52 protein-coding genes, 3 tRNA genes and 1 pseudogene (2 of these 56 only partly in view) are annotated in these 57,671 nt (G+C 38.3%); 37 read left to right on the top strand and 19 right to left on the bottom strand.

Going from position 1 to position 57,671, the window contains the following annotated elements:
* Positions 1-895, top strand: the 3' portion of a protein-coding gene (locus tag AKG98_RS14310; protein ID WP_067047041.1) for a GyrI-like domain-containing protein. 38 nt of this gene lie to the left of the window's left edge; the window shows 895 of its 933 coding nt (coding positions 39-933); the start codon falls outside the window, past its left edge; the stop codon is at positions 893-895.
* Positions 896-1,203: 308 nt separating this feature from the next.
* On the opposite strand, the gene AKG98_RS22290 is transcribed toward AKG98_RS14310, so the two are convergent.
* Positions 1,204-1,279: transfer RNA gene (locus AKG98_RS22290), tRNA-Gly, on the bottom strand.
* A 197-nt stretch (positions 1,280-1,476) separates the two neighbouring features.
* Here AKG98_RS22290 and AKG98_RS14305 point away from each other — a divergent pair.
* Entirely contained in the window at positions 1,477-2,022 is a 546-nt protein-coding gene (locus AKG98_RS14305; RefSeq protein ID WP_067047038.1) for an N-acetyltransferase, read from the top strand.
* A gap of 106 nt (positions 2,023-2,128) precedes the next feature.
* Positions 2,129-2,617 (top strand): nuclear transport factor 2 family protein, encoded by a 489-nt coding sequence (locus tag AKG98_RS14300; protein ID WP_067047035.1) that lies wholly within the window; start codon positions 2,129-2,131, stop codon positions 2,615-2,617.
* Between the two features lie 72 nt (positions 2,618-2,689).
* Here the strand turns inward: AKG98_RS14300 and hflX are convergent, their stop codons facing one another.
* A complete protein-coding gene (gene hflX / locus AKG98_RS14295) occupies positions 2,690-4,033 on the bottom strand; it encodes a GTPase HflX (protein ID WP_067047032.1) in 1,344 nt (447 codons plus the stop codon).
* 374 nt (positions 4,034-4,407) lie between these two features.
* Here hflX and AKG98_RS14290 point away from each other — a divergent pair.
* The 4 genes from AKG98_RS14290 (at position 4,408) to AKG98_RS14275 (ending at position 6,251) form a co-directional block, all read left to right on the top strand.
* A tRNA-Gly gene (locus tag AKG98_RS14290) sits at positions 4,408-4,483 on the top strand.
* Between the two features lie 180 nt (positions 4,484-4,663).
* A tRNA-Gly gene (locus AKG98_RS14285) sits at positions 4,664-4,739 on the top strand.
* A 223-nt stretch (positions 4,740-4,962) separates the two neighbouring features.
* Positions 4,963-5,580 (top strand): MarC family protein, encoded by a 618-nt coding sequence (locus AKG98_RS14280; RefSeq protein ID WP_067047029.1) that lies wholly within the window; start codon positions 4,963-4,965, stop codon positions 5,578-5,580.
* Positions 5,581-5,636: 56 nt separating this feature from the next.
* Entirely contained in the window at positions 5,637-6,251 is a 615-nt protein-coding gene (locus tag AKG98_RS14275) for a LysE family translocator (protein ID WP_067047026.1), read from the top strand.
* Between the two features lie 9 nt (positions 6,252-6,260).
* Here the strand turns inward: AKG98_RS14275 and AKG98_RS14270 are convergent, their stop codons facing one another.
* A complete protein-coding gene (locus AKG98_RS14270; protein ID WP_067047022.1) occupies positions 6,261-6,806 on the bottom strand; it encodes a hypothetical protein in 546 nt (181 codons plus the stop codon).
* A gap of 471 nt (positions 6,807-7,277) precedes the next feature.
* Between AKG98_RS14270 and AKG98_RS14265 the strand changes: the two genes are divergently transcribed.
* The gene (locus AKG98_RS14265) at positions 7,278-7,577 is read left to right on the top strand and encodes a YciI family protein (RefSeq protein ID WP_067047019.1); all 300 of its coding nucleotides are present in this window, start codon (positions 7,278-7,280) and stop codon (positions 7,575-7,577) included.
* Between the two features lie 108 nt (positions 7,578-7,685).
* On the top strand, positions 7,686-8,102 hold the full coding sequence (locus AKG98_RS14260) for a GFA family protein (protein ID WP_067047016.1): 417 nt from the start codon (positions 7,686-7,688) through the stop codon (positions 8,100-8,102).
* Positions 8,103-8,210: 108 nt separating this feature from the next.
* On the opposite strand, the gene AKG98_RS14255 is transcribed toward AKG98_RS14260, so the two are convergent.
* Together AKG98_RS14255 and AKG98_RS14250 are read right to left on the bottom strand one after the other, a co-directional pair.
* Positions 8,211-8,801 (bottom strand): hypothetical protein, encoded by a 591-nt coding sequence (locus tag AKG98_RS14255; protein ID WP_157534137.1) that lies wholly within the window; start codon positions 8,799-8,801, stop codon positions 8,211-8,213.
* A 196-nt stretch (positions 8,802-8,997) separates the two neighbouring features.
* Complete coding sequence (locus AKG98_RS14250; RefSeq protein WP_067047010.1) at positions 8,998-9,561, bottom strand: cysteine hydrolase family protein; 564 nt, start codon at positions 9,559-9,561, stop codon at positions 8,998-9,000.
* A 99-nt stretch (positions 9,562-9,660) separates the two neighbouring features.
* On the opposite strand from AKG98_RS14250, the gene AKG98_RS14245 reads away from it, so the two are divergent.
* Complete coding sequence (locus AKG98_RS14245; RefSeq protein WP_067047007.1) at positions 9,661-10,584, top strand: GlxA family transcriptional regulator; 924 nt, start codon at positions 9,661-9,663, stop codon at positions 10,582-10,584.
* A gap of 138 nt (positions 10,585-10,722) precedes the next feature.
* Here AKG98_RS14245 and AKG98_RS14240 read toward each other — a convergent pair whose 3' ends face one another.
* Positions 10,723-11,526, bottom strand: coding sequence for a hypothetical protein (locus AKG98_RS14240; protein WP_067047004.1), 804 nt, complete (start codon positions 11,524-11,526; stop codon positions 10,723-10,725).
* 144 nt (positions 11,527-11,670) lie between these two features.
* Entirely contained in the window at positions 11,671-12,810 is a 1,140-nt protein-coding gene (locus tag AKG98_RS14235; protein WP_067047001.1) for an HBL/NHE enterotoxin family protein, read from the bottom strand.
* Positions 12,811-13,522: 712 nt separating this feature from the next.
* On the opposite strand from AKG98_RS14235, the gene elbB reads away from it, so the two are divergent.
* A complete protein-coding gene (gene elbB / locus AKG98_RS14230) occupies positions 13,523-14,176 on the top strand; it encodes an isoprenoid biosynthesis glyoxalase ElbB (protein WP_067046998.1) in 654 nt (217 codons plus the stop codon).
* 163 nt (positions 14,177-14,339) lie between these two features.
* On the opposite strand, the gene AKG98_RS14225 is transcribed toward elbB, so the two are convergent.
* From AKG98_RS14225 to AKG98_RS14215, 3 genes are all read right to left on the bottom strand, one after another.
* A complete protein-coding gene (locus AKG98_RS14225) occupies positions 14,340-15,080 on the bottom strand; it encodes a YdiY family protein (RefSeq protein ID WP_067046995.1) in 741 nt (246 codons plus the stop codon).
* A gap of 83 nt (positions 15,081-15,163) precedes the next feature.
* Positions 15,164-16,519, bottom strand: a complete 1,356-nt coding sequence (gene brnQ, locus AKG98_RS14220) for a branched-chain amino acid transport system II carrier protein (protein ID WP_067047099.1) — start codon at positions 16,517-16,519, stop codon at positions 15,164-15,166.
* Positions 16,520-16,985: 466 nt separating this feature from the next.
* Positions 16,986-18,197, bottom strand: a complete 1,212-nt coding sequence (locus AKG98_RS14215) for a DUF3103 family protein (protein ID WP_067046992.1) — start codon at positions 18,195-18,197, stop codon at positions 16,986-16,988.
* A 529-nt stretch (positions 18,198-18,726) separates the two neighbouring features.
* Here AKG98_RS14215 and AKG98_RS14210 point away from each other — a divergent pair.
* Positions 18,727-20,712 (top strand): hypothetical protein, encoded by a 1,986-nt coding sequence (locus tag AKG98_RS14210; RefSeq protein ID WP_067046989.1) that lies wholly within the window; start codon positions 18,727-18,729, stop codon positions 20,710-20,712.
* Between the two features lie 80 nt (positions 20,713-20,792).
* Here the strand turns inward: AKG98_RS14210 and AKG98_RS14205 are convergent, their stop codons facing one another.
* The 4 genes and pseudogenes from AKG98_RS14205 to AKG98_RS14195 form a co-directional block, all read right to left on the bottom strand.
* Positions 20,793-24,290, bottom strand: coding sequence for an EAL domain-containing protein (locus AKG98_RS14205; protein ID WP_067046986.1), 3,498 nt, complete (start codon positions 24,288-24,290; stop codon positions 20,793-20,795).
* Between the two features lie 89 nt (positions 24,291-24,379).
* A pseudogene (locus AKG98_RS22285) lies at positions 24,380-24,487 on the bottom strand (hypothetical protein); the annotation flags it as partial.
* A gap of 199 nt (positions 24,488-24,686) precedes the next feature.
* A complete protein-coding gene (locus AKG98_RS14200; protein ID WP_067046983.1) occupies positions 24,687-24,992 on the bottom strand; it encodes a hypothetical protein in 306 nt (101 codons plus the stop codon).
* Positions 24,993-25,136: 144 nt separating this feature from the next.
* The gene (locus AKG98_RS14195; protein ID WP_067046980.1) at positions 25,137-25,646 is read right to left on the bottom strand and encodes a DUF2165 family protein; all 510 of its coding nucleotides are present in this window, start codon (positions 25,644-25,646) and stop codon (positions 25,137-25,139) included.
* A gap of 384 nt (positions 25,647-26,030) precedes the next feature.
* Here AKG98_RS14195 and AKG98_RS14190 point away from each other — a divergent pair, with 384 nt between their 5' ends.
* Positions 26,031-27,653: a methyl-accepting chemotaxis protein gene (locus AKG98_RS14190; protein ID WP_067046977.1), complete on the top strand. Its 1,623-nt coding sequence runs from the start codon at positions 26,031-26,033 to the stop codon at positions 27,651-27,653.
* A gap of 60 nt (positions 27,654-27,713) precedes the next feature.
* Here the strand turns inward: AKG98_RS14190 and AKG98_RS14185 are convergent, their stop codons facing one another.
* The gene (locus tag AKG98_RS14185) at positions 27,714-28,787 is read right to left on the bottom strand and encodes a hypothetical protein (protein WP_067046974.1); all 1,074 of its coding nucleotides are present in this window, start codon (positions 28,785-28,787) and stop codon (positions 27,714-27,716) included.
* Positions 28,788-29,085: 298 nt separating this feature from the next.
* Positions 29,086-29,910 carry a helix-turn-helix domain-containing protein gene (locus tag AKG98_RS14180; protein WP_067046971.1) on the bottom strand — a complete coding sequence of 275 codons (825 nt, stop codon included), beginning with the start codon at positions 29,908-29,910 and terminating at the stop codon, positions 29,086-29,088.
* Positions 29,911-29,994: 84 nt separating this feature from the next.
* Here AKG98_RS14180 and AKG98_RS14175 point away from each other — a divergent pair, with 84 nt between their 5' ends.
* Entirely contained in the window at positions 29,995-30,714 is a 720-nt protein-coding gene (locus tag AKG98_RS14175; RefSeq protein WP_067046968.1) for a glutamine amidotransferase, read from the top strand.
* Between the two features lie 87 nt (positions 30,715-30,801).
* Here the strand turns inward: AKG98_RS14175 and AKG98_RS14170 are convergent, their stop codons facing one another.
* Positions 30,802-31,434, bottom strand: a complete 633-nt coding sequence (locus AKG98_RS14170) for a LysE family translocator (protein WP_067046965.1) — start codon at positions 31,432-31,434, stop codon at positions 30,802-30,804.
* A 150-nt stretch (positions 31,435-31,584) separates the two neighbouring features.
* On the opposite strand from AKG98_RS14170, the gene AKG98_RS14165 reads away from it, so the two are divergent.
* A complete protein-coding gene (locus AKG98_RS14165; RefSeq protein WP_228140310.1) occupies positions 31,585-32,061 on the top strand; it encodes an Lrp/AsnC family transcriptional regulator in 477 nt (158 codons plus the stop codon).
* Positions 32,062-32,098: 37 nt separating this feature from the next.
* Here the strand turns inward: AKG98_RS14165 and AKG98_RS14160 are convergent, their stop codons facing one another.
* Positions 32,099-32,629, bottom strand: coding sequence for a chorismate mutase (locus AKG98_RS14160; protein ID WP_067046961.1), 531 nt, complete (start codon positions 32,627-32,629; stop codon positions 32,099-32,101).
* Between the two features lie 406 nt (positions 32,630-33,035).
* Between AKG98_RS14160 and AKG98_RS14155 the strand changes: the two genes are divergently transcribed.
* The gene (locus tag AKG98_RS14155) at positions 33,036-33,743 is read left to right on the top strand and encodes a response regulator transcription factor (RefSeq protein ID WP_067046958.1); all 708 of its coding nucleotides are present in this window, start codon (positions 33,036-33,038) and stop codon (positions 33,741-33,743) included.
* On the top strand, positions 33,740-34,930 hold the full coding sequence (locus AKG98_RS14150; protein WP_067046954.1) for a sensor histidine kinase KdpD: 1,191 nt from the start codon (positions 33,740-33,742) through the stop codon (positions 34,928-34,930). The genes AKG98_RS14155 and AKG98_RS14150 overlap by 4 nt, the downstream gene beginning before the upstream one ends.
* A gap of 79 nt (positions 34,931-35,009) precedes the next feature.
* On the opposite strand, the gene AKG98_RS14145 is transcribed toward AKG98_RS14150, so the two are convergent.
* Positions 35,010-35,642 (bottom strand): hypothetical protein, encoded by a 633-nt coding sequence (locus AKG98_RS14145; RefSeq protein WP_228140309.1) that lies wholly within the window; start codon positions 35,640-35,642, stop codon positions 35,010-35,012.
* Positions 35,643-35,867: 225 nt separating this feature from the next.
* Here AKG98_RS14145 and AKG98_RS14140 point away from each other — a divergent pair, with 225 nt between their 5' ends.
* The 20 genes from AKG98_RS14140 to AKG98_RS14045 form a co-directional block, all read left to right on the top strand.
* A complete protein-coding gene (locus AKG98_RS14140; protein WP_067046948.1) occupies positions 35,868-36,077 on the top strand; it encodes a Flp family type IVb pilin in 210 nt (69 codons plus the stop codon).
* A 6-nt stretch (positions 36,078-36,083) separates the two neighbouring features.
* A complete protein-coding gene (locus AKG98_RS21930) occupies positions 36,084-36,509 on the top strand; it encodes a prepilin peptidase (protein WP_157534136.1) in 426 nt (141 codons plus the stop codon).
* 9 nt (positions 36,510-36,518) lie between these two features.
* Positions 36,519-37,337 (top strand): RcpC/CpaB family pilus assembly protein, encoded by an 819-nt coding sequence (locus AKG98_RS14130; RefSeq protein ID WP_067046943.1) that lies wholly within the window; start codon positions 36,519-36,521, stop codon positions 37,335-37,337.
* 21 nt (positions 37,338-37,358) lie between these two features.
* Positions 37,359-38,672, top strand: a complete 1,314-nt coding sequence (locus AKG98_RS14125; protein ID WP_157534135.1) for a type II and III secretion system protein family protein — start codon at positions 37,359-37,361, stop codon at positions 38,670-38,672.
* A 29-nt stretch (positions 38,673-38,701) separates the two neighbouring features.
* The gene (locus AKG98_RS14120) at positions 38,702-39,196 is read left to right on the top strand and encodes a hypothetical protein (RefSeq protein ID WP_228140308.1); all 495 of its coding nucleotides are present in this window, start codon (positions 38,702-38,704) and stop codon (positions 39,194-39,196) included.
* On the top strand, positions 39,193-40,431 hold the full coding sequence (locus AKG98_RS14115; protein ID WP_228140307.1) for a chromosome partitioning protein ParA: 1,239 nt from the start codon (positions 39,193-39,195) through the stop codon (positions 40,429-40,431). Before AKG98_RS14120 ends, AKG98_RS14115 begins: the two co-directional genes overlap by 4 nt.
* Positions 40,431-41,708: a CpaF family protein gene (locus AKG98_RS14110; RefSeq protein ID WP_067046933.1), complete on the top strand. Its 1,278-nt coding sequence runs from the start codon at positions 40,431-40,433 to the stop codon at positions 41,706-41,708. The genes AKG98_RS14115 and AKG98_RS14110 overlap by 1 nt, the downstream gene beginning before the upstream one ends.
* A complete protein-coding gene (locus tag AKG98_RS14105; RefSeq protein WP_067046929.1) occupies positions 41,705-42,625 on the top strand; it encodes a type II secretion system F family protein in 921 nt (306 codons plus the stop codon). Before AKG98_RS14110 ends, AKG98_RS14105 begins: the two co-directional genes overlap by 4 nt.
* Positions 42,625-43,506 carry a type II secretion system F family protein gene (locus tag AKG98_RS14100; RefSeq protein ID WP_067046926.1) on the top strand — a complete coding sequence of 294 codons (882 nt, stop codon included), beginning with the start codon at positions 42,625-42,627 and terminating at the stop codon, positions 43,504-43,506. Before AKG98_RS14105 ends, AKG98_RS14100 begins: the two co-directional genes overlap by 1 nt.
* The gene (locus AKG98_RS14095) at positions 43,499-44,200 is read left to right on the top strand and encodes a lipopolysaccharide assembly protein LapB (RefSeq protein WP_067046922.1); all 702 of its coding nucleotides are present in this window, start codon (positions 43,499-43,501) and stop codon (positions 44,198-44,200) included. Before AKG98_RS14100 ends, AKG98_RS14095 begins: the two co-directional genes overlap by 8 nt.
* 12 nt (positions 44,201-44,212) lie before the next feature.
* Entirely contained in the window at positions 44,213-44,704 is a 492-nt protein-coding gene (locus AKG98_RS14090; protein WP_067046920.1) for a TadE/TadG family type IV pilus assembly protein, read from the top strand.
* A complete protein-coding gene (gene tadF, locus AKG98_RS14085) occupies positions 44,679-45,224 on the top strand; it encodes a tight adherence pilus pseudopilin TadF (RefSeq protein ID WP_228140306.1) in 546 nt (181 codons plus the stop codon). Before AKG98_RS14090 ends, tadF begins: the two co-directional genes overlap by 26 nt.
* A 2-nt stretch (positions 45,225-45,226) precedes the next feature.
* Positions 45,227-46,468, top strand: a complete 1,242-nt coding sequence (locus AKG98_RS14080; RefSeq protein ID WP_067046914.1) for a TadE/TadG family type IV pilus assembly protein — start codon at positions 45,227-45,229, stop codon at positions 46,466-46,468.
* 20 nt (positions 46,469-46,488) lie between these two features.
* Positions 46,489-47,133 (top strand): OmpA family protein, encoded by a 645-nt coding sequence (locus tag AKG98_RS14075; protein WP_067046911.1) that lies wholly within the window; start codon positions 46,489-46,491, stop codon positions 47,131-47,133.
* A 198-nt stretch (positions 47,134-47,331) separates the two neighbouring features.
* Positions 47,332-50,040 carry an EAL domain-containing protein gene (locus tag AKG98_RS14070; RefSeq protein ID WP_228140305.1) on the top strand — a complete coding sequence of 903 codons (2,709 nt, stop codon included), beginning with the start codon at positions 47,332-47,334 and terminating at the stop codon, positions 50,038-50,040.
* 28 nt (positions 50,041-50,068) lie between these two features.
* Complete coding sequence (locus AKG98_RS14065; RefSeq protein ID WP_228140304.1) at positions 50,069-52,078, top strand: EAL domain-containing protein; 2,010 nt, start codon at positions 50,069-50,071, stop codon at positions 52,076-52,078.
* 11 nt (positions 52,079-52,089) lie between these two features.
* The gene (locus tag AKG98_RS14060; RefSeq protein WP_067046905.1) at positions 52,090-54,036 is read left to right on the top strand and encodes a GGDEF domain-containing protein; all 1,947 of its coding nucleotides are present in this window, start codon (positions 52,090-52,092) and stop codon (positions 54,034-54,036) included.
* Between the two features lie 214 nt (positions 54,037-54,250).
* Positions 54,251-55,846 (top strand): aryl-sulfate sulfotransferase, encoded by a 1,596-nt coding sequence (locus tag AKG98_RS14055; RefSeq protein ID WP_067046903.1) that lies wholly within the window; start codon positions 54,251-54,253, stop codon positions 55,844-55,846.
* Between the two features lie 375 nt (positions 55,847-56,221).
* Complete coding sequence (locus AKG98_RS14050) at positions 56,222-57,151, top strand: permease (RefSeq protein ID WP_067046900.1); 930 nt, start codon at positions 56,222-56,224, stop codon at positions 57,149-57,151.
* Between the two features lie 75 nt (positions 57,152-57,226).
* Positions 57,227-57,671 carry the 5' portion of a prepilin-type N-terminal cleavage/methylation domain-containing protein gene (locus AKG98_RS14045; RefSeq protein ID WP_067046896.1) on the top strand. Its footprint extends 80 nt past the window's final position, so 445 of the gene's 525 nt are visible here — the first part of the coding sequence; its start codon is at positions 57,227-57,229; the stop codon falls past the right edge of the window.

Genomic DNA, 57,671 nt, shown 5'->3' with positions numbered 1-57,671 from the left:
TCAGTATATTGAAGCGCATTTGTCTAAGAAAATCTCTCTTGCCGAAGTGGCTGAAATAAGTCATTTTTCGGTATTCCACTTTCACCGTATTTTTACTGGTGTTGTTGGTGAAACCGTTAATGACTACATCGCTAGGCGCAGGTTAGAGAAAGCGGTCAATTTGTTGATTTTTAAAACCGAGCTATCCATTACTCAAATTGCTTTAGATAGCGGTTTTTCGTCGAGCGCCAATTTTTCAAAAGCCGTGAGGCTTCATTTTGGTTTCAGTCCGTCAGAAATTAGAAATCCAGACAAAGTCAAAGATAGCAAGATTGGAAAAATATCTAGCAAGTATGGAAAAGATTTTAATCCCTCAGATTTGTATCCTAATCGCATCACAAATGAAGTGATGAATAATACTAATTTAAAGGGAATAAATATGAAAATTGAAGTAAGAGAACTTGAACGCCAGCGTGTATGCACATTAGTCTCTGAAGGAGGGTATGAATCTGAAGCAATATATACAGCATGGGATAAACTGATTGATTGGGCGGTAGGTAACGGTATTAAACCAGAAGATCAAAAACGATTTTCCTTTGCTTTTAATAATCCAACGGTGACACCTATAGATAAATGTCGTTATGTTTCGTCTATCGTCATTGGTGATGATATTCAGGTTAACTCACCATTTATTCTATCTGAAATACCAAAGGGTAAGTATGCTGTACTCTATTATAAAGGGCATCCAGAGGAGACAATTAAGGCTATATTAAGTATTTATTCAGATTGGCTGCCTGATAGTGGATTTGAACCAGATGAGTTCCCGGTGCTTGAACGTTATTTGAATGACGCAAGAGTTGATGGTTATCTTGAAATGGAAATTCACGTTAAACTGAAAGATTTATCTAATGTGTAACAGCGTTAAACATTAAGTGATAAGAGCGAGTTCTGCGAAAGCGGGACTCGAAGCCGAATAAGCTACTTACTCTACCTATTTAACGACATAGTAATTGAGCTTCTATAGCCACGAAATTAATACTTATGTTCCAACTACTTCTTTTGGACTATACTGCGGCATTGATTCAACATACTACAAAATCTATTGAAAGCAAGAGGTTGTCGAGTTACGGAGGCGTCTTTGAAATACAGGTTTGAAGGTATGTTGATTACTGATGAGTATTTTTTAGATACAAAAAAAGCCACTCTATGAGTAGCTTTAATGTTTGGAGCAGGCAGCCTGGATTCGAACCGAGCGTCTTTAACTGGGTAAGCTAACGTATTGCCATTATACGATGCCCGCATCAGAGTTGATAATATGGTATTGCCGCATTGATGTAAAGTAACATATTGAAATACTTCTATATGTACGTTAATTGTTCTTTATTTACTGTGTTGACAGCGTTGTTCCGCTTTATCACGAGGAGAGTCTCTATGGCAGAACATGATCCATTCATAATGCAGGGTTTTCTGTGCCACTGATGGCAACAAGGTGAGAGTATGAGAATAGTAGAAGCAGAAATATCAGATTTAGCGTGTTTCTTTGATTATTTGGGAGACCAATTAACTGAAAATGGTGCTGAAGGTGAAGCTCTATTTCAGCCGATATCAAGAACTCAAAATAATGTATCAAAGCAAACGCGTGAAAAATTTGAAAATGGTTTTGATGCAGATCTAGGATCGCCTAACTGGAGGAAGCTCTGGTTAGCTAAAGATTCCTCTGGGCATATTTGTGGCCATATAGATCTACGGCATCATAGCGAAGAGTATTGTTTTCACCGAGTGTTACTGGGTATGGGGGTGAGCAGAAAATGCCGTAAACAAGGTGTCGGTGAAAAAATGATGGAAAAAGTAGTCAGCTTTTGTTGTGAAAATCGTAGTATTGATTGGCTTGATCTTAATGTGCTCTCGGTAAATATGCCTGCTAAAAGTCTCTATTTAAAATGTGCTTTTAAAGTTATTGGTGAAATATCTGACTATTATCGAATCGAAGGTGAATCGGTGTCAGAAATAACGATGACAAAGTGTGTCAAAGCTTACGTATAACAAATTACCGTATTTGGCGCAAAAACTGAACCTCTTGACGTTATCTCGAAAGCACAGTGACTGCTTAACTTATATATTGAGTAGACATTTTAAAAGAGGAATAAAAATGAACAAATTCTTAAAGACAAAACTACTCGCCGTGTCATTACTTAGCTTTAGCGCTTTTAGTCAGGCTGCATCAACAGAGATAACGTTTAGTGATTTAAGCCATCCACAAGCTAACCAATTTTTAGAGCAAACTTTTGATAACTTTTTAAATAACCCGAGTAAGTTAGATGAGACTCTTTCTGATGATTTTGTGCAAGTATTTGGCGCCGGAACAAATGGGAGAGCTGATTTTTTAGCGCACGCAAAAGTGCTATCTGAATCTATATCAGGCGCAAAAATACATTTTGAGGACGTAAATGTTGATAGTAGTGGTGTTATCTCAGAAACCCACACAATTACATTAACAAAAAAAGAAGGAGGAGACGCAGAATTAAGATTTTTGGCCTTCTACTATTTTAAAGAGGGGAAGTTAGCTAAGATTGACGAGTTGTATACTCTTGTTAAAGGTAGTAGTGAAGATCGTGACTTAGGGTCTAGAACTAAATAGCGGAAATATTACCCGGCTCGGACACAGAGGTCCGAACCGGAGTGCGACATTAGTTTTATTTGTAGCAGCGTATTAAAAAGTAGTGAGTTGCAGCATTTTATGTAGTCGCTCTAAGGCAATCGGGCTTGCTTTTAATGTGATACGAATACCTTTTTCATGATATTCCTCTTCAAGAACCTGCATTTTACTGTGAATTTCACCCATCACACCACTGGCTGTGTAGGGAATATCAAAGCAAGCTGGACACATTTTCTTTTCCAGTATTTTTTGAATTTCTTGATGTACAAACGCGACATCCGCTTTGTCGTGGGCACTGATTTGTAGCGCATCAGGGTAGCGTTCCAGCAGGTCTAACTGTTTCTCTTCGCTTAAACAATCGACTTTATTCAGCAATAATACTTTGTTATTCAAATCGATATCTAATTGCCCTAATACATGATCAACAATGGCTAATTGCGAAATGAAATTTTCGTCCGATGCATCAACCACGTAAAGCAATAAGTCGGCGTTTTTTGCTTCTTCGAGGGTAGAATGAAACGATGCCACCAAATCATGAGGTAACTTTTGGATAAAACCAACGGTGTCGGAGATTAAAATACGCGGTTGTGTCGGCGGCTGTAGTGTACGTACCGTGGTATCTAAAGTAGCAAACAGTTTATCTTCAACTAATACTTCAGAGCCTGTTAGAGCACGCATTAAAGATGATTTACCGGCATTGGTATAACCCACTAACGCCACGGTTAACTGCTCGATACGACCACTGCTTCGACCTTGCATCTCGCGTTGTACCTTGGTCAGTTCGCGTCGTAGCTCGGCTATTTTAGTGCGAACACGGCGACGATTAATCTCAAACACAGTTTCACTGATTGAACGGCCTTTTTGGCGTTCGCGATCGCCACTGCTTTCATCACGTAATCGCGGTGTTAAGTAATTAAGTCGCGCGATCTCTACTTGCAGCTTCGCAGTACGAGTACGTGCGTGTTTACTAAAAATTTCGATAATAACGCGGGTACGATCGTAAACTTCTACGCCGAGTGCCGCTTCAACATTACTTAATTGATTCGGGCTTAGTTCGCAATCGAATACCACAATGTTGGCTTGGCATTTAACATCTGTTGTTGCTAATAATTGGCTTAACTCGTCTTGGTCTAATTCAATCTGCACGTCATCTTCATAAAATGTGCTTTCACCTGTTAACGAGGCTAATTCTTCTAATTTACCTGAGCCTAATACAGTCAGCTGTTTGGTCGATTTTTGGCGTTGGGTTTTAGTTCCAACCACAGAAAAGCCAAGGGTATTAACTAAACGGCTTAATTCAGATAATGATTCGTCCACGTCCTGTTGCGAAATACAAGGGGTGCGAATTGCAATTAATAAGGCGCGGGTAACAGATTGTTCTGTTGTTGTGATCGACATGTTGGTGCTCATAGCTCATTGCTTAAAGTAATATGAGGTGCATCCTACGCATTTCGAATTTCTATTGCTAGCGGTGTGAACGTGAAAGCGAAAAATAATAAAGGCGAGACAGTACTGAATAACGCTATAGCAGGTATAAAAGAGTCATATTGGCTTCAGTTAGCATTCTTAAAGCCCTGATAGCGAACGAAATAAAATCAGATTCTAATGCCCAATTTATGGAACTCCTCACTTATGACAATTATAACATTGTGACCTATACTGAAACATATTAATGTACTGTTCTCTGTCCACAATACGACAACTGCCACTGACATACGCTTACATTCATTTTGTTTGCATTACGATAAAACTGGAGTAATATCTCAACCCATGCGGACATCGTATAATGGTAATACGTCAGCTTTCCAAGTTGAAGACGCCGGGTTCGAATCCTAGCTGACCGCTCCAAACATTAAAGCTACTCATTGAGTGGCTTTTTTTGTATGGCATGGGACACCGCTTTAAAGTCAACTAGATCAAACTTATTCTCTCTTTCGTTTTCCATTCGTTATCGCAAAATTCCACTGACATACGCTTACATTTCTTCTGTTTGCATTATGATAAAACTGAAGTAATATCTCAACCCATGCGGACATCGTATAATGGTAATACGTCAGCTTTCCAAGTTGAAGACGCCGGGTTCGAATCCTAGCTGACCGCTCCAAACATTAAAGCTACTCATTGAGTGGCTTTTTTTGTATGGCATGGCACCACCGCTTTAAAGTCAACTTACTCTATCTCTCTCGCTTTCTATTCGTTATCGCAATACCCCAATATCCCCTTACTGTTAACAACTGTATATTTTATAACTTAGTCGTCTGCTTCTGGTATAGTTGATATATGCATTAGTACGATTAAGTCGCTTTTTTATTAAGGAATAAAATAATATGAGCCCATTATTTGAACACGCGTTGACCGTTTTCATGGCCTTTTTTGCCATTATGAACCCGATTGCAAATACGACCGTTTTTGCTGGATTAACAGGAACGATGGGGAGGTCGAAGCAACTTAAAATCGCGATTAAATCACTTACTATCACCTTTGTTATTATTGTTTTATTTTCGATTTTAGGTAAATCAATCTTCCACCTATTTGGGATCACGCTACCAGCATTACGCATAACCGGAGGCATTTTGGTATTCCTTGTTGGTTATCATATGCTGCAAGGCAAAAGTTCGAAGTTACATACTGCAGAAGAAAGTAACGATTCAGATGTAGCTGTATCACCGCTAGCGGTACCACTGCTTGCTGGACCCGGCACGATAGCAACGGCAATGAATTATTCATCAGCAGGTGGATGGGGTGAAATTATTATTACAATATCGGCGTTTGCTGTTTTATGTCTTATCACCTTTGTTTGTTTTATTTTTTCGTCAAAGATTATATCGGCAATCGGTGAGAGCGGGCTTAGCATTGTTACCCGCCTTATGGGACTTATCTTGGCTGTTATCGGTGTGCAAATGCTGATTGGCGGCGTAACGGCGGTGATCAGTACGATAGGTTAATACAACTGTCACCACTGCTGCTTTATTTAGTTTTTAAACCTTAAGGAGGACAATGGATGTCAACCGTCAGTCTACTCACTTTATTCGGAACAATGTTACTACTTGCTATCGTACCTGGTCCCGGCGTATTCGCTATTATTGCCCGTTCGTTTTCATCAGGCATTTTACGTGGCGCTTATATGGTCATCGGGATGATACTCGCGGACTATGTCTTTATCGTACTGGCTTTATTTGGACTGTCTGCGCTATCTGAAATAATGGGCACCGCATTTTACGTGATCAAATATATTAGTGCTGCTTATTTAATGTGGCTTGGTTATAAGCTGTTGAAGACTAAAGCGACGGCCATTGATATTGAGGAGACAAAAGAATCATCGCTATTGTCTAACTTGGTGACGGGTCTGTTAATCACGTTAGGTAACCCTAAGGCTATTTTGTTTTATGTGGGATTCTTCCCTGCGTTTGTCAATATTGGTGATGTGTCTGTCTATGATACGGTTTTAATCATGCTAACGGCAACAGTCGCATTTGGCAGTGTGAATCTTGGTTATGCTTTTCTGGCTGTCAAAGCGAAAGGGGTATTTAAATCGTCAAGTGCATCGAACGTCATTAATAAGACCGCGGGGACGATAATGGTTTCAACAGGTGTGTTAGTCGCGGTTAGGGCGTAACAAGCTTTTTTAATGTTGATTCGTCACTGGATTATTTACAATGTGGCAGCCGTAATAAGAATGACCTTGACTACCATCCCAATACCGCACTGATGCTAAATTATAGCCTTTGACTTTATACTTTATAACTTCATTTACTGGTACTTCGTGAATTTTTTCAGGATCCTCAGGTGTCACTATAAAGTTATTAAATAGCGAAGGAACTTTATATTCTGACGGTCTTTCATGACTCTTACGATCCTCATGAGAAGGTTTTATTTTTTCAGTTACAGATGGGTAGTAAATAGAAAATTCAGTATCGCCTCTCTCTGTACCCGTAAATAACCTTATTGTTGCTTGGTGAATACCCGCGACGTTAGAGATGTCCGTGTAATATGTATTTGTAGGGGTCGCGAATGCATTGGTTGACGTTAATTTATACCCATACGGAGAACTGCTGATATTGAATGAAACTGGTTGGTTTTCCACTGTATTGTTACACTGAATGTCTACACCTGCCTGTGCAGATGTTGCGATAAAACCCGAAATACACAATAGCGATAATTTTTTAATCATTGTTAATCCTTTGTTGAATGATAAATTTAAGTTCTTCTCCCAGAACATATTCATAATAGCGCACGCTTAAATCTAAATAGTTATCATTATCAACTTATGGGTTTTTATACCGATTAGTACTAGTTATTGACAGAGAGAGATCGAGATTGAATGAGTTTTATCTTATTTTGAGTGTTATTAATTGAGTTAAGATCTTATTTGGGTATTTTAATTGATTAAGAGTGGGTGGATGTTCCTCGTTCACGCGCTATATCAAAGATCCCTAATGCATAAGCTTAATCACGGTTTATCAGAAAAGTCTTTATTCTCCTTGCCAAAAACTAAAATGATAATAGAATCAATTGTATATTTGTCTTTGTCGATAATAAACAGGACTTAAAAGTAAATAATAGGATCGCATATTATTCTCTGAATCGGTTTTGGAAATCGAAATGTCCTACTATACAAATGTTACATGTAAAGGAGTGTTTGGTGTTTATTGTATCTTTGACCTATAAGGTCGAACTGGAAAAAGTTGATCAATATATTGAGCAACATGTGGCTTATCTTGAAAAGTACTATTCACTTGGTAAATTCATTGCATCAGGTAGGAAAGTACCCCGAACAGGTGGCATTATCTTAGCGAATGTTTCGAACCGAGAAACGTTGGATGCAATGTTAAGTGAAGATCCATTTCACATTGCAGGTTTGGCCAACTATGAAGTGACTGAATTTATTCCTACGATGGTTGGTGAAGGTTTTGAAAATATCAAACGTTGCATATTAAAATAAGAGTCTGTGTCGCATAACCGTTGGTGCGTCTCGCTGCGCTATAAATGTTAGCCAACTATAATCAGCCCCTTATTGGGGTATTCGCTTTCCTACATATCAGAGTGGATTATGAGCAATATAAAATACCCTATCAAAGGATCTTGCCAATGCGGGCAAGTAACCTACGAGCTTCTTGAGGCACCTTTGATGGTTGCTGCTTGTCATTGTAAAGAATGCCAAAAACTGTCTACTAGTGCATTCAGTATCACAGCAATCGTTAATACAGATAGTGTGAAATTTAAAGGTGCAATGAAGGATTGGAACCGTGTTGCAGATAGTGGTGAAGTGAATGGTGCAAAATTTTGTCCTTCATGTGGAAATAGAATTTATCACTTTAACCCTAATGAACCTGATAAGTTAAAACTTAAGCCAAGCAATTTATCTGATACAAGAATTATAAAGCCAACTATTCATGTTTGGGTTAGTGAGAAACAAGAGTGGTTTGAAATACCTGAGGGTGTAAAAACCTTTAATAAGCAGCCATAGCAATCGGTCGTCGTTAACAAAAGCCAAGAATGGACGTAAGAGATCGGATTACGTTCATTCTTTGTTAATAATGACAAGATATGATAGAACCTAATGCCTATCATTTGACTAGATGGCGATAAAATTAATCAGACTAAGAGAAGTAATAGCAACACCTGCTGATACCCTTTGTGCGCGTGTCAGATCTGGCCGACTGATGGCATAACGTTGATCTACAATTGAGTGTTGTAAGCTCGCTATATCAAAGATTCCTGATACACAAGATTGAAAGTTTAATTTTCCGCTTGATACCATCTTGGGCAAGTCGTTATAGCTGATATGGTTTGTGATATTATTAACCTTGTAAACCATGGCTTCATCAATTGATAATAAAGGTGCAATATACCCTGTTTTAGTACTATCACTGCCAGATTTCATGATAGGCATGACTAAATATTTTCCACCGACGATAGAATTGTTTACTCCCATATTAAAGCGTAAGAATTCTTTTTTATTCGCTGGAATAGTTGCTGCTGTATGCGCTAATTTGTATTGAGGGATAGTGATAAATTCATCGAATGGTACTCTAGCAATACCATCAACATTAAATTTATTGAGAAAGACACTTTCTTTTTCACAGTAGGTGATACCTTTAGATTGGTATAACACGTTTCCTTTACCACACTGTTTATTTAAATCATTCGGTTCGATTTTTATCACCACTATAAGACTTCCTATCCATAAAAATTGGTCATCTTGATTATCTCTTACTTAAAATAAATATCACGAGATTATTTTCGAAAGAACTCTTTTTTTTAAATACCAGAAGGTAAGATATCTTAATTGCTAAAATATCTTACCTTGGAATCTTGAAAGCCTCCAGCAGTCTTGCTCGCAATTATCTTCCCTCTATATATTAACGAACTAAGTCGAGTAATTTATCTGTACTGTCCACGTTACAGTAACCAAAATTCAACGCCGCCATAAATGCACTATGAACATGAATAGCAGGGACGGTGACACCATTAAATTCAAGATCCAGTGTTGCACAAGCATCATGAGCGACATGACATTCATATCCGAAATCAACAGCCGCACGGGTCACAGCATCGATACACATATGACTCATTGCACCTACAATAATCAGCTTTTCAACGTTAAGTTCTTTCAAGATATTATTTAATTCAGTGTCACGAAAACTGTTTATTTGATGCTTCAAAATTACGGGTTCACCTTTTATTGGCGCGACACTCGTATGAATTTTTGCACCTTCAGATTCTGGTAGAAAAAAGGGTGCATCATTTGAAGGAAACTCATGACGGACATGAATGACAGGCAAGCTTTGTTTACGGAATGCTGCTAATAATGTCGCGGCATTAGATGCTGCAGTTTCAGTACCTGATAGCGCCCATTTTGCATCTGCATATGTTGAGTAATAGTCATTTTGAAAATCAATTAATAATAATGCTGTGTTAGACATAATAAGCTCTCTTGTGTTGTTTCGACGTTTTGTTAAGGCTATTATGCAAAATATAAATCAACGACACCTATGGCGTTATTGCCATAAAGCAGGGCAAAAGTGACAAGTAGTATCCATATTGTAATTATCGACTACCCAAATGCATTGCAGAGTGCAGTTCAGGGTTTTAAAGAACTGTTTTTAATCGCGAATAAGATAATCATAGATAGTCAGTTTGATATGCAATTTACTGTGAGTGTTGTTCAGTCTGATAGCGAGTTAAGTCGTAATAGCCAAAGTGATATTGTGATCCTGCCTCCTAATTTGGATGGTCATTATTACCGTGCGCCTAAACCAGAAGTATTGCAATTTCTGCATGATGCCCACAATAAGGGCGCGATATTATGCAGTGCTTGTGCTGGGGCATTTATACTGGCCAAAACTGGCTTGCTAGATAACAGACCTGCGACGACACACTGGCAGTTAGCCGAAGAATTTAATTCTCTGTACCCTAAAATATCTCTTAACGTCGAGAGCTTGCTTATTAATGATGGAGACATAATAACGGCGGGCGGTCTTATGTCATGGATTGATTTAGGATTAGAGATAGTGGCACAATTTACTCGGCCACACATAATGCGAACACTTGGGAAATATCTTATTGTAGATACAGGGAAGAGAGAACAGCGTTATTATGGTAGCTTTACGCCAAAATTTAATCATGGAAATCAACGAATACTACAAGTTCAGCACTATATTCAAGCAAACTATAACCAATCATTAAATATTTCTTTGCTAGCCGGTTTAGCCTGTATGACTGAGCGAACATTTCTACGTCAATTTACCAATGCCACAAGCTTAAAGCCGATTAAATATATTCAAAAAGTGAGAGTCCAAAAAGCATGTGAACTACTAGAGTCTACAACTCAAAGCTTTGAGCAGATTGCTCTAAATATAGGATACGATGATGTAAATAGTTTCCGTAAAGTGTTTATGACCATGATTGGGTTAAGTCCGTCGGCATTTAAAGCGAGATTTGTTTGAACCTATTCTGTGGGTAAAACTGAATAAAGATAAGCTGGTGGATACATTAAAGCTACTCTATGAGTAGCTTTAATGTTCGGAGTTAGCAGCCTAGATTCGAACCAAGCGTCTAAACTAGGTAAGCTGACGATAAATACCTTACGAGGCATCCACTGCGAGCATCTGTACTTCTGTAATGGCGGCTTTTATCTTGAGTTCAATAATCAGAAAAATGCTATCGTCATTCAAATTTGATTCAATTATTAGAATATCACTGCTTAGAAAGTCAACGGCGTTTTTTACCCCTGATATTTTTCCCATTACTCCACGGAAGTCTGTGCCCAGTAATTGACTGGCTGATTGCATTGTATTTAGTGCGCGAATTTGATTGTTCAATGCATTGATTTGGCTTTCGTAATCGTTAACATCAGATTTCCATTTTAAATATAATCCGAGTGCAGTTGCTAAACCGATTAGACCAAAAGGACCTAAAGCGAGAAGATAATAATACTTCTTCTTTATGGCCTCTTCTTTATCTTTAGCATAATCTCGTTGGCCCTGTAATTTAAACATCTGTGTTGTTAAGTCAGACTCGATGATTGCTAGTCGATTAAAATAGCCAAGTATTTGCAATGACGCTGTTTGTATTTGGTTAGTCGTTTCGTTTACGTCGGACTGTAATGTTATCGTTTCGTTTTTAACATTCTCTATTGCAGTCTGTATGCTTGATAACGATTGATTGTTCGCTAGCATGGCATCTATTTCATTTAGCTCGGGAACGGACTTTTTGACAAAGCTAAGAATGGTATGTTGGGTGGTCTGAACTGTCGATAGTATAGATGAAATAAGGGTTATTGATTCTGCCTGTATTTTCTGGGCAGCGGATGGCAAACCAGAAAGGTGTGAGATCTGTTTTTCAGTAGCCTGCAAGTTTGTTACTGCTTGTGATAAATAACCATTCATTTGTGAACCTCCTGTGTTTTATGGTCACCACAAAACACGTGATCGATAGGAATTTGAATTATTTTATGAAGTATGGGGGAATGTACTTTTATTATTCGGATGAAGTTAGCATGCACCTACATTTGTAGGAACATGCTAAATTATTTATGCCGCGAGAGCTTCTGCAGCCTCAACGATGGCTTCACCGACTGTTTGCCCTGGTTTGGCTACTATAATGGTTACGCCAGCCATCTGTCCTTTTATGGTATCAATATCCTTAAGTACTATTTGTATTATGCCGTTAGTTGCGGTCAGCATCATTTCGCGCACTATACCAGTACTTATAATCCCTAATTGTAAATCACTAATCATACTGCCTAGATCACTCGCTAGGGATTCCCAAGCATTTTTCATTTGAGTTGCGGCAGTAACCGCATTGTTCACTTGGTTTACTAGGCTTTGATAACTACTACTAATTCCCGAGGCTAATTTAACCTCTGCTTCAAGCATTGATTCTTCTCTTAATAATCGGGCTTTTTCATCATTCAGGTTTTTCAATGTGATAGCAGCCGCTACCTCACCACCTATACCTCCTGCTACCATACCGATACCACCAATCACTAGTGGGGTGGTTGTTCCTGCCGTAACAAAGTCAGCAACACCGCCAACGACGATCATAAAAACACCGCCAGCAATAGTAAGACCACTCACGGCGATACCTGCAATTGCGCCATCTATTTTGCCTTGGATATTATCCAATTGTTTTTGATCTGACGCTAAGACACCATTATCTCCGTTAACAGCGGTATTAAGATTACCGACAGTTTTTGAAAAAGATTGGGAATCATGACTCAGATCCTTGGTTAATCCTTCCAGTGATGTTTTCACCCCATTTGCATCTTTCTGGTATTCTGTCGCTTTCACTTTGAGTACAGTGAGGAGCTCTACCCATTGCTCTTCTGTTGACCCTTCAGGCAATATTGTTGGAACTGCATTGTGTAGCGTGTAGTAATTATCAATATTGGCTATGTTCTTAATAATATTTGGTTGTATATTGTTTAAATAATTGGCTGCATGGCTCTGGGCTGTTGCCAGTCCATCATTAATTTGTTTTTCGTAGAGCGCTAAATTTTGATTACCTGAAAAATCGACGCTTGGTTGCTCGTTAACGCTATTCGCATAAGTTTGGATGATGAGGGACTGGGCTGATTGCCCTTTGTTCGCTTTGTCTATATGACTTGCTGCGACACTTGGATTGCTTTTTTTGACACTTGGATTGCTTGTTACGACATTGAGATTAGACATATCAAATTCCTCTAGTAGCCTCGTATAGTGAATGGCTAGAGTTTCCTGAGGCCATTGGAAACTTAACCGTTGATTATCGTTGTGCGATATAAAAACTCTATTTTTCGTGGTGTTAATAACACTACACCCACTAACTATTTGAATGATATATTTATTTTAAATTTACATTAAAATTGGTTTATTAAACTGGATTGAGCTGAGTTCCAAGTATTTGTGATCACTTTTTGTCGCGTTTAATGGTTTATAACTCCTCCAACCTCTTGGTTGGTATCATTAATCTGACTATGCAAACTAAAATAGTTCACTCAGAATTTGGGGGCAGTAGATATTTGGTTATCAGATGAAATATTTGATAAATGGAGAATGATCGGTCTGGCAGGTAAATCCTTATAATAAAAAAGTCCTGCAATGAATGCAGGACTTTATTATTCACTACGAGAATTATAAATTTAATAGTGTGTGTAATAATGTTAAGCGTTAATGAATTAATTCAAGCATGCTTTTCCGTTTGAGGCATTACGGCTTATGAGCTGTGGTTCTAGCATGTGTCGTTATTTTCCCGCCATTTTTAATTAATTTGGGTTAGGGTGCACGGTTCGTTAAGGTAAATTGCTATTTTTCTTGTGGTTTATTTAAAAATCAATAGTATCAACGAAGTATGGTTTATCTGTCGTGAAGGTATCACCTTTTTAAAATACATAGGAAGTAAATAATGACTAAATTAGCAGTGATTTTATCTGGCTCAGGTGTTTATGATGGCTCAGAAATAAATGAAGCCGTTTTAACTTTATTATCTATTGAAGAGTCTGGTTCGACTTACCAGTGCTTTGCACCAGATATGGAACAAATGCATGTCGTTAATCACTTAACTGGCGAAGTGATGGTTAATGAAAGTCGTAATGTATTAGTTGAGTCGGCAAGAATTACAAGGGGTGATGTAAAACCCATTACAGAATTAAATGCGGTTGATTTTGACGGGTTAATCGTTGTAGGTGGTTTTGGTGCAGCTAAAAATTTAAGTGATTTTGCAATTAAAGGCGCAGAATTTTCAGCAATTAATGAGTTCATTAAAGTTGCCACTGACTTTAAAAACGCACAAAAAGTTGTTGGCTATATGTGTATAGCGCCAATGCTACTGACTGCAGTATATGATGATATTACCCTAACGATAGGTAATGATGCTGATACAGCAAAAACACTTGAAGGACTTGGCGCTAAACACGAAGTGAAAGATGTGACGAGTGTTTCTATTGATATTGAGAATCGAGTTGTAACAACGCCAGCTTATATGCTTGCGAATAGTCTTTTAGAAGCAAGAGAAGGGATTAAGAATCTAGTTGATTCTGTTGTGTCGTTAAGTCAGTAATTAAAGTGTCCATTGTGTGATATAGATGGAAATAATTAACGCCGTAATCCTAAACTACGGCGTTAATCTATACCATTACACAATATTCAGTAATAGGGCATCGATCCTACTCTCATCGTAAGTAATCTTTGTTTGGAATATGGAGCTTGAAACCCCTAAGAGGTTAGAAAGCATATAACAGAGTCATATTCGTTTCAGTATCTGTGCTTTCTTTATCGTCGAGAGGGGAATCGTTATAACGCACAATAACGGCAAATTTCATTGCTAACGCGCCAATAATATTTGCTGTAATTGATGTTTCAGAGCGCCCTTCGAAGCCTTCGCCATACTCGACAACAAACATCTGCTTAAACTTAGAGCTTTTAGATATCTTAGTTTCAAAGTTCATTACTCCATGCGTAATCCAGCTGTCTTCTGTATCATAGCCGGCTTCAGCCGCACTCTCACTGTCTAAACGTTTATATTTATAACCAGGACCGACTTCAATATTAAGCTGAGTCTTGCCATTATCAATAAACTTATGACCGTAACCAGAAGAAATCGTTGAGGTAGAGCTAAAACCAGTGAAAGGATCGATCTCATGATTTGCGGTCACAAATATATAGCTTATATCGGATAACTTATAGTTGCCCTGGATCCGGCCGAAATAACGTTTGCCTGTGACTTCACCTGTATCCTCCTTGTATAAAGCTTCAATCAAATACTGATTTTCCCAATTATACAGCTCGTGCTTCATATCTAAACGGCCTTTTATTGAGGTCGTTTCTGTATTACCTGTGGTTAACGTTGCTCCTAGCTCTGCATCTCCACCAAAGGCCTTGTTTTCCCCGACGAGACCTGTATTGGCTTGAGCTGAAAAAGGTGCCGCCATTAAAATAGCAGATGCTATCAAAATCTTTTTCATTGTGGTTCTACTCCGAAAGATGAAATCCCTTAAACCTTAGTTTGGTAAATTTTTAATTATTTGTTTTTAATTATTCGTTTTTATCAACGATCATATTCGTAATTGGCAGAATTGGATTGAGTATTTAGACGATAATCAACACAACCAAATATCTTCTCTGCAGTGGATGTACGACCAATTATCACGGTTGTAATTAGTATTAATAAAGAGGGTAACAACCAACTTGCATGGGCATTATAAAGCGGCAGAGAACGAACAAATAGTGCATTCAATTCGAGTGGCATTTCACCCAAAATATTGACCGCATCAAGGACCCCAAACAGGGTTGCTGTGATTAACATACCGCTGTGGGTAAGGCGTGATACTGTGAGTATCGATGCAGTAAAAGAGGCCAATGTTAGCGCGAGAGCAATCGGACATAATACTAAAATTGCAGGTAGACTCACTTTTAGGATTTCGTCTAAACCAAAGTTCGCAATAACACCAGTAAGCACGACAATGATTGCTGCTGTAAAACTAAAAGGGGCTTTAAAGGTTTCTTGGTAATATTCAGCGCAGGCATTGGTTAAGCCTACCGTCGTTGTTAAACAGGCCATGATAATAATTGCTGCAAGTAAGTACTGACCATATGGACCAAATGCCTCTGCTACATAGCGCGTTAGAATAACGCTACCATTCATGCCGTGTTCTGCAATCGTGGCTGATGTTGCCCCAACATAGCCCATCACGATATAACAAGCACTCATTAAAACAGCATATATACCTGCAATCTTCATTGAGCTAGATGCAATACCTTGCTGGCTAGTGATCCCTTTTGCTTTGATTGCCTGGATTATAACCCAACCAAAACCCACAGCAGCAATTGCATCCATAGTCATATAGCCTTGAATTAGACCGTTAGTTACAGCGCTATGTTGGTAATCGCCATACGGGGCAGTAGGCAGACCTAAAGGATGAATAAATGCGCTGAAACCTAATCCACACAGAAGTAGGATCAAGGCTGGTGTTATTATTTTTCCGATATAGGTAACAATATTACCTGGCTTGAAGGCCAGCAATAGGGTAATAGCAGAAAAAAGGATAGAAAATAGGAGAAGGTGATCGCTTTCTAAGAATGGTTTTATGCCCATTTCATAGGCAACTGTGACCGCTCTTGGCATGCCAAAAGCGGGACCGATTGCAGTGAACAGTAAAATCCAAAATGTTGCCCCTAACCAGTTAGGTAGCGCTTTGGTTAGGTTGCGAATATGGCCAATACGCCCTAAAACAATGATAGTAAATGTGGGTAATCCAACGGCGGTGAGTAAAAACCCCCCCATTGCAGAAGATAATGATGTGCCAGCATTAAGTCCCATTGCTGGTGGAAAGATCAAGTTACCCGCACCGAGAAAGAGTGCGAAGGTCATAAGACCGATGACGAAAATGTCTTGAGTTTTCAAACGTTGTACCTGCAAAACTTGGACGTTATAGATAACCATCGGCAGTGTTTGCACAATGGGCTATACGTCTATGATTGAGTTTGGTTCCGCAGATTTGCTGAAAAGATGATATGTAATTTGATCGTATCCCCCGTCAGCTAGGCTGACGGAAGTTTGCCCGCCAGCCTAGTAAATAATCACTAGGATAATAGCGGTAATAATTCGTTTTAGTTGTTTTATAGCCATAGTCGACGAGTCGGCCCAGTAATGTGTTACTTGGGTCGATGCTAAGTTTTTTTTAATTGTATGTTCAAACAAGTCTGAGTACATAACCTAACAACTTCTAATATGCTATCGAATTAATGTTATAACATATACAGAAAACGTGGAGTTGTATATAAGCTTTCATCATATTTTGTTAAACGCCGTAATCTAAAAGACGACGGCGTTAATTCATACCATTACACAATATTCAGTAATAGGTGATTTATCTTGGATCAATAACTAGAGGTATAAATGTCGCCTTTGCATTACCACCTGCTCCATAGTGATCTGTGTATGTCTTACCTTCTTGTAAAGTGTAAAACGCATCTACAAAATCATCGTCATTACTAAACCAATAATCAGGTAGAGCTTTGATAATCCCGTGAGTGATAGTTGCAAGGAAAGCAAAGCCTTGAACTTCAGGATCTGGGATCGACTTTATAATCTTCTCGGCCGCAGATACGAGTACTAGCGCAAGCTCTTTGTAATTAGTATTGTCATCATGTTCCATCAATATAATATCTGCTGCAGCCCAACGATAGCGCTCCCAGTGAATGATGACTTGATTCGGATAATATTCTTTCTCTGCATAATCAAGATAAGGCATCTCAATAATATCAAGTACTGGCTCATCACGGGTTGGGTTAACGCCATTCACTATCGCGTATACTTCTGCTGCACCTGATATCCAAGGTTCTTGATCATCTTGTAAACTTATCTGTTGAAGTAAGGTCGTTGATATCGATTCATCTCCCGTTTTAGCAATGCTTCGCTGAGGATGTGCTGACTTGAGTTGTTTTCCTGAATTTGTGCGTTGCGCTAAGATTTTGCGCATTACCGCGAGTCCTTCACGTATTGTTTGTTGTTTATCTAATTCAACCACGAAAACCGGTCTGTCTGGTAGCTGGTACACATCTAGCAGATGAATATTACCATTTACATCATAGGCTTCAATATTAGCCCAGTCTTTATCATTTCCCTCTGGCTCGAAGGCAAATAATGGTGATGTACCTTGCTGCCAGTCGCTCAGCATACTTGCGTCAGCGAGACGAAATTGAACCAAGCTAGGATTATCAGTCCCCTTAAAAGCAGATTTATTCAGCGCTTTATTCGATAAACCTTTTGCCGAACGAATTGCTCGCTCACTTTTATGCAATGCCTGAGTTGCAACCCCACTAGATTGCAATACTTGATCGGCATTGACTGTTAAATTATATCGATTGATACCAGATTGTAGAGTCGGCAAGACTTGAGTGTATTGTCGGCTCAGTTCCAATGCTATTTCACGTTTAGCACTCGCAACACTGATACTGTAGTCTGGTCGCTTCTGAACTATTTGCTTTGTATCTGCAAATTTCGCTGCAGATACAAAGGAGGAATTAATTAAAGTGAAAGGCGCTACTATGATCAGCATCGCTAAAGTCATTTTTTTCATACAATGTCCTTATTAATTGTTACTCATTTAAACTACTTTTGAGTTCAACGAGAATCGTATTGATAACAATTATCACTGTCAAAGACTTTGTTTCAACTATGCAGTTCTAGATTGTTTTTTCTGTATTTTGGACTTTTTAGTGTGATTAAAGTCTGTATTCACTTGTGAGTACCTCTGGTTTGTATCCTTATATTTATACGCACTTTATAAATATAATTCCATAGCAAAAAAATAAACGCCGAATAATAAATAGCGTTCATCTTATAGGCGGAAATATGAGTAAAAAAATTATTATTTGTTTAGATTATTCATGGCGCAAACCAGACGCTAAGTTGGTATAGATTTACCAAGGACATAACTTGAACGATTGGGTTTAGACGTATCAAAACGCTGTTTTATTGCAATTCATTGTTCATACAAATTCTTACAAACGAATGATGGAATTGCCATCATTTAATCATTAAAATAGCCTACCTCAAAAGTATGGGTGCATCGCTGCCCGTGTTAGAAAATACCAAAAGAGTTAATTATGTTGAAGAGAATACTCGTTACCTTATGTGCTGTATCCCTTGTTGCTTGTGGCGGCGATGGTGGAGGTACGACGACTAAATCCAAGAAATCGGAAAATCCAGAAGCAATAAATGTGTCATTCCAAAATTTAAACGGGAATGTGATTGAGCTTGGTGATGAATTGAAGGGAGCATACACATTTTTTTCTGCAAGTACGCCTGTTGATAAAGACGCATCGGATATATTTTGGGAGATAGACGGTAACTTAGTTCATCGAGGTGAGCGCTACCGTATTCCAATGGATAACAATTATGTCGGCCTTGAAATACGGTTTTGCGTTAACCCGATCAACCAAGGGGATCGTTTAAAAGGCAATAAGACCTGTTCGACACCATTACTTATCGATAGTAAATATGTACCAATGACGCCTAGAGTCTCAATTCCTAATGCTGCAACCAATAATACAGTTGGAGCGCCGCTTAATGTGTGGGTGTTTGATAGCAGTGATTATTCAACGTCGATTCAGTGGTACCGCAATGACAAACCTATTTTAGGCATAACGCAAAAGGAATACCTATTAACGAAGGATGATGAAGGTCAGGTAATTTCAGTTTGCGTGTTCGATAAAAAAACAAAAATTAAGTTAGCTTGCTCAAGTAAAACGAATGCTATCCAACCTCGGTCTGGTGAGCAACCAGACGTTGATTTGACGCCGCTACCTCGTGATATTGAAGTAGGACAAAACTTATATTTAAATTATGATTTTTCAGACCGTGATGGTGATAAAGAAGATACCAGTAAAGTATCGTTTAGCTGGTATCAAAACGGAACTCGCATTGCCGCTACTCGCTCGTTAGCGCTTAAAGAAAGCATGGTCGGAACTAAGGTCAAGGGTTGTGTGACAGCGTATGCTCAAACTGGGTGGCCTAAAAACAGCGCTCAAACGTGTACACCTGAGGAAACTGTTTGGGCAGTGAAAGACTCAAAGCCACGTGCAATGGATGTGGCTATGGAGGGGGAGCGTTTTGGTGGTCATACCCTATCTGGTCAATACAAATACTTTGATTTAAATAATGATCCTCAAACCAGTAGTCAGTATGAATGGAGCATTATTAAAAATAGCATTGATACCCTTGTTAGCCGAGATGAAAATTACACTCTGGCAATGAGCGATGAAGGTAAAGATAATAAAATTCGCTTCTGTGTTACTCCTGTAAATGCAAAAGAGCAGGGGGACACTGAGTGTGTTACTCAAGATATAGCCTGGTTTGAAGGGCATGGTGAATTTAAAGAAGGGGGTATTATTACGCCTGAATTAGTTGGTTATCCTGATTTTACACTCTCTTATTGGAAATCAGCATCAACAATGACGTCGATGATTATGGAATTAGATTTTACAGATAATAAGGTGAAACCCTTGGCTGTTGATGCTGCTAGTCCTAGTTTTAATAATTTCTATCCAATATCGCTGTGCGTTTCTGTTGATGAGGAAATTGAAAATAAAGATGATATTTGTCGAGAAATGACGGTGAATGATAAGCTAAAGGGTGGGATGATTTTTGATTTGAAAGATGCTCGTCGTGTAGGCATGAATTACAAGCGTGAAGTTTATGCCACGGTAGCCGGTAAAGAATATCGCATTCGCCGTCCGTATACATGGACTGAGTTTAAGGAATTGAATTTAGGCAGCGAACCTAGATTCGATTCTGCTGAACCAAGTATTCTCCGAAAAGGACCCGGTACGGTAGAAGGCGTTAAAATGACGCCGATACAAGCTAACGATTTTTGTTTACTTACTTATGGTGCTCCAGGGCTGATTAGCTCCGAGATTAATTTTAGTGACGGTGTTATACCTGGTAATAAACATCAATGGCCTATTGATCTGACGACTCAAGGGTATGTTACAAAAGAGTCTGATGGAAAATATGTTGTTGATTCGAATAAGTACATCCCCGCGGACATGAATAGAAAATATGCTTTTACATGCTTGGCCGCTGTCGATTAGTCTTTATTAAAATCGTTGCCTACTCTATCTTTTCACTATTGTAGGCAACGTGTTGTGGCTAAGTCAAACGAGCCACAAGTTCACGTATCGTTGGTCGTATGTATTATGCTGTTGCTATCGAGCCATTGCTGGTTTGGGGTATAACTGTGTAACCAATTTGGGAACTCAGTGGCTGGCATAGGCCGAGCAATGCCATAACCCTGCGCCGCATAGCATCCCATGTCGAGCAACATCAAACCGTGTTCTGTTGTTTCAACTCCTTCAGCAATGACTTCGCGATTAAAGGAATCTGCTAGCGCCAGAACGCCATTAATAATGGCATAATCATCAGGATCGTCGAGCATGTTTTTGACAAAATTCTGGTCGATTTTGATCGTATTAGCAGGCAAGTTTTTTAGGTGAGTCAGTGAGGAGTAACCCGTACCGAAATCATCCAGAGCGATATTAACGCCTAATATATCCTGACAGGTATTGAGAATGTTACGGATTGTATTGAGGTCCCCCAATGCGCTGCTTTCCAATATTTCTAATTGTAAATATTTGGCGTTTAAATTGGGGTGGCTTGCTAACGCATTTTCAAGTTGAGTCAAGAATGCGGATGAGAGCAGGTGATAGGACGCGATATTGACACTCACTTCAATAAAAATACGTTGTTTTTGCCATATCACAATTTGTTTCAATGCTTCATTAATAACCCAATCTCCGATCCGGATCTCTAATTCAGATCCCTCAATGATCGGTAAAAATTCAAGCGGTGGGATCAATCCTTTCTCAGGATGCAACCACCGAATTAACGCTTCAGCACCAAATACTACTCCGGTCTTCATATTGATTTTGGGTTGGTAATACAAAACAAGTTCGTTATTTGATAAGGCTTGCTGTATCTCATCAAGTTGCAGGTGTTTTTTAATTGTCAGTTGATCTTGTTCGGGATTAAACAGATGGAAACGATTTTTCCCGGCTAATTTTGCTTGATACATCGAATAGTCAGCGTGACGTAATAAAGTATCCAAATCGGCATCATCACCTGGATATAGCGTGACTCCAATCGAGACACTGATACTAAAAGTATGCCCTGCGATGATATAAGGCTGGGCCAGAAAATAATTAATTCGTTGCAGTATGTCGTTACAGTGATCAAATGATTCTATATCACCAAGCAACAGGACAAATTCATCTCCCCCCTGGCGTGACGCGGTATCTTCATCTCTGATATTGGTTTTGAGACGTTGGGCGACGGCGATGAGTAATTGATCGCCTATGTCATGGCCATAGCTATCATTAACGGGTTTGAAATTGTCCAAATCGAGAAAACAAACACCAAACATAGTGTCAGTTCGTTTACTGTGGGCAATGCTCGATCTAAAACGATCAGCAAGCAGTGAGCGGTTGGGTAACTTGGTGAGCATGTCATAATGCGCCATCAATTCCAGCTTTTGTTGTTGCTGCTTAATTTCGGTTATATCAGAAAATAAACCCACATAGTGCAACGTATCATCATCGTCATTCGTGAGGGAAGAAATTGAGAGTCGCGCCGCAAAGAGTTCGCCGTTTTTCTTTTTATTCCAGACTTCACCATACCAGTGGCCTTGTTCTATGAGGTTATGCCACATTTCAATAAAGAAAGCAGGACTTTGCTCGTCAGAAGACAGGATACTCGGGGTTTTACCTAATACTTCGTGACGACTGTAACCCGTGGTTCGAGTGAAAGCAGGGTTGATATCAATAATTTTACCCGTCGCATCCGTAATCATCAGCCCTTCATTGGTATCGCTAAATACACGGGAAGAAAGCCTGATTTTTTTATCCGACAGATTTCGTTCAATCGCTATCACACTGAGTTGAACTGCGAATTCGAGCAATTTGAAGTCGTGTTCTGTTGGCGTACTTGGCTCACGTTGGTAAATTGCAAAGGTACCAAGCAGTTGGTTGTTTGACCCGATAATCGGCTCAGACCAACAAGCGGCCAGTTGAGCTCTGGCTGCTAACGCTTTAAAATTAGCCCAATAGGGATGAGTTTGAATATCCTCTACAATGACTCTTCTTTTGGTGAACGCTGCGGTGCCACAACTGCCGACGCCATCCCCAATTTCAATGCCATCAACGGCTTCATTGTAATAATCTGGAATACGTGAAGATGAAAATCCAGCATTCAGATGCGTGCCCTGTGCATTTGCCAGTAACACAGAACAAAGTACCCCTGTTTGTTCTTGTTCGATAAAGTTAACGATATGTTCCAAAATTATTTTTAAGGGTTCGCCTTTTAATAATTTCTCTAACACGGCACTGCGTGCATTATCTCGTAGCTCTATGTGTTTTCGCTGCGATATATTCGTATGAACGCCTGTGCACCTGATCAGTTTTTGATGTGCATCCCACTCTGTAAATTCACCGAAGGTGTGGATCCATAACCAGTTTCCATCTTTGTCTTTTCTTCGGTATTCAAGTTCAAATGGAATGCCGGTTACCAAGGATTTTTGATATTGATTGGACGCAGATTGAAGATCATCAGGATGAATGTTTTCTAGCCATTGCGCCAAGGTCGTTTGAATATCGGCTGGCGTGTACTCTGACAGTTGTTCGTATTGGCCGCCAAATAAAATTTCACCGCTCTGTACGTTTAGCTCAAACCACACTTGACCCGCTGACGTTAGCGCCAAGTTTAAGCGTTGTAAATTATCGCCCAATTCTTTAGTACGTGCCGCGACAATATTTTTAAGCGACGCTTGGCTATGCTTTATACGCATGACTAATATGGCGAAAAAGGTGGTTGAAATCGTAAATATCACGCCGAACAGAGACATTACGACAATCGAAGTGAAGTGAGTCCAGCCATTGATGGGGGACACTTTTAACATCCAAGTCACGTTGGCGATTTTGATACTATTTGCGACAGGGTTCGCTAATAGTTGTTCTGGTGAGTGTGATAAAATTTGAATTTTTTCGGTGTCTGGATGCATATGCGATAACTGATATGCGAACCCAGCCTCTACCAGTGCCGGTAGATTTGCAGTTTCGAGTACGTGTGGAAAGCGCATTAACACCGTCACGAAACCCCAAAAATACGTTTCACCGTTTGGGCGGTCCAAATAGATAGGTAATCGTCCAACGGCACCATACCCACCTTGGATTAAATTAAAAGGTCCAGCTAGGGTCAATTTACCGCTATCTCTGGCAGCAAAGGCCTCTTTATTCCGACTCGGGGAGGAGAGTAAGTTATACCCAATCGCTTGTTCATTTCCTGTTAACGGCACGATATATTGGATAATACCATCAGGAGCAAGTTGCAATGCCGCGATGCCAGGATAGAAAGGCAGCATTTCAGTTGCGAACCGAGTAAACTCAGCCTCATCAACATGTTTATTTTGGACCAAGGCTGCAAGTGGGAATGTGGCAGATAATGCCTGATTGATATGACTCTCAATGATACTGGCATAACTGCTCGATAAGTTTTGAGCGGATAAGCGCTGTTGCTGATGTTTATAACTATGAATGGCGTAAATCGTAATAACAGATAGCGCGATTGAGACAGCAAAGATAAGTTGTATGATTAGTGATTTTTTTATTTCTTTCCACATTTTATTATTTAAGGCGCGCTACGCCAGTCCTTGCTCTATGGTTACAGGAAATCATGCTCCTTTTCCTTCCCTTTTTACACGACATATTGTCAGTTTAAGTTGTGTTTCTTGTCAAGTTTGATCGGAGACAGTTTGTTATTAATACCATGATGACGCTGAGGGTTGTAGGGGTATTCAATATAATTAAAGATATTTGAGTTGAATTGTTTGGTTTAAAATTGTCTTATGTCGTTTGTTTAACGGCTTAGGGTTTGAATTCATTCTGTTTTACTATTGATAGAATATCAAATGATTGTAATCGGACCCTGATTGCAAAATTATTGAAGGCGGTGAAGCGTGTATGCAAATCGATACACATCTTAAGGCCTTCGCTAAGACATTAATGAGGACGTTGAGTTATGCTAACTCAGGCCCTAAACGTAGACGCGCTTCGTAGTCGTCATAATAATCGTTCTCTGCTAATAAAACAGCTAACCTGTCTAAAGTGAAATCCTGATTACTTATGCCATTTTCTAAACGTTGTAAGCAATGACTAATGGCAGTTTGCTCGTCTTGCTCTAAATATTCACGGCAAAAATACAGTGGCGGTAGGCCATAAGCAAATGAGGTTAATTGGGCAATGTGCATCGCATCGAGTTGTTGCGTTAATTGTGCGAGTGAAATATTAGTAGTTGACTGATTATCTTGACAGGTATTAGACATTGAAAGCGCTCGTATAAGAAAGACCTAAACAGTCTACAGTAAATCTATTTATTACTGTAGCGTATCTGTCGGTTTAGTCTGTTCGTGGCCTTTCCTGTATAAATCCATGGGGTAATACTCGCTATACGACCTACACTAAGCACATTATTTTTCTTCTGGTGTTGGAATTAACACATAAATCATCGAGACAAGGATAGATGTTGCAAAGGTATACGCTTTCATTTGTCCATTCCATTGATTTGCCCACATCGAAAACCACTCACCTTCGATAACCGCAAAGCCCAAATACCACAGTGCAATCGCCACTGAACCACCAAATAAGAAGCATGCTTGGCCCTGCGAAAAGTCTGTTTTGTTAATGTTTTTTGTCATGACAATGCTACCGATTAAACCAAATATACCCGCCAATAACTCAGCAAAAATAATGCACGTATAGCTGATGAGTTGAATGGTGGGGTTTGTTACTGTGCGATATTCAAGGGTGCTGGCATCAAACCAAGGTTGCACTGAATTCATCGCCAACACATGCTGCACAAATTGATAGTTTGCATTGAAGTTAAGCAGGTTGTCGATACCGACAAGCAGAAAAAAAAGACTGATAGATATACTGAGGATGATTTTAGAGATTCGGTGAACGAGGGCGAGATTCATCATGGTATTAAACTCCTATCGGTCGTGATGGTGAAATGAATTTCTATTTTATTTCATACTATTTTTAATCGGTATTCTAACGATAATAATTAGTAAAATATCTCTATTCACCAAGCTAGATTAACTATTTTAGTTATAGCTGCTTTAAGGTGTATTTAGCGTGAAAGGTTGTTTTTATTGTGTTTTTAGCTGGCGGAATGGTGAATGGGGTATCAATCTTAATATAGCCGACAGAATACCTAATAATGATTAGTTAAATGTATCTAAAATTGATCCCAGTTCGAAATTTTAACCTGCGATGTGGTTTAATTAGGACACATCGTAAAGTTTTAATCAATTTAGCCGATAAGAACTATGTCCACTCATTTGCTGATAGAAGTACGTACTATGAATCTGAAAACACAATCTTATTTACTTGCTGGTATCATACTGTCAGCACTTGTCGCCATTACTGCTGTGGGACTTTGGACGCTAAAAGCATCAAGCTCGGCAGATAATAAATCCCGTGTGACTGAAATTTTTCAAACCACGTATAATTTTATTAATGATATGGAAAAAATGGTAGCGAGTGGCGACATAGAAGAAGCCCAAGCTAAACTGATCGCGATTCAGGTACTGAGAAATAATATTTATAAAGACAATGAATACGTGTACGTCGCAGATGAAAACCTTATCTTCCTAGCTGCGCCACTTGATCCACAATTGCATGGCACTAGCTTTAATGATTTTAGAGACAGTAAAGGCCAGAGTGTCGGCCAGATCTTAATGAATGCGGTGAACCGCCAAACGTCTAAAATAGCGGAATATACTTGGACGCAGCGATTGGCTGATGGTTCGATTGAGGAAAAGCATTCTATTGCGAAAAAAACAGCACGCTGGGGTTGGGTTGTTGGTACGGGTATTGGCGAAAATGAAGTGAATGCGCGTTTTTGGTCGAGTGCTAAATGGCAGTTTACTTTATGCTTTATTGTTGCGAGTTTGATTTTAGCGCTGTTAATTATGGCGATAAAACGCATGATAGCGATTATCGGTGGTGAGCCACAAGATGTGCTGTTTGCGATCCAGTCCGTTGCGGATGGTAAAATTACAACATCATTTAACGACTATGCACCAAAAGACAGTATTTACGGTGCGGTACAAACCATGAGTATGTCGCTGGGCGAACTGGTTCAACATTTGAGTAAAGCACTGAATGCGTTAAGCACAGAATTAAACGATGTTGATTCTCGTTCTAAATTGATTAGTCAATTGACGGACACACAACAGGAGTCTACCGCGATGATTGCGACGGCGATGACTGAAATGGCGTCGTCAGCAAATGCTGTCGCAGATTCCGCACAAGCAACAGCGCAGAATACCCTCGATGCTGATAAGCAAAGTGTCGATACGCATAACTTAATTAATAGCACAGTAAATAATATCCAAGGCCTTGCAGAGCAGCTTAATACAGCCAGTTCTGCGGTTTCGGCATTAGATGATGATGTAAATAACATTACTAAGATCTTAGATGTGATAGGTGATATTGCCGGACAAACTAATTTACTTGCGCTAAATGCTGCAATTGAAGCTGCGCGTGCGGGTGAACAAGGTCGCGGCTTTGCGGTGGTTGCTGATGAAGTGAGAAACCTTGCTGGGCGAACGCAAGACTGTACTAAACAAATTCAACAAATGGTGACGAACCTGCAAACGGGTTCTCGTAATGCGATTTCAACCATGGATATTTGTGCTGAAACCAGTGCTAGTACAGTGACAGAATCACAACATGCATCCGAAGCCTTGGCTCAAATTGTGACTGCGCTAGAAACGATTTCATCAATGAGCCATGAAATCGCGACCGCAGCGGCAGAGCAAAAAGTGGTGGGCGAAGATATTGCGCTGCAAGTGAATACGATTGAAGAAAGCAGTTGTCAGCTATCAAGTACCGTTGCTAGTGGTGAGCAAAGTACGCAAACATTAGTGAAACTAACGGATGATTTAGCCAGTTGGTTAAATAAATTCCAAGTGAGATAATAAACGGTTAAATGAGAGAGGGCATAAAAACGATTATGCCCAATGGTCGTAACTTATTGCTTATCCAACATCTATCATTTGAAATCCATTAGTGATGTTATTCTTACTCATAACATAGCAATAGGCTACCCCTACACTACGCTCAAGCAGCCCACCAGTTTTTATACCATAACACACCTCTTGAAGGTTAAACGTTGGTATATTGAAATCGATATTGAGATCAAACGAGGCGGATATAACTCCGCTTAATGGACTAAGATCAAAACCGTAAACGTAATCTACCGTAGTTCCACCAACATCCTCAGGGGGATTACGGTTAAACCCGAACCACATGCCACCACTGACACCAGCATGCAAACCTATACCAGCGCCAACTTCAATAATCCATCGGCATTCAGTGAAATCCATTGCCAACGCTAATCCATAGCTGACCCCTATAACTTCGCCAACAACCTGTGATACATCGATCTCACCTCCCAACAGGAATGTGGCGTATTGTCTTTTTCTGTACACGTCAATAACACCTTTCAGCGGGTTCAGTAACTCGATAAGCCTAGCAAGGTCACCACCAAGTAGGGGTTCAAGCCCTTCCTCGCCGGCCATCATTCTTGCCTTCGTAGTTAAGACATCAGTAAGTACCGCATCAGCCCCATTTGCCATTAATTCGGGCAACTTTGACATGGCAAGTTCGTCCAATTCAGCATCCGATGGTTCTCTCCGAGCCATTACCTCCTCATGAGTTAATTTGCGCTGATCACGAGAAATGTCTTTTGCCATTGTGAGCGCTTTCTCTAGATGGGGAGCAACGCTAAATTTTAATTCATATTCAGCTGAAAATGTTTCAAATATCGCCATACTCCAAGCATGTTCAGGGTTGATAGTCACAGTACCAAGGTCATCATCAGAAGTGATCATATCTTCATTAATAAGACGAATCTCAGCTTGATCTACAAATATCATTTCGTAATCTAATGTGGTGTGTAATCCAGTATTTAAACTGCCTTCATGAAATTTAGTCCACGGACCGTTATCGAGTCTAGATTCGAGTCTGTAATTGTCGTAACCCACATAATTATCGGTGTGGATACATTTTAACTCTGTAAGGTGAACTTGATTTACTATAGGTAGAGGCATTTATTAATCCAAATTGTAGTTAAAGTCGGGGGTGACTGGTGTTACATTAATGTTAACGAATTGTTATCACTATATTACAATGCAAGGAGTAAATGCAACCGATACTATATAAAATGGGGTAGGCTCGTTTAACTGAAGAAGGCCTTAATTATTTTAATGATGGTGGTAGCCTGACTCTGATTTCGGTGGTAATCGTTAATCAAATGCGAAATATATTTTAATTAACCTTACTGAATATTTCAGCCTTGCCACACCTGTTATCGACTAACAGGTGTGGCTTCTACAACGCCTCATAAATTTACAACGCCTCATAAATTCGATGATCTCTTAAGCGAAACTGCTGTGGTGTTAGGCCAAAGCGGTCTTTAAATGCTTTTATATAAGAGGAATCATTTTGATAGCCCACCTGATGCGCTATGTTTTGTATTGAAAGTCCAGACTCTAGCAGAGGCAGTGACTGGATCAGGCGTAAATGTTGTCGCCACAAAGCAAACGAGGTATTGAACTCTTTAGCAAATATGCGAGAAAGCGTTCGTTCAGATGCCCCAACTATCCCCCCCCATTTTGACAATGTTAAACCGAGATCTGGTTTTTCAGTCAGCCGCTCAAAGATCATCTTTATTCTTCGGTCCTTTGGAATTAATAATTTAAATTTGAAAGATTCACTCGCATGGATTTGGTCATACAACACCTCAATTAAACGTAACGTTTTGCTATGTGATGTCGCTAGATCTGCTTGGCATTGCTGTTTAATCATCAAGATTAGTTCTTTGAGAAAAGGCGTCATCGAAACTTGCTTAAGTCGCTGCCCATCATCTATCTCATGACATCGCCCATATTGGGGATTGATATACAGACCAATAAACGTGGTGTCGGTTATCGCTATTGACTCATGGCTAACGCCAGCTGGAATAAAGATCGCAGTGGTATGAGGAACAAGGAACTGATATTCATCCGCTTCCGTTTGTATTAGCCCTTGGATTGGGAATATCAGCTGATGCCAGCTGTGATGATGCTGCTTGTCTACAAAACCCTTATGCATCTCGATTGTTTTGACCAGCGCGAGAGCATGCTGATTTTGCTCTATTAATGTGTTCGCAGATAGTGATTGGCGGATTGGCATGGTTATGTGTCTCAATGGCCTTATTCAGTCATTATGGGGAGAGTGTAACATAAAGCCAATAGTCAGAATCGTTATAGAGGAAATATGAGAATTCATTTTATTGTGCATGAGTCTTACGAAGGGCCGGGGTATTTCACTGAGTGGGCGCATCTAAATAACTATCAAGTCAGCTTCACTCGCGTTTACTTAAATGACCCCTTAGTTTATGAACATGAAGCATTTGATGTACTTGTTATATTGGGTGGACCGCAGAGCCCTCGCACTCGCCAAGAGGAGTGTCCGCACTTTGATAGTCTTGGCGAGCAAGCATTTATTAAACGGGCAATCACGAATAATAAAGCCGTTATTGGAGTTTGCTTGGGGGCGCAGTTAATTGGTGAAGCCTTAGGTGCTGCGTACCAAACAAGCCCTGAGCAAGAGATTGGTTACTTTCCTATTGCGATGACAGAGCATGGGCACATGGATTCCAAATTAGCAGAGTTTGATTTAGCAGAGGTTGTGGGTCATTGGCATAATGACATGCCAGGATTGACAAGTGACAGTGTGGTATTGGCGGTGAGTAAAGGGTGTCCACGGCAAATCGTGCGATATTCAAGGTTAGTCTATGGTTTTCAGTGCCACCTTGAGTTTATAAGTGAGCAGCTAGTCCCTTTGATTGAACATGACCAGCAAGCGTTTAATACTGAATCAAGAGGTAAGTATATTCAAGATCCGAGTTCGATCCTCAAACATTCGACAGCACGCATGAATCAATTATTGGGAGGTTTTCTGGATGAATTAGTGCAGGCTTATCGTAATTTTTGATTGCCAGGATAGGTAGTGTGCTAAGTAGATATTTTACAGCTACGCTCGAACGATGCAGGCTCGAGCTTTCACAACGTTGCTTAATAATTATAAAAAGTGAAGTTGATAACTGTTATAAATCTCTATTGATGCGTAGGATACAAAAATAACGCCAGCTATTTTTTCAACCGGTTGCACGATTTTATTGACATAGGGCTTCATATTATCAATGGTTAACATAATTGAGATGAAGCAAAGCCAAGAAAAGCAGATAATCGTTATTACTACACCATATCCGACCTGAAGGAAGATCGGGGTATTGGGATCGATCACTTGACTAAAAATACTGATAAAGAAAAGCGTGGCTTTAGGATTTAGTAGGTTATTAATAAAACCTTGTTTCCAAAATGCAGAACGTTTAATTTTATCCGTTTCTATTTTTGGTTTCAAAGACTGTCCTGTCGACGTTAATGATTTCCATCCGAGCCAGAATAGATAGCTTGCCCCGAGTAGTCGAATTACCTCAAATATAAATTCAGATTGCGTTGCCACAAATTGGACCGCGACAATAGAATAAAATATATGTACCCAAATTGCAGTGGCAATACCAAACGCAGTTAAAAAACCCGCCCGTCTCGATACACCAACCGTGTTTTTAACAACCACCACAAAGTCTGGACCTGGGGTTATGACAGTGACTAACGTAATAATCACTAAGGCATAAAATTCATGACTAAACATCAACGTTCCTTATTATTTTAACATGACTTCTAATTTGTGATTATTCACAAAGTAGAAACATATGTTTACATAAGTACGTTGAAATTAAACTGCTATGTACTTTACAATAACGATTCAAAATAGAGATTTTTTTCGTTTAATGGAGTAAATGTGAAAAAAAACACTAATACAATGCTGGATGGTACCGATTTAACTATCCTTGATCATTTGCAACGCGATTGTAGAATTAAGATTAATGAGTTAGGAGCGCGGGTTAATTTAAGCGAAACTCCCTGTTGGAGACGCTGGAAGCGACTTGAGAAAGAAGGGATTGTGACTCATTATACGGCGGTTTTAGACCGTAAAAAGCTTGGTTTTAATGTGATAGGCTTTAGTCTGGTTTCTTTAAATAATCATGCTCCAGAAGAGACTGATAAATTTGAGCAGATTATTCGAGATTTTGATTGGGTGCTCATGTGTTTTTGTATTGCGGGCAGTGCGGATTTTATTCTTCAAATTGTAGCGAGAGATCTCGACGAATACTATGACAAGATTTCTGAAATACGCCGTATCAAAGTGGTTGATTCAATTCAATCTAATATTGCGGTAAAAGAAATTAAGAACTCGACCAAATTACCACTGTTCTGATAATCAGGGCACTAAGTCGTGCCCTGATATGATTTATTTACTTAAGTCGTATTTTAGATAAAGCGTTAAATAACGCTTGTTTGTCTGTATCGGTTAAATAACGAGAATCCAGCGTGACTTTAAATGTTTCCCAGTCTTGTGCTGTAAACTTACCACCTTCATTTAAATATAAAGCCAGTTTTGTATTGATTTCTTTCCCTAGTTTGATCAGTGCTGGTCGAATGACGGTTTTTAAATCGCGAGGTGTTTTGCTGGTGGTTTGGCTTAATAAATCAGCGCGGTATCTATATTGAATAGCCTTTGCCGCCGAGATTTGAGTTTGGAAAAAACCAACCACACTTTGTTTATCTAAGCCTACTTTTGCTGCTGATTTACTTGCTTTATCGATGACCACTTTCTCGCGTTCAATGTCTTCAATAGGTTTATTGTTATTTGCTTTATATAAGGCAACATCTTCCATGTAGCTCAATCGTTGATTTAGGGTTGAGAACAGCTCTGATGGTGTTGGTGTTGCGAATGCGCTGAATGAAAGTAGCGTGACCGCTATTAGTGTAAATCCTTTTAGCATTTAAGCCTCTTAATTGATTGATATTATGGGTATTCTAAATCTGATTAAAATAAATGCAAGCTTATGTCTGTTTTGCAGGGATGGCAATTCAATCCGGTTATCTAGTTGGGGGAAATCATGGCCTCTTATTTTTAATGGTATATACGATTGTCGCAGCTATTCAATTTGTGGTATTAATTGTTTTATAAATATACCGTTATCATTATGTACTAAGTAAATATCATATAAATGCAATTTAAACATTGCGTTGTTTGCTTTATTAGAGAGATAATCTGGGGAAGGTTAATTGTTGATTTAATGTCGTTTAATTGGTTCTATATCGATTATGTTTATCTCATTTTAACCACTTGAGTTATAACTATAAAAATTCTGCCATTTTCGCTGAATCAAAGAATATAGGTATTATATGCTAGACATTGTAATCATTGAGGATGATCTTCAGTTACGAGAGATGTTGTGTTATTTTCTTTCTGAAATAGAAGGTTATGATATCGACTGTCTTGATACTGGTGATGGTGCTGTAGAATTCATAATTGAAAAACAACCTAAACTTGTACTCCTAGATATACAGCTTCCACATACTTCAGGATTAAGCGTACTCAAAGCGTTAAAAGATCTGAAATTTGAAGCGCCAATAGTAATGATGACCGCCAATGATACAGAGTTAACAGAAACAAACTCTCTGCTTCTAGGGGCAAATGATTACGTTACTAAGCCGATCAGAACGAAAGTGTTAAGTGAAAGAATCAAGCGCCAACTCGATCTATATTTGCTTGAAAAGCAAGTTGACGAACAACAAGAAGAAAGTTTAAGTCGTGATCAGTTTTACTTAAGTGCCCTGCATTCGAGTGTGTTTTACAATCAAATTCAGATTAAACTCATTCCCTCAGAATATGAATTATTAGAAATATTGTCAGATGCGGAGAAACCTATATCTGTTGCCGTATTATTCGAAAAAATTCATGGTTTTAGTTATCACGAAGAAGACCGATCTATATATATGCGTATCTCTTCGTTGAGAAAAAAAATCGCCGTGCAGTTACCGGGTGTTGAATTGATAAAAAATCGACGTTCAAAAGGTTTTTTTCTTTCTTACCCGATGATAAAACGATGAAAACATTTATCACCCAAATTTTTACTTCCGTGATATTGGGTTATATTGTCAGTTCAATTATTTCTAATATTTTCATAAGCCCTCAAAAGAAAGCGCTTGAAGACCAGCTTAACCTTAACCGTGTCGAAATGGTGATAAAGGGTTTTGTAAACCATGACAACCATACTCATACCGATGCGGCGGTCTGGCAGTTTCAATGTAATGCCGACTCTAATTACGCTACCAATTTACCCCAGGACAACCTGCATTCGATTACACGCAGTTATGATGATATTAAGTTTATTCGAGCGACTTTTGATAGCAAAGCCTACGCGAATGATCCGGTGGTGAAGGAGCTAAAGACAATTGAATTAATAGATGATGCAATTCAGATTTTATGCACCTTGATGATTTTGTTGATATCGCTTCGAGCGTGGAGTAATGGGATCATGTCTCTTCACTTCTTATCAGAGAGCTATTCTAACGGGAAATTTAAGACCCGAGTGGAAGAAACTGGGCCTGATTCGATACGCAGTTTGATCCGAAATCAACACAAGATGGCGAGTGCGATTGATGAGCTTATTATTAAACAAAAAATGCTTTATGCAACACTACCACATGATATCAGAACCCCCTTGGCTGCCATTCAGCTAACCAGCGATATACTGGTGTCGAATAAAGGTAATAATGAATTTCTTTTAGAGCGTTTGGGTACGCAAGTCTGTAGCTTAAATACGCTGTGTGAAAGTAGTCTCCATCTTTTTAAACTGTTGAACAAAGAAGTCGTATTGTGCCAAGAGGAAATTAATTTGGTTGACGTTTTGGAGTCAACAATTTCAACGCTGGGAGGACATAAAAACTTCGAGTTAGTTAACTGTTCTAAAACAATCCAAAGTGATCCAAAGCTGCTTAAAATTCTATTTTTAAATATTTTATCTAATGCCGAACGTTATGCAAATGACACTATTCGAATTTCATTTACATCCTACCCTAATGTAGATGTGGTGAGAATTAAGGACGATGGTAAGGGATTTTCAGAAAAAATAATATCAGCCGTTAATAAGGGCGATATTGCTAATATCTTAAGTAAAGATGGATTTGGTATTGGCTTGGTTTTAATATTTGAACTAACTAAGCTGTTGAATGGAAAGGTCTTTCTTCACAATAATAGCAATGGTGGTCAGGTTACACTGGTAATGAACCACTAAACGGTTATCTCTCTAAAGAATATATCCCTCCCTTTTTATCATCAATGAGGGGGAGGGATATTCGCGTAATACTCTATTTTTAACTCATCGAATACTTCAATTCAGCCAGATATTTAATTGTTTCTGATAACTCAGCAATAGACTTATGTGGGCGCATATTTACTTGATACTTACCGTTTATAATGATGCTTGGAATTTGCATGATTTCAGCTTGTGCAGTCAGTTTTTCTGAACGAGCCAGCTGTGTATTAACTTGAGCTTGCTGTTCTTTTGTGAGTTGACTAATTGGTGTGAGTTGATAGCGACGAAACAGACCGGTCACACTGACGTCTTCAATTTTTCTCGATTTTTGAACAAGCATAAAAAGTTCATTGGTAAACTTAGACTTCGCTTTAGGATTTAATTTTTCGAACTGAATTTCTGCCGAGTAATAAAGTGTTGCAGCTGCCCGAGTTACCTTATCAAATACGACGTGTGTTTTATGTATTGTTTGTTGGCTTTGCTTACTGATACTTGGCAACATCGTACTTACCTTCCAGCAAGGCCCGCAAGTTAAGGAGAAGAATTTTTCAACGCCAAGGCTTTCTTCATAAAAATCATCTTTAATTTTATCGTAATGCTTACCCTCAATCGCTTCTGCATAAGCAATCGTATTCTGAGACAGCAGTAATGCGATGAACATCGATTTTAGTATTGAACAAACTCGTTTCATTATTTCTCCTAGCGTTTTAATCGTGGATACCTTCTAAAGTGTAAGTAACCGGTAACCGCCAGTCTTTAAGGAAGTGTAAGCTGCGTTGCTTGTTAACAGTTTAAACTCCCTTGGTTTTCCTTAGTGTGTATTTTTTTTGATATTTGGTTAAATAGAATCAACTTAATCGAAGAGATCAATTTTAGATTCTCTGTATCAATTTCATTCACAATAAGGTCGAAAACCATGATCACTAAATTATATGTAAAATCAGCTATTGCTCTTCACGAATTTAAAAAAGATCAACGTGGTGTTACCGCTATCGAATACGCAATTATTGGTGTTGCTGTATCTGCTATCGTATTAGCTGTTTTCAATGGCAGTCTTAAAGACGCATTGAAAGGCGCGATGACTACTATTACAGCGAATATCGGTAAAGCAAATGATGTATCGTAAGAGTTAATGGCATCTTATTTGTGGCTATTTTTAGCCACATTGTCCGTTTTTATCTGCATCTCAGATGTTAAAAACAGGCATATATCTAATTTTAATTGCGTGTGCATATTTGTATTGTGCTTGCTTATTTTTATTAATAATTGCGATTACCTTAGCATCATTAATTCATGTCTGGTTTTAATCTGTGGGTTCATGCTCAATCGATTCAGTATGATTGGTGGCGGAGATGCAAAACTACTGTTTGCTTTTTCAATTGCAATCGCCCCGAATTATTTACTCTTGACCATTATGCTTATTATTTTTGTTGGTGGTTTACAAGCCGCAATACTCATTCTTTTCTCTTGGTTCAAGAGAGAACCCTATACACGCGGTGTGCCCTATGGTTTCGCTATTTGTATAGGATCATTATTTGGTATCGCTGCATCAATCTAGGAATTTTGTGTGAAGTCTAAACTCATTTTAAGCCTTGCTGTTGGGCTAATTATCATCGGCTTGTATGGTATTGCAGGTAGCTTAAGTCGCTCCGAAACCATTGTTCCTATTATCGAAGCACAGGCACAAGAGACATATGTCAAAAAGCTAAAGACTTGGTGGTTAAAAAACGATGTAGATAGCGGTGGAATAGTAAAGCGTAGCGATATTGAAATCCGATATTTACCGGAAGCTGAAGCGAATCAAAATGGGGTTGATACCGAGATGACAATCAACTTCACATCTGGCGCTGTTTATGGTCAGAAACTCCCCCAAAGCACCTTGCTATTTTCTGACATGTTGGTGTCTCCACAGGACCAAGGGTATATCGACCTAGTATTAGCCCCAGATCGTGTCCCTTATGTATTACGTGTGCCAGCAGAAGCAGTCGTTGGTGGTGCTATTAGCAATGGCATGTATGTCGATGTAGTCGCGCTAACATTACCGCAGTCTCGGATGACTATCGAAGTCGGGGCCGCCGCTGCAAGAACGGCGCGAATGATCGGGGTTAACCCGGTACTTTTGCACATAAAAATCCTTAAAGTTGTAGAACAAGTGCTTACCGGTACTCGCGCGTTAGAAACGATGCCTGTCAATGTTGACATCGTATTGGAATTGACAAGAAAGCAAGTTGCTAAGTTAACCGTTGCCAAGCGCATTGCTGAAATAGAAGTACACAAATCAATTGGTGATTATACCGCTGGTGATTTAAAGGCGGATGCTGGCGATGTATTACCGGATTTTAAATCGGTGACTGAAATGCGTGCTAATGATGTGGTAATAAAATAAATGAGGAATATAAGACTAAATATGAACGTTCTATTGAGAATTATCATCGCATTATGTTTAAGTACGCTTTCTCATGTTACTTATGCGGCGAAATGGATTTATATCGATAATGGCGATGCACATACAGTAACAACCAAGCGTGAAATCGGCACCATATTTATTAGCGACCCAAGTGTGGCCGATTATCAAGTTATCGATAAGCACAAAGCCATTATTTATGCCAAAAAACGTAGCCAAACACATCTTGTTATTTTTGATGAAGATGGAAAAACCATCCTTAATTACAAAATAGTGGTTGCCCGTAATCTTGCCAGTATTCGAAATAAAATTAGACTTTTATTCCCTACGCAAAAAGTGACATTGACGAATATAGACACGCAAGTCTTGGTACGAGGTATTGTATCTTCTCAGGACGTGATCGATAAGATTTTGAATCTTATATCAAAATCAGTCTATCCGAATAGTCAAAATATACCGGTATACGATATACAGAATAAAAATAAGAATGAAATTTATGCGGGTGTATTGAATGAACTTGAATTAGCGATAACCAAACAAGTAAACGTTAAATTATCGATAGCAGAAGTATCACATACTTTTCTTGAACATATCGGTGTCGAATATGGCTCAATATTAAATCAAAATTTCACGGCTGGCCAGTTTGTGAAAAATTTAACGGCCGGGTCTAGTTCCGATATTTTTTCATGGCTTTCGGCGACAGGGAATGACTCATTGGGGCAAATATTGGCAGAACCTAATTTGTCTGTGATTTCAGGCGAGTCGGCAGAGTTTCTGGTCGGCGGTGAGTTGCCAGTGATCTTCCACGAAGATGGTGGCACGAGAGTGACGTATAAAGAATATGGCATCAAGCTCACCGTCACTGCGGAAGTATTACAAGACAATAAGATCAGACTCTCTCTTGAACCTGAAGTGAGTAATCTAGATACCCAATTTGCAGATAATATATACGGTTTACCTGCACTTAAAACCCGCAGAGCCAAAACCACTGTTGAATTGGGCGATGGCCAGAGTTTTCTACTCGGTGGCCTACTCAGCACAGAAGATAAAGAAGTATTAAAAAAAGTCCCTTTTATATCAGAAATTCCACTGTTAGGTGCGTTGTTTAGAAAGACAGAGACTGAACGTAATAAAACGGAGCTTGTTATTGTTGCGACCGTTAATCTTGTAAAACCGATTAGCGCTGATCAAATTCAACTTCCCACGATGCATAGAACAACAACCCTAAGCCGCTTTTTTGCTGTTGAACAGGCGTTTTCAGTAGAGAGCGCTAAATGGACTAAACAGTTGCTGTCAAATGGAGGGTTTAAGCTATGAAGCATCTTAAAGCAATGATGATTACCAGCATGTTGTTTCTGACGGCCTGTGCTGACCGCGCCGACGTCACGAGTGGTATTAATGTCGATATCGTCCCAATACACTACGCATTGTCCTTAAACTTGAATAAAAGCAAACGTGTCGAAGCAAAAAATAGACTTAATGCGTTTCTTACTGACCAGAAAGATAACATCTTATTTGGCACGATCGAAATGTACGTTGCTAATAATGCAGCGTACAAATTTGCAAAAAATGTTGAATCTAAATTGCATGAACAAGGTGTTGAAGCTTCTATGATAAGCATAGAACGTGTTAAGCATCCTCTTCAGCAGCGTTTTGATTATGTCATTAGGGTAACGCGGCATCAAGTGACTGTACCCATTTGTCGACCCGCTCAATCGGGTGATTTCTTTCATCATAGTTTGGGTTGTTCCGTCGACGCCATTCGTTGGAAATCAATGAACCGTCCCGAAAATGTGTTGAATCAATCTGGAATGGATACTCGTCCATTAAAGGCTTTATGATGCTTGATATTGTAGATTTACTCAAATCAAAAAATGCTGAAACAGTAAGACGTGAAGACACTTTTTCTGCCGTATTATTTAACCAAACACTCGAATGTAAAGAGTTAGTAGAAGAAGCATTTCGTTTTGAAGGCATCACTACGCCAGCGAGTATCGAGAATACCGATGAAAATATTCGTCGTCATGTCAGAGAATCTTCAATAGAAGTTGTGCTTGTTGATCTTAATCGAAGCCAAAATGTCGCTAAAGATATGGAAAGAATTTCACACCTACTCCCCAATCATGCCTCTGTTATTGTGATTGGCAGTGAGGATGCTATATCGACAATCCGAAATTTAAAGCAGATGGGCTTTTATTATTTATTTTGGCCGATTACGAAAGAGGAACTCGTCGATTTTGTAAAACATGTTTATGAAAATCGTAAAAAACAAGCTGGACTTGGGAAAAACAGAATTGCTAAAAAAGTGGCATTTTGGGGCTCAAAAGGCGGCTTAGGGACGACACTGTTAACGAGTGAAGTTGGCTTAATTTTAAGTGACTTAAAAAATAGCTCGTGTGTGATTGTTGATCATAATTTTACGGGTGGCGATATTGATATTTTTTTGGGGATCCCTGACTTTGAAAAGCGTTCTGTTCAGAAAGGTGGGTTAACAACGAGCATGGATTTTAGCTATGCCACGAGCATGACGAAGAAAGTGAACGATATGCTGTCGGTTCTATCAATTAAATCCTCAGAACTCAATGAGCTAGAGCTTAAAGAATATGTGCGTATTTTTGCAACTGAATTAGCGAGACAAAACAATTTTATCTTAGAAGATCTTTCTCGCTCGGTGAATAGTAAGCAGGATCTACTGTACGTCTCTCAGGAGTGTGACATTTTCGTGCTAATTATTGAACCAAGTGTGTCGAGTGTAAGAGAGGCTTGTCGCCTTATCGCTGAACTGGACAAAATTGGCTCACCGCTTAGATGTATCTTAGTGATGAATTACACCAGGCCTGAAATGTCGGCCACTATCACGAGATCTGAAGTTGAAAAGTGTTTAGGACAAAAGATTGATATTGTGTGTGATTTTGACAAAAGTGCAGGTAAGGACATTATTGAAGGTAAGCATATTTATCAACTTAAGACGGCATTGTCTAGCAATCTACATAAACTGACGGGGTTGATTCTTGGCCAGCAGATGATCCCGACCAAACGCTTTTCAATTAAACGATTACTTAAAGGTAGAGCCTAATGGAAATGTCTGTTTATGCTAATTTGAGGCTACAAATTTTTGAAGCGCTTGAAGCGGAAGCGGTGAATAGTCTTACTCAGGAACAACTCGCAAGACAGTTGTCTGGTGCTATTGATTTATTGGCTGATCGCCAAGGATTACCGCTTACAACGGTGGTAAGAGCTGAATTTGTCAAAAGTTTAATTGATGAAATTCATGGCTTAGGTCCTTTGCAATCTCTCATGGATGACGAAAGTATCAGCGACATTATGATTAATGGTCCGAGTCATGTATTTATTGAGCGTAACGGTTTAGTCGAGCGTTCTGCTGCATCATTTATAGACGAGGAACAACTACTTCAAATCGCAAAACGTATTGCGAACAGGGTTGGAAGGCGTGTTGATGCATCACAGCCGACTTGCGACGCGCGTTTAGCCGATGGCAGTCGTGTGAATATCGTGATCCCACCCGTGGCTTTAGATGGTACATGTATATCGATACGTAAGTTTAAAAAAAGTAATATCGGTTTAGAAAAACTTGCTGAATTTGGTGCTATGTCTCCAGAAATGGCGCAATTACTGATGATCGCAGCACACTGTCGTTTGAATATCTTGATCTCTGGTGGTACAGGTTCAGGTAAAACGACTATGTTGAATGCGCTTTCTCAATTTATTTCTGAAAATGAGCGCATTGTGACGATTGAAGATGCCGCAGAGCTTAAGCTTCAGCAGCCTCATGTGGTACGACTTGAAACGAGGACTGCGGGTATTGAAGGAAATGGGGCGATTACACAGCGGGATCTTGTGATCAATTCATTACGTATGAGACCCGATCGGATCATTGTTGGTGAGTGCCGTGGCGCAGAGGCATTTGAGATGTTGCAAGCGATGAACACGGGACATGACGGTTCAATGTCGACATTGCACGCAAATACACCAAGAGACGCGCTTGCTCGTGTAGAAGCGATGGTCATGATGGCGACCAACAATTTACCGCTGGAAGCCATTAGAAGAACGATTGTCAGCGCGGTAGATTTAGTCATTCAAATTAGCCGTTTACATGATGGCAGTCGAAAAGTCATGAGTATTACTGAAGTTGTCGGTTTAGAAGGCAGTAATGTTGTGCTCGAAGAAATATTTCGTTTTCAACCTCAAATTTCTCAGGGACAGAATGGGAAGATCAAGGGCAACTTCATTACAGCAGGTTTGATGCAGCGATCTGTGTTGATGGAAAAGGCGCGTTTTTTTGGTTTAGAAGATAAATTATTAGCCGCATTCCGGGTCGGAGAACCGGCATGATAACAAGTTTATGCCTTTGCTTGGGTGGGGTGTTATTGCTTGTCGCATTGAAGCCAAATCGAACATATAAAAAAAAGTATCTTGAGCATTTAAATCGTTCGGTGCTTGTCGGTTCGATGGACGAAAATCAGCAAGCGCTGAATTTTAGCTCGCTTACGGCACTGACTTGGAAAGAAAAGTCGGTAAGAATATGGAAAAACCTACAACGCTATCTTGGGCAAAGGGCGAGCTTTAAAGTTTCTCTATTTATGATTAGCATCATTGTGTTATCACACGTTGTAAACATTACATTTTTCCGGACTCATTGGTTTTTTGTTTCACTTCCGGTGTTAATTGTCTCTGCTTTGGTTGGTTATTTGTGGCTTGCAAATAGGGCTAAGAAAAATTTTGAGGCCGATTTCCCCGATGCACTTAATATGCTTGCGAGTGCCGTGAGCGCAGGTGAAAGTATCATGCACGCGATTATTTTTGTTGGGCAGTCGCTAGACAATGATGTCGGTCGAGAGTTTAAATTAATGGGAGAGCGACTTCAATTGGGTGAAATGCCTGATAAGGTCTTTAAAAAATCATGCATACGTTACCCATATCCAACCTTTCAATTTTTTGTTATCACGTTGCGCGCAAATATGCAGCGTGGTGGTCAACTTAAAGAAATTATAACGCGACTTAATCGTTTGATCTTTGATTCGAATGCGATCGAAAAAAAGAAATATGCGATGACCTCAGAAGCAAGAGCCTCAGCTAAAATTGTGGGTGCTATACCATTTATATTCCTGTTTATCCTGCAATATTTAAGCCCTGAAAACTTTGAATTTGTGATGTTTAGCGACTCAGGTAAACCGATTCTTTATTACGTATTGGTGAGCGAACTCATCGGTATGACCATCATTTGGTCATTAATGAAAGGGGTGAAGTAATGCTCAGTAGTCAAAATGAGTTGTTTTTATTATTGATGCTAATTACTTCTGGTGTGGGGTTACTTGGTTTTTACACGCTGGTGCTGTGGAAGCGCAAGCTCAAGCTGTCGAAGCTTAATATTACTCAGTCAAATGACACCGAGGTGCCTTATATTAGGAAGGCTGAAGCTCAGATTAAGAAGGCACTTAATGATCGTAAAAAAACGACTAAAAATGCATTTGAGGCTGCAGGTTTTTATCATGTGTCTTGGGCTGAACATTATCTTAAGATCAAGTATGCGTTACTTATTATCGGATTGTGCACGTATTATTTTTTATTACCAACCCAATCGATAGAGGCCACTCAACATGTGGTATTTATTGCTGTATGGGTACTGATATGTGTAGTCATTCCCGATGTATATCTCGATGCAAGGACGAAACAGCTACGCAGTAAAATCGCAAATAAATTGCCTTATTTATTAGACTTAATGGCTGTTTGTATACAAACCGGTATGACGATTGAGTCTTCTATGAGTTATTTATCTAAAGAGATGGCTGCGTTCGATGTTGATATAAGCTATTTCTTAAATAAGACTAATGAACGTTCAAAGATTGTTAGCTTGGAAAAAGCATTGGATGAGTTATATGAATTAGTACCAAGTAATGAAATGCGCAGCTTTGTGGTCACCCTTAAGCAGAGTCTTAGATACGGCTCATCTATCTACAGTATTTTAACAACGCTGGCGAAAGATATACGTGAACTACAAATGTTAGGCATGGAAGAGAAAATTGGTAAGTTGGCTGCAAAAATGTCAATCCCATTGATTATATTTATTATGGTTCCGATTATTATCTTAATCGCGGCCCCGGGTATTATGAGGTTAATGCAAAGTGTATAGATATTTTATATTGATATTGCTCGTTTCGGGTTGTGCTGCTAATAACAATGATTCGATTTCTAATTCACTTGATTTTTATGAACAAACTCAAAATTATCACAAAATGATTGCGCTATATAAGGCCGAATTAAAGACGAAAGAAAACGATAATATTAGAACCAAGTTGGCGAATGCTTATTTATCGATTAATGACTATGAATCAAGTCTGTTCACGTTAGCGCCATTGTTGCAACGAGACAAGGTCTCTATTGCTATATTAGAAATAAAGGCGAAAGCATTATATAAAAATGAAGAGTTTGATAATGCGCTAATCACATGTGAAAAAATAATAGCGAAAAATGATGTGAATTCAGATATTGAAAATTTAATGGGGCTGATTTACGCCGAAAATAATAACTACGAGCAATCAAGACACTATTTTAATCGTGCGAGAACACATTTTCACGACGATATTATTATTCAAAACAACTTAGCTGTTTTAGATTTGCTGGAAGGACATCCACAGGCTTCAATCACACGTTTAATGCCACTTTATACTAAATATCCAAGTGACATTAAAATAAAGGCTAACTTGATAATCGCTTTCTCTCAGATTGATGATGTAAATGCTGTTAGAAGTATATTAGCTGCAAGTTATTCGCAACGTGAAATAGACGAAATAGTAAAAGAATTAATTGAATTGAAGCCGATATAGTGGGACCAGTATATGAATAAAATATTAAGAAAGCAGCATGGGGTCGCGACCATCGAATTTGTTCTCGGGCTGTTTCCATTTTGGCTATTGGTTTGTGTCTGGGTTGAAATGAGCTACGTGTCTTATGTATCTGGATTAACCGACTTAGCTTTGGCGGAATCTTCACGGGCGGTGAAGAAAGATGAAGGCAGCTATATGAATCAGTTTAAGCAAAGCATAAGAAGTAATAACACCCTCTGGTCGCAATTTCTAGATCCGAGTAACTTTAAAGTGTCTGTTCATTACATAGCCCGCTTGGCAGATCTTGAGGATATCACGTCAGTTTGCCAGCCAGGTGAGGATGAATTTAAAGAATGTGGTAACGAGGATAATAGTGCCATTGCGATATACAGAGTGGAATATAAGTATAACCCAATGTTCAACTATTTTTTAAGTGATGATCAACTCTTAGTGCGAGAGTCAATTGTGATACAGGAGTATGAGCGAAGTGAATTTAAACGATAAACAACAAGGTAATTTCACCGTCGAATTTGCCGTTGTTGGCGTGATATTTTCTCTTCTTATTGTATTTAGTGCCGATGTCATTGTTAAATTATCGTTGAAAGGAAAGCTTGATCGATTAAGTTATTCTGTGGCTAATATTCTTAAAGAGCGTACCCAGTTCAACAACGACAATTACAGACTATCAGAGGCTGAAACCACTACTCTAAACACGATTGCAACACAAAGCATGCGTAGAACGTCTCAAAATTTTGATGATCTGCGATGGGGGATGCATATAGAAGCGTTGCAATTTGACAGTAAGGATGAGCCGATTGTTTTTCCATTCCCAAGAGGAACTCAAAAAATCACTCCGAGTAGCGACATGAAGACTCTGGAAAACTTGGCTGTGAAAACCAGTTGGGGACGCAGAGCAACCATATACCGCGTTACCCTGATTTATAAAACAGAAAACTGGTTTGGGGCGTTAATTGGTGAAGAGTTTAATACCGTATCATCTAGCGCAATAATCATAGGCAGATAACCATGCAAACAAGTTATAAGCGTCAACAAGGGCACGCAGCACTGCTATTTACCATGATAGTCCCTGTTTTGTTTGGCATTTTCGCCTTGGCGACCGATGGGGTACGTGCTTTACAGAGTAAAGCCAGATTAGGGGATGCGGCGGAAGTTGCTATTTTAACAATCGCAGCAAGAAATGCTGACAACAGTGATGTAAATCCTGATATTGCAGGTAGCGGCTCACAAGTAAATAGGGATATCGCGAAAAGCGTTATTTCAAACTACTTCTATAATCAGGACTCAATATTACTCCAAGACCTAAAAATTAGTAAATTAGCATGTAATGATATACCCGAATGCCGTGAAGGGTTAACAAGAGGAGAGAACCGTTTTAACGAATACCGTATCGAGGCTAAAACGAGACTCAATACATGGTTTCCTGGTAATGAATCTATTGTCGGTTTTGGTGATACGTTTACTGTTGGGCATGCAGCAAAAGCGCGAAAGTATGTGAATAAAACCGTTGATGTTGTGTTCGTTGCCGATTTTTCAGAGTCTATGAACAGGCATTGGAACGGCAGAATAAAGATTGATGCGCTTAAAAACGTCATGGGAAATATTGTAAAGGAAATTGAAAAGTTTGATGCGATAACGGACGGGAATAATACAGTGGGGGTTGTCCCGTTTAACTGGTACACCGCGGAGAAATCAAGAAATAGAGTGGCTAATTTTAATTATTATGCGGATTGGACTATAAGGAACCTTTGGCGTAAAGGGAAATATACGGAGAAGCCTCCCGGTGATAAATCATATTTTTTTGATATCCCATTAACCAATAATTATAAACAATTTATTAGCCAGTTCAATCGGTTCAGAGCCAATCATGGCACTGCTTCTTATGAAGGGGTTATTCGTGGCGCTCAGATGTTAAAAACGGGTAAAAACCCAAGACGATTACTCATTGTGCTTTCAGATGGACAAGATAGTGGTGCAGATCAAGGTCAAATTAAGGACGTTCAACATAGGGAATTAAATGATAGGCATTATTGCCAAATAATCAAGCAGAGGCTTTCAGAAGATCAAAATGAGAATGGCGAAAACTATGCGGCTAAGTTGGCTGTTATTGGTTTTGGTTATGATCTAGAAAATAATGTAGAGCTAGCTAGGTGTGTCGGCGTTGATAATGTTTATAAGGCCGAAAATGAACAAGAAATATTAGATAGGATCTTAGAGCTAATATCTGAAGAAATCGGTCATCTAAAGTAACTGTAAATGAATGGGAATATATGAAATCTAAAATAGTGTTGTCGTTATTAATATTATCTGCTTGTACAAGTGCCTATGCAAAGGCAATGAAACAAAGCGAATTTATCTCTTACTGTTCTCATGAACAGCTAGAGTATCAATTAGATACTCACATGGGTGAGGCAAAGCGTGTTTACGAAAAACAAGGTCAAATGATGTTGGTTAAAGCCAGTAGCAAGACTGACTATGTGCTGAATTTAATGAAAGCTAATTTTAGTGAGACAGGTTTAAAAGAAGAGTGTGCTGAATATTTATATAAAAACAGTAGCTTGAAATTAGATGGCGATAGTAGTGATATTTTTGCTCGCGTTAACTTTTCTTTTGATGACGATAAATTAACAGGCGAGAGTCGACACATTTTACAGCTACTGGCGAGTAGTCTGAAAGACTCAAATAGCGGTTTACAATTGATCGGCCATACCGATTCTATCGGGAGGGAAATCTATAACTACGAGCTCGGTATAAAGCGTTCTGAAAGTGTGAAGACATACCTGATAGAAAATAGCGTTAATTCTCAGGGGATATTGCTAGATTCAAAAGGTGAAAATAATCCTGAATTTAATAATGATACTCCAGGCGGGCGAGAGAGAAATAGGCGTGTAGATATTGAATTAACAGCGTTCTAATTACGGTTATAAGACGCTTAATAAGGGCTGTGAGCATTCAGAATATGGTGTTTATTAGGTGCCGCTCGTTTCGACTGCCTCGACGGTGTTTACATTTGTTTACATTGGTTTAAAGTTGCTTAAAGTCAAAAAGGGTTAATCTCGATATACTTATAAACTTGGTCTAGTAAGTTAAGAGTAATAGAGTGTGAACCCCTTATGATGAAGTCGATTTATTTTATATTCAAGCTACATTACTTGTGCCCACTATTATTTCTTATCTTTATAACCCCCTCTTATGCCGCTTGTAGTATCAATAATACTGTAACAGGTATGCTTCCTTATCAGAATGAAGTAATCAAAATCGGTGTTGTCAGCGATAGCCTATACACAAGAAAAATTGCGAATGGCGATTTTGCTTATGAAATTATAGAAAAACCACTCAAAAATTGCTTAGGCGTTGAGACCCTTATTATTCAAAAGCCCCTAGCTGAATTGCTTGCATTGGCTAAGAGTGGGAAAGTAGATTTGATTTTTGATCTTGCTAAGACGAAAGATCGAAATCAATATCTAGACTATTCAATAAAGATCAGTGATGAAATTCCTTACATCGTGAGCAGTAATCCGCTAATGAATAACCTAGAATCGGGCCAATCAATAGCGACACTTAAGGGTTCTGCTTGGGTTGATCTTACTAAGCGCTTCTTAGAATCAATTGGATTTAACAATAATATAAAATTAGTAGAATCTGTTTCGGATTTAAACAAAGAACCATTATTTGTGTCGGGTAGCTCCCATATTACAAACTACCATGGTTTTAAAATGCCCATATCGGAAATGAAAGGCAGCCATGTTGCCGTGATTAAAAGTAAAAGCAAAATATTATTACCCGTGATAAATGGCATCATTGAAAACATAGATAAAACTCAATTGGAGAAAGAGATTACGGGTTTGAATAATCAGTATCTGTCATTGTCGAATAAAAAATTACAGAATGGTAACTATATTAATGTATTAATGGATTTTCACTTATTTCCCTTCTATGCCGATAAATATAACAATCTATTGATATTTAATAAGTATAAGAATCTTGCCGCCGAAATCTATGGGATTAATCTTATCGACCGAGATTGTCATGATAATAGTTGCTTTGAATTATATAGCGATGACGTAACAATGGCTTTATATGACAAAGAAAAATTGGACGGTAATCTACCAACTAAAAGTTTAGGTTTAGTTCGGATTGTACTGTTCAAAAACACTAAGATTAATGACGTAAAACGAATCGGTATAATGAAAGAGATGCCAAGAGATCTACGCTCTTCGTCAAAAAAATATATAGAGTTTTTACATCAAGAAGAAATGGTCGAATACTTTATGCAAGGTGGTATTGATGCATTTATTTCGACAAGTTTAGATGGAAAGCTATTATTGGCACAAAACCCCAACTTAAATTTCACTGAAGAACCGCTGAGTTTGAAGTCTGTTGTCTTTTTAGTCCCTAAAAATCACCCTGAAAGTAATGCTTTATTGTCAATCCTCAATTCATTGATAGAGATATCTAATACCACTGGATATGTTGCGATAAATAAACATGCTAGAAACCTTATTTTACAATCTGTTATTGATGGCAAAAAGGAACTGAGATTAAGAGATTTTTACTCTTATATGGTGTTATCGATACTATTTGTTATTTATATTTACTATTTTTATAAAAAAGTGACGGTTGACCCGTTAACAAAATTATTAAATTCAAATGTAATGAAAAAATATCATCGAAATAAAAAATATAAAAACATCATTTACATCAATATATCAAATTTAGAGAATATAAAAAAATCTGATGGTGTCGAAAATGCGAATAACATCATTAGAGTTTTTTCACATATGCTAAAAGCTAGTTTCCCATCGAAAGCTAAGATATTTAGGCTCTATGGTGACCATTTTGTTATTTTTTCAAAATATGGGTGCATAAAAAAAATAGAAGACAAGTTGATACAGCTAAAGCAGCGTTCAGACGATAAAAGAGTTGTATTTAATTGTGGTGTGAAAAATAGGTCTAGTGATCTTAAATTAGACCTGATAGCAAGTACTGAAGCTATGTATGCTAACTCTCTTAATGATAGCGCTTTATTTTACTCTTACGAAGATTCAAAAGAAGTACAAGATTACATCAATAAAAATGTAATTAAAGAGGTTATTACTCAAGCGTTAAAATACAAAAGTTTTAGTGTCAACTTTCAGCCTAAATTCGATTTGAAATTAGGTGCTATATACGGTGCTGAAGCCCTCGCTCGCCTCTATGTAAATGGACAGCATTACTCTCCCGCGGTATTTGTAAATTATTTAGAAAAATGCGGGAGAATACCAGAGTTAGATTATTTGATCTTAGAAAAAACGGTAGATTTCATTAAGATAAATAATATGTTTGATGTTGTTTTTTCGGTTAATGTGAGCTCTGAAAGTATAGCTTGTGAAATGTTTAAGAAAAAAGTCAGAGCGATATTGACTGAAAATGACATGATCAAAAATTTAGAGTTAGAAATTATTGAATCAATAGCATCAGAGCATAAAAATGCGGTGATTCGTTTTATTACAGAAATAAGACATGATTTTGGTGTGAAAATTTCATTAGATGATTTCACTACTGGTAACTCATCGATGATACTCCTTAGTGAGTTCAGGTTTGACTGTATTAAATTAGATCGAAGTTTGTTCAATGCAATGCATAACAATGACAAGTTCAAGGGGGCGGTTAAAAATCTAATTAAAGAAGTGAAAAATTTCTGTGATGAGATTGTGTTTGAAGGGATAGAGAATGAGGAGGATGAGTCGCTTGTTATTGAACTTGGAGTTCATAAAGTGCAAGGCTGGAAGTATTCAAAACCTATCACGCCTGATGAATTTATCAGCCTGATAAAAAATTAAACAGATGTGTGTATTTTTGAATAATATAATGATGAAATTGTTAGACCGTTTATCTGATAATCTTTATTTACGTGGTCTTTGTAATACCTTTATTATGTTGTTACCCATTCCCGTTATTTCAGCGTTATGTGACGTTTTATCATCTTTTTTTGCGGTGTTTGAATTTCTTCGGTTAAGCTTGTTTATGGAACTTGTTTCAGAAAGTACACGCTCGTTATATCCGATATTGTTATTAACTTATTTTTCTTTATTTCTGTCTAAAAAAGAAGGCGTATCGCGAGTTTTGGTTATTACTTCATCTTTAGTGATCGTTTTAATTATATGTAATACGTGTAAAGTGATAGACAGCACTGCACTGCTTAATATGAATATCCCGTTTTTTATCGCCGTATTAATTCCAATATTAGTGTCTAAGTTTATCTTCTATATTCAGACTAAACAATGGCTTATGCGCTCTGAACTGCCCTCAGTGATAGATCAGTCGATAAACCTTGTCGGCATCACCTTATTAGTTATTGTCGCTATAGGGCTTCCTGCATTCTACTTGTCTTGTTTAGTGATGACTGAAACAGTGACTGGGTTTATCCATTATGATATTGACCCTCTATTTAATGCCCTGATATTGGAAACAAGTCGGAATCTGCTTTGGTTCATCGGAATGAATGGCCATGCTGTACTTTCTGGTTCTGCTGCAGGCCTTGATTGCAGCCATTCGATAGCGATTGCTGATATTAAATGCCATTCTGAGCATATTATGAATAGCCTTTTTTTAACAACGTATGCATCGATAGGTGGTGCTGGGAATTCGTTGAGTTTAGTTATCTGTATGTTATTAACAAAAAATAAAGGCTATCGTCGACTTGGTGCAGTGTCATTAATATTTAGTTTTTTTAATATTAATGAATTAGTGATATATGGCTTGCCTGTCATGTTTAACCCAATTTTAATCATTCCCTTTATTATGGTTCCCATATTGTCTCTGTCCCTTGCCTATTTAGTGACGACATTAGGCTTAGTCGCTCCTGTTACTATTCCAATTAGTTGGATGACACCGACATTATACAGTGGCTATTTATCGACAGATGGAGATGTGAACGCCGTTGTATTACAAGCGGTAATTGTCATTTTCGGTATCTTTATCTACTACCCATTTTTTCGTCGAATGGATGGTATCAAAATGGTAAATGTTGTGTTTTCCAAGTCTATTTCGGATAACTATTTTAATTATGACAAATTGGACGAAAGTAAATCGATAGGTGGCATGCTACCAGCAATGAATCAGAATATTCTTGCTCAGAATCGCATCAATAAACTACAGCGTAGTGGGGACTTTGTATTATTTTATCAACCACAATATGATTTGATCACTAAAAATATTGTGTCTATCGAAGCCTTGATTCGGCATAGAGATCGTCAGGGTAAAATAACACCACCAATATTTATAGATGATTTTAATAAAGTAGGATTGGCTTCAGTACTAGACTTTTGGGTATTGCATCGGGCATTGACTGAAACCGCCGCGATCATTAAAGAATTTGGTATTACAGTTTCAATTAATGTATCTCCTGTGACATTTATTCGAACAGATTTTTTTCATGCCGTAAAAGAAGAAATTGAAAAAGTAGCTATCCCTTTCTCTAGTATAATATTAGAAATAACCGAAGATGTATTGATTAAAGATGAGTTTAATACAGCTAAAACAATTGAAAAATTTAGAGCTTTAGGGGTTCAAATTGCGTTAGACGATTTTGGTTCTGGTTATTCCTCATTAGGTTATTTGTCTACATACAAATTTGATATCGTTAAGATTGATCGCACGCTAACAATGAATACTTATAATAAAATAGGTGCGGAACTGTTCTCGTTAACATGTCAGATTGTAAGAGTGCTAGGGGCTAAGATAGTCGTCGAAGGTGTTGAAAAACAAAGTGAAGTTGAATTGATGGAAAAAGAGAATATTCATTTTGTTCAAGGGTTCTTTTTTTCTAAGCCAAAGCCAATTGAAAACATAACCTTTATTAATAATGCGCAATTGTGATGGCGTATACTATGAATCTTTTTGCTATTTTATATTTAATTTTGTTACTCAATATTGATTATGCCTTTGCTAAAAATGAAACCTATAATGTCGGTATAATTAGAAGTGACAAGATCAGTGAGTTTACTTTTAAAAAAATAGCAGATGAATTATTGATCAACTTTAATTTTCATTATTATGAAAACTACGATGATATATTGTATTTGTTGAATACAGAGTATTTGGATTTTACTGCTGATATCACATATACATCTGAAAGATCATCTTTTCTGGATTTTACAGCCCCTGTGCATACCGATTTATCGTACATTTTCACAAAAAATAAATTTAATAAATCAACGGTCAATAAATTTTTAACACCTAGTGGGTCTACATATCATGATTTTCTAAAATTACAGTTTTATAACAAGTCTTTTGATACTTATCATGATATTGATACTGCATTTGATTACCTTCAACATGACGATGTAGACGCCGTTATTGGCAATTCTGGGAGGCTTGAGGTTGCACTTAATAAAGGTTTTAAAGCAGAGAGAGTGTCAAGTGTGTTTGATATCACCCCCGTTTCGATTGCGACTAAACATGGAAAAAATGCCGTTCTACTTGATGAGATTAACCGTCTGCTCAGTGAAAATGAGTTACAGCATCAGGTCGCGAATATTATTAATAAAAATGAGTACGATGTTAGACTAAAGTCGCTGCGACAAAAGCTCGCGAGTAGTAGTGTGAATATCAATCATGTCATCCAATTTAAAGTTGAAGATTTACAACAAGATGGCAGCGCCCCAATCAATGGATTGAGTTTTTCTCTTGTTAAGAGAGTTTGTTTTATACTCGGGTTTAAGTGCCAATTAGTGAATGGCGTTGATGAATCTTGGCTAGATATTTATAACGACTTAGATAAAAAATCAATTGATATGCTAGGGGCGATGGTCATCACTGATTCTCGTAAAGATAAATTCTATTTTAGTGAACCCTATTACAAGCCTCATTTACTATTGATCAGTCGTGCAGGTTACAAAAAAAATCAATATCATAAAGTATCTGAATTAGTTGGTGAGCGGATAGGTGTTGTAGAGGCTGATTACTTCGAAGATGTTATTACACAGCTATTACCTAAAAAACCTTTATATAGATTTTCAAGCCAAGATAAGATGATTGAAGCTTTACTTAATGGAGATGTAGATTACATCCCAATAGGTGAAGGTAATTTCAATAAATTAATGACAACAGAGCGTAGAATACTGCCTGTATCTCAGGCTAAATCTATATCTACCGAAATCTACACGGGTGTGTCTATGGCCTTCCAACGTACAGCGTTGGGGAAAGATTATGCGATGCTGTTTTCCGAAGCGCTTCCTCTCGTCAATGTGAAGAACGTAGTCAACTTTCATGGGCTGCAACCTGATTGGAAGTCTGCTTTGTTAGCTGAGAAAAAATACATACGATTGACTCAATTATCTTTTGCTTGCGTTGTTATATTATTACTTTTATTCACCTATTATCTATATATTCAAGCGACTACAGATTTGTTGTCTAAACTAGGCAACCGACGAGCACTGACTCGTAGATTCAAATCTGGGGTTAAAAGTGAGTGTGTTTTTGTCTATATGGATATTAATAATTTCAAAAGTATTAATGATAATTACGGTCATCATGTAGGTGATCTGGTGCTCGTAGCGCTTGCTCAACATATTCAACGTAATTGGCCTGGAAAAGCATATCGTATTGGCGGGGACGAGTTTGTACTTACCCTTAATAAAATCGAGCCTGAAGTATCAGAGTCATTCAAGCATTTACAGCGATTCAGTTTTAATATTAAAGAAACGGGGGAGAAACTTGATATATCAGTGTCTGCTGGCATTTCATTAAAGCGTTCGAAAACGACATCACTTCAGGACCTATTACGTGATATAGATAATAAGATGTATAATAATAAAACATCAAAGCAGAATTAGTCAGTTATTGTTATCCATTTAAATTAACTTTAATTATTTAATGTTCGGAATACGTATATATTTATGAATGTTATCCAAGTAAATAAATAAATAAATAAATAAATAAATAATAAAAGTATAATAAACGCATATATAAATGGGTGTTTTTATAAGTATATAATATATGTGTTCATTCATATTTGTGTACGAATATAACTATAGGTGTTTATTTAAAATGGAAGCAAAAAAAAACTTACGTAAATTTCTCGTAACTTCAATCTCTCTTGCAATCGGTGCATTAAGCGCTAATTCTTACGCAAATTCAAACAGCTTTACAATTGTTGAAAATGATAATAATGACTCTACATTTATTTCTTCAGTAGATATAAGTGGTAATGGATTAGATGATATTATTGATAACATAAGTAAAGTCGAATTTGAGATCACCCCGAAAGTAAATGCAATAAGTAGTGCAGTTAAGGCTTCGTACGATATAACGTCGTTAACGATAGATAATGGTGTTTTGAGACTGCCTATTTTTGCCTTATACGCAGATTATACCAATCAAGTGGACATAACTATTCATTATGATGATGCCGGTGTACCCAAGTCTATACCTAAATCAATCAGTATATCAACGCCAAGATTTATAGCGCCTAATGACACAACAACGACAATTGATGATTTCAATTCAACCTTTGAAAGTATTCGTGTGACACAAAAAGCTGACTCTAATACGACTTATGCAGATGATTATTTTTACCTAAAATCTTTAAGTTCGCCAGTTATCATGGATCTGGATGGTGAAGTAAGGTGGATGCTTGATTATTCAGATTTAAGTAACAAAAATAATGCCACTGCAAGTACCTTTACTAAAGGAAAGATATTGCTGGGTGATGGCGTTGATGTTGAAAACCGTAGTTTTTACAGCTGTGAAAGTGGGAAACAATGTAATAACCTTCAAACTATTCAACTAGATGGTACTCGAAAAGAAGATAAATTAACGCTTCCTGGCTACTCTGATTTAGTTTTCCATCATAATATCAATGCAGGTAAAACGGACAGCTACCTTGTTGAACTTCATGGTATAAAAGACACTAGTCTTGGACAAGAGAAAGGTACATTGCTTGCTGATGTTAAAGATGATGCGACGGTTTTAAACTCTTGGAATATGCGCGATATTATTAAAACGCATATTGAAAAAGAGGGAGGAGATGATACCGGATTTTTTGCTAATTCTGACTGGTCACATATGAATTCCGCTATATATAGTGCTTCTGATGACTCTGTGATTGTCTCACTTCGAAATAGCTTTGTGATGAAGTTTGATTATCAAACAGGTGACATCATTTGGGTCTTGGGCGACGCAACTCGAACTTGGGCAAATAGTCAGTATAAATTGGATAGCTACAATTTATCTTCTAAAAATGGTGAGTACCCAATCGGACAGCATAGTTTGTCACTTGATTCAAATGGTGATCTTTTGCTCTTTAATAACTCTACAAATCCGGATACAAGAGCGGCAGTGAATGGTACTAGTCTAGTTCAGACATACAGTCTTGCTAAAGAAGATATGATGGAAACTGAGGTAATCTCGAGCTACGATGATGGGGTTTACTCGAGCATTTGTTCTAGCGTTATACAGTCAGGTACTAATTATGTAATTAATTATGCAACGGCAACAGGTAATACTGAAAATATCATTCAAGTTATCAATAATACTGGGACGAAATTATTTGAAGCGAAGATCGATAATAACAATAGTCGTTCTAACTGGTGTGGGCATGCGTGGAATCTAGAGCCTATAAAAATGAATAATATAGAGTATTAATCGTCAGTTATTAATGTTTTTAACATAAACGGTCTTGATTGAGGCCGTTTTTTAATTCGTTATTTATGCATAATAAAAGAAATCGGAAGTATATGTTAGACATTGTTATCGTAGATGATGACTCGCAGTTACGAGAAATGTTGTATTATTTTTTTCTGAAATAAATTCATTTGCTTTAGGGGCTGATGATTACATTACTAAACCGATTCGAATTAATGCTTTAAGCGAAAGAATAAAGCGTCAACTAAGACTGTATCATTCTGCAATAAGTTGATGCTCACACATTTTATATTTCCATATTTATAGAAACATCCTTGACATAATTTATTTTGAAGCTTATATTTCCAATATTCTAGAAATATAGAGATTTAAATTATGTTTAACATTACACAAGCAATGGTGATGGATACCTTAGGTATGTTTGGTTTCTTAGCCGTAGAGTTAACGGTACTTTTTTTATTGATTAGTTATCTAGTCGGTGTGTTGCAAGAGTATATTCCGCCAGCCAAGATCCAAAGTATCTTGAGTGGTAAGCACGGTAAGGGTTATATCGTTGCTGGTTTGTTAGGGGCGATCACGCCGTTCTGCTCATGTTCAACAATTCCTTTTTTGAAAGGTTTGTTACGCGCTAAAGCAGGGTTCGGTACTATGTTGGTGTTCTTATTCGCCAGTCCGCTATTAAACCCCGTTATTATCGGCCTGTTTGCAGTCACCTTTGGTATTAAAGTGACTGTGTTTTACTTTACTATCGCAATGGGTGTATCGGTTATTGCTGGTTATACTTTGGAGAAATTGGGCTTTGAAAAATACGTCAAACCACAAGCGTATATTGAGCCTGTACTTGTAGCAAAGTCGCAAGGCTGTGCATCTACCTGTGGCGGTAAACAAGCACCGGTAAGCAAGTGGATGAAAATCTGGCTCAGCACCTGGGCTGACTTTCACAAAGTGTTGCCTTATTTAATCGGTGGTATTGCGCTGGGATCCATGATTTATGGCTTCATGCCAACAGAACTTGTGGCGAGTCTGGCCAGTGAAGATAACCCGTTTGCGATCCCCATTGCGGCTGTGATTGGCATTCCACTGTATATTCGAGCAGAAGCGGTTATTCCATTAAGTGCGGCATTAGCAGCCAAAGGCATGGGTCTAGGTGCGGTAATGGCGTTAATCATTGGTAGTGCTGGTGCGAGTTTAACGGAAGTGATTTTACTTAAATCTATCTTTAAAAACCAGATGATCGCCGCGTTTTTATTTGTGGTTTTAGGCATGGCTGTTGGGGCTGGTTCCCTTTACCAGTTTATTTTTTAACCTGTATTTTAATAAAGTGGGCGGCACTAGTTATGTTATAGTGCTAACCGTTTAAAAATTCAGCAGGGACAAAAAATGGATTTTATTCATTCACAAAGAAATAGCGGTTTTACACTCATAGAATTAGTTATTACTATTATTGTTCTTGGCGTACTTGCAGCCACTGCAATCCCTCGTTTTATTAATTTACGTGGCGATGCGAAAAAAGCAGCGGTTGAAAATTTTTACGGTAGCCTTCAGGAAACAGTAAATCTACTGCATATGAAAGCTCAAATTAAGAATAAGTTGGGCTCGGATATCACAATAGAAACAGACTATGGTGATTATCAGTTTTATCGTGGATACCCAGAAACTAAAAGTGAAGCAACAACGCCAAACCTCTACTTTATTGAAACCTTTCTTGCGTTAGGTACTCCTGATCATGTAACTAAAAATAATACGACAAGAGCAGCGACTTATGCTGACGTTAGCGTATATGAAGACAATGGTCATTCGCGTATTGGTTATGGCACGGGTAATT

The sequence above is a fragment of the Moritella sp. JT01 genome (assembly GCF_001574435.1).
In the GTDB taxonomy this organism is placed as follows: domain Bacteria; phylum Pseudomonadota; class Gammaproteobacteria; order Enterobacterales; family Moritellaceae; genus Moritella.
This window is presented reverse-complemented; position numbering and strand designations above follow the sequence as displayed.

Excerpts from the sequence above, each read along its gene's own strand:
- AKG98_RS14210 (WP_067046989.1), top strand. The coding sequence starts at position 18,727 with ATGTTGAAGAGAATACTCGTTACCTTATGTGCTGTATCCCTTGTTGCT.
- AKG98_RS14200 (WP_067046983.1), bottom strand. The coding sequence starts at position 24,992 with ATGTCTAATACCTGTCAAGATAATCAGTCAACTACTAATATTTCACTC.
- AKG98_RS14240 (WP_067047004.1), bottom strand. The coding sequence starts at position 11,526 with ATGAATGGTTATTTATCACAAGCAGTAACAAACTTGCAGGCTACTGAA.
- AKG98_RS21930 (WP_157534136.1), top strand. The coding sequence starts at position 36,084 with ATGGCATCTTATTTGTGGCTATTTTTAGCCACATTGTCCGTTTTTATC.
- AKG98_RS14070 (WP_228140305.1), top strand. The coding sequence starts at position 47,332 with ATGATGAAGTCGATTTATTTTATATTCAAGCTACATTACTTGTGCCCA.
- AKG98_RS14275 (WP_067047026.1), top strand. The coding sequence starts at position 5,637 with ATGTCAACCGTCAGTCTACTCACTTTATTCGGAACAATGTTACTACTT.
- hflX (WP_067047032.1), bottom strand. The coding sequence starts at position 4,033 with ATGTCGATCACAACAACAGAACAATCTGTTACCCGCGCCTTATTAATT.
- tadF (WP_228140306.1), top strand. The coding sequence starts at position 44,679 with ATGAGCGAAGTGAATTTAAACGATAAACAACAAGGTAATTTCACCGTC.
- AKG98_RS14125 (WP_157534135.1), top strand. The coding sequence starts at position 37,359 with ATGAACGTTCTATTGAGAATTATCATCGCATTATGTTTAAGTACGCTT.
- AKG98_RS14305 (WP_067047038.1), top strand. The coding sequence starts at position 1,477 with ATGAGAATAGTAGAAGCAGAAATATCAGATTTAGCGTGTTTCTTTGAT.
- AKG98_RS14235 (WP_067047001.1), bottom strand. The coding sequence starts at position 12,810 with ATGTCTAATCTCAATGTCGTAACAAGCAATCCAAGTGTCAAAAAAAGC.
- AKG98_RS14215 (WP_067046992.1), bottom strand. The coding sequence starts at position 18,197 with ATGAAAAAAATGACTTTAGCGATGCTGATCATAGTAGCGCCTTTCACT.
- AKG98_RS14175 (WP_067046968.1), top strand. The coding sequence starts at position 29,995 with ATGAGAATTCATTTTATTGTGCATGAGTCTTACGAAGGGCCGGGGTAT.
- AKG98_RS14150 (WP_067046954.1), top strand. The coding sequence starts at position 33,740 with ATGAAAACATTTATCACCCAAATTTTTACTTCCGTGATATTGGGTTAT.
- AKG98_RS14050 (WP_067046900.1), top strand. The coding sequence starts at position 56,222 with ATGTTTAACATTACACAAGCAATGGTGATGGATACCTTAGGTATGTTT.
- AKG98_RS14155 (WP_067046958.1), top strand. The coding sequence starts at position 33,036 with ATGCTAGACATTGTAATCATTGAGGATGATCTTCAGTTACGAGAGATG.
- AKG98_RS14060 (WP_067046905.1), top strand. The coding sequence starts at position 52,090 with ATGAATCTTTTTGCTATTTTATATTTAATTTTGTTACTCAATATTGAT.
- AKG98_RS14270 (WP_067047022.1), bottom strand. The coding sequence starts at position 6,806 with ATGATTAAAAAATTATCGCTATTGTGTATTTCGGGTTTTATCGCAACA.
- AKG98_RS14250 (WP_067047010.1), bottom strand. The coding sequence starts at position 9,561 with ATGTCTAACACAGCATTATTATTAATTGATTTTCAAAATGACTATTAC.
- AKG98_RS14260 (WP_067047016.1), top strand. The coding sequence starts at position 7,686 with ATGAGCAATATAAAATACCCTATCAAAGGATCTTGCCAATGCGGGCAA.
- AKG98_RS14065 (WP_228140304.1), top strand. The coding sequence starts at position 50,069 with ATGATGAAATTGTTAGACCGTTTATCTGATAATCTTTATTTACGTGGT.
- AKG98_RS14145 (WP_228140309.1), bottom strand. The coding sequence starts at position 35,642 with ATGAAACGAGTTTGTTCAATACTAAAATCGATGTTCATCGCATTACTG.
- AKG98_RS14160 (WP_067046961.1), bottom strand. The coding sequence starts at position 32,629 with ATGCTAAAAGGATTTACACTAATAGCGGTCACGCTACTTTCATTCAGC.
- AKG98_RS14225 (WP_067046995.1), bottom strand. The coding sequence starts at position 15,080 with ATGAAAAAGATTTTGATAGCATCTGCTATTTTAATGGCGGCACCTTTT.
- AKG98_RS14100 (WP_067046926.1), top strand. The coding sequence starts at position 42,625 with ATGCTCAGTAGTCAAAATGAGTTGTTTTTATTATTGATGCTAATTACT.
- AKG98_RS14075 (WP_067046911.1), top strand. The coding sequence starts at position 46,489 with ATGAAATCTAAAATAGTGTTGTCGTTATTAATATTATCTGCTTGTACA.
- AKG98_RS14115 (WP_228140307.1), top strand. The coding sequence starts at position 39,193 with ATGATGCTTGATATTGTAGATTTACTCAAATCAAAAAATGCTGAAACA.
- AKG98_RS14170 (WP_067046965.1), bottom strand. The coding sequence starts at position 31,434 with ATGTTTAGTCATGAATTTTATGCCTTAGTGATTATTACGTTAGTCACT.
- AKG98_RS14180 (WP_067046971.1), bottom strand. The coding sequence starts at position 29,910 with ATGCCAATCCGCCAATCACTATCTGCGAACACATTAATAGAGCAAAAT.
- AKG98_RS14105 (WP_067046929.1), top strand. The coding sequence starts at position 41,705 with ATGATAACAAGTTTATGCCTTTGCTTGGGTGGGGTGTTATTGCTTGTC.
- elbB (WP_067046998.1), top strand. The coding sequence starts at position 13,523 with ATGACTAAATTAGCAGTGATTTTATCTGGCTCAGGTGTTTATGATGGC.
- AKG98_RS14110 (WP_067046933.1), top strand. The coding sequence starts at position 40,431 with ATGGAAATGTCTGTTTATGCTAATTTGAGGCTACAAATTTTTGAAGCG.
- AKG98_RS14140 (WP_067046948.1), top strand. The coding sequence starts at position 35,868 with ATGATCACTAAATTATATGTAAAATCAGCTATTGCTCTTCACGAATTT.
- AKG98_RS14190 (WP_067046977.1), top strand. The coding sequence starts at position 26,031 with ATGAATCTGAAAACACAATCTTATTTACTTGCTGGTATCATACTGTCA.
- AKG98_RS14080 (WP_067046914.1), top strand. The coding sequence starts at position 45,227 with ATGCAAACAAGTTATAAGCGTCAACAAGGGCACGCAGCACTGCTATTT.
- AKG98_RS14185 (WP_067046974.1), bottom strand. The coding sequence starts at position 28,787 with ATGCCTCTACCTATAGTAAATCAAGTTCACCTTACAGAGTTAAAATGT.
- AKG98_RS14120 (WP_228140308.1), top strand. The coding sequence starts at position 38,702 with ATGTTGTTTCTGACGGCCTGTGCTGACCGCGCCGACGTCACGAGTGGT.
- AKG98_RS14205 (WP_067046986.1), bottom strand. The coding sequence starts at position 24,290 with ATGTGGAAAGAAATAAAAAAATCACTAATCATACAACTTATCTTTGCT.
- AKG98_RS14090 (WP_067046920.1), top strand. The coding sequence starts at position 44,213 with ATGAATAAAATATTAAGAAAGCAGCATGGGGTCGCGACCATCGAATTT.
- AKG98_RS14280 (WP_067047029.1), top strand. The coding sequence starts at position 4,963 with ATGAGCCCATTATTTGAACACGCGTTGACCGTTTTCATGGCCTTTTTT.
- AKG98_RS14300 (WP_067047035.1), top strand. The coding sequence starts at position 2,129 with ATGAACAAATTCTTAAAGACAAAACTACTCGCCGTGTCATTACTTAGC.
- AKG98_RS14195 (WP_067046980.1), bottom strand. The coding sequence starts at position 25,646 with ATGATGAATCTCGCCCTCGTTCACCGAATCTCTAAAATCATCCTCAGT.
- AKG98_RS14055 (WP_067046903.1), top strand. The coding sequence starts at position 54,251 with ATGGAAGCAAAAAAAAACTTACGTAAATTTCTCGTAACTTCAATCTCT.